This window comes from Pseudomonas paraveronii (genome assembly GCF_963681955.1).
In the GTDB taxonomy this organism is placed as follows: Bacteria; Pseudomonadota; Gammaproteobacteria; order Pseudomonadales; family Pseudomonadaceae; genus Aquipseudomonas; species Aquipseudomonas paraveronii.
Genome location: NZ_OY817130.1, coordinates 4,105,421 through 4,161,631, shown reverse-complemented (window position 1 = coordinate 4,161,631; position 56,211 = coordinate 4,105,421). Strand labels below are relative to the sequence as shown.

Here is a 56,211-nt window from a genome sequence, read left to right as displayed (position 1 = left end):
TGTTGGTCGCATCGATCACCACCTTTCCAACCCAGGAGCCCGCGGCGGCGATGGCGGCAGGGGTTTTTTCCCAAGGCGTGGCCAGAATCACCACATCGGCCTCAGCAAGCATCTGCTCCGGCGTCGCCGCGCTCACGCCACTCCCCAATTGCTGGATCAGCGGCTGCAGGGACTCGGGGCCCCTTGAGTTACTGATGAGGACGTGATGCCCGCCCGACACGAGTTTGGGGACAAGCATTTGTGCCATTTTTCCTGCACCCAGAATTCCGATTGCCATGATGTCTAATCCTTCATTGGTTTAGGTTGGGATGAGCGGTGCTTACGCTTCATTTGCAATCACATTGCGCAGCACGCCGATTTCCGCGATTTCCACTTCGACCACGTCACCGTCCTTCATGAACAGTTGCGGGTTGCGACGTGCGCCTACGCCGCCGGGGGTGCCGGTAACGATCACATCGCCTGGTTCGAGTTGGGTGAATGTGGAGCAATAGGTCACGAGTTCAGCAATCGAAAAGATCATTTGCCGACTGGTGGCGCGCTGCACTTCCAGGCCGTTCAAGCGGGTGCTCAGATGCAGCTCGGGATCGCTGCCGAATTCGTCAGCCGTGCTCATCCAAGGCCCGAACCCGCCGGTATGCAAAAAGTTTTTCCCGGGCGTCCACTGATGGGTATGGCCTTGCCAATCGCGAACCGAAGCGTCGTTGTAGGGCGCGTAACCGGCGATGTGCTCCCAGACTTGAGCGGAAGAAATACGGCGTCCGGCCTTGCCGATAATGACCGCGATTTCACCCTCATAGTCGAGCTTCACCGATTCTGGCGGCAGCGGAATCACGCCCAGGTGGCCCACTTGCGAGTTGCTGAAACGCCCGAAAACCGGCGGTTTGAGCGTAGGCTCACGGCCGATCTCAGAGCGGTGTTCTTCATAGTTGACGCCAATGCAGATGATTTTTGGCGGCGAGGGAATTACCGGCAGAAACGTGATTTGCTCAAGGGTGAAGTCGGGTTCAGCGCCCTCCAGAGCCTCGGCAACGTTGGGGAGCGCGCCCGCTTGCAGCACGCTCAACAGATCAGGAAATTTACCGGCCAGGCGTTGCGTCAAATCGACGACCCCGCCGTTGACCCAGGCACCGAATTTCGGTGAACCATCAACTTCAAAACTCAGGAGCTTCATCGTCTCTTCTCTCTATCAGGGTGTCGGCAATCGTCCCTTGGGCCAGAGGCACGTGATGCAGCGCATCAGGCAGGCCTTGCCCGGGTCGATGAAGACTAGTCCCGCGCTGAAGCGGCGAACAAGCACGCCACCTGTTCTGTCCGGTGTGTGTATCAGGGGGGGCTAACGGGGTGGCGATTGATTCGAGCGGTTGAAATCGACGGTTGCCGATCAACGTGCCGGACTGGGGCTTGATACACAGAACGGACAGAACAGGTGGCGTGCTTGTTTGGTGGGTCGCGTGGGCACTAGTCTGATTTTGCCCGAGAGGGCTTGGCCGATGCGTTGCATCGCCGCTATTGCTGAAACCCTAATAAGAGAGAGACGAGACGATGAAGCTCCTGAGTGTTGACGTTGGAGGTCCGCAGAGGTTCGGTGTCTGGATCGCGCGCGCAGTCGCCACACTGACATTGCGTCTGGGCGGTAAAGCGCCACAGGCGCTGTTCAACGATGAGCCGCTTTCTTTTTTTGCCGCAGGCCTTTCGGTGGAGGATGACAGTGGTGTGATCTTCTTTTCGCGTGAGGATGTTCCAGCCAGGGCGAAAGCGCCGTTCGATACGGATCGTTACGTTTTCAATAACGAACCTTTCCTGTGTTCCTATCCAGCATTGCGGGGCTCCAAATGATTGATCCACTCAGCTTTCGTGACGGCATGTCTCGCCTCATCGGCGCAGTCACCGTCATTACCACGGATGGTCCCGCAGGCCAGGGCGGTTTCACGGCATCCGCTGTCTGCAGCGTGACGGACGACCCACCGATGCTGCTGGTGTGCATGAACCGCAACAGTCGGCAGCACAACGTTTTCAGTGGCAATGGGGTCCTGTGCGTCAATGTGCTCACAGCCGACCAGGAGACCATCTCCAGGACTTTTTCAGGCGCGGCGACGGTGCACGAGCGCTTCCAAATCGACCGCTGGAGCGTGCTGGAAACGGGCGCCCCCGCGCTGGAGAACGCGTTGGTCAACTTCGATGCGCGCATCGTCCAGACCATCGAGGCTGGCACTCACAGCATTTTCCTGTGCGGCATAGTGTCGGTGCGGGTAGAGCCGGAAGTCCACTCGGGTCTGGCTTATTACGCTCGCAAGTACCACCCGGTCGCGGCACACCGGCCAGAGGAGTGAGTGGGCCCGGGCGCTTGCACACTCAGTGCAGGCGACCTGCAACCCCGCCCAAAAAACATCGCGAGACGTCCCCCCCTCATCACCCTGCCAGTGAGCGGCGAAATCACTTTCGCCGCAAGCAGATCAATGGGCAATCGCAAGTGCCACGAGGAATCGGGAGACCATGTTGTAGGCGGCAATCGTCGCGACCAATTCCACGACTTCCTGTGGGTTGAACCGCGCGTTCATGCACGCCATCAATGCATCCGGCACGGCCACTTCTTGCGTCATCCTGTCCGTGAGTTCGAGCACGAGGGCCTGCTGTTCGTTGAACAGCTTCGCGTCGAACATATCGGGGGTGCGCAGGCTTTCGATGGCTTGCTCACACACGCCAGCGCTGAGGGCATGCGGCACGTGTGCCTCGAATTCATAGGTGGCTCGGTTAAGCACAGCGACTCGCAGAATCGCGAGCTCGCGCAAGTCTGCCGGGATCGAGCTGTGATTACGTACCGCCGACAGCATTTGTTCCCAGCCGCTGGCAATCGGGGCGCTATTGAGCAGTACCTGGTAGAGCAAGGAGATATTGCCGCCACGTTGCTTTTTGATTCTGTCCTCAAGCTCGGCGAGCTCGGGCCTTGTACCTGGCGTGACAACGGGAACTCGAATCTGACTCATGAGAAGCCTCTGTTTGGTCGGCAAAGCGCCGAACATAGGGGTGCAGTTGTCTGGAGTATCGGTATTCGTCAGCGCCTGTTTATTGCACGGGGTGATGCGGGCTCACGAGGCCTGCTGCGCTGTCGCGTGACGATGCAAGTTCAATCTGTCGGGCGCTGTTCTTCATCAACTCGATCAATCTGGCTTGATCGGTGAGGGCGAAGCGCGAGCGGGTCGTCACCAGAATCAACGCCGCCGGTTCCAGCGATGTGCCTGTGTACAGCGGAACGGCGGCGCCGGCGGCGTCGGGATCCAGTTGGCCGACCGAGATCACATGCCCCTCGTGCTGAATCTTGAGCATTTGGGCGCGGAACGCTTTCCATGTGTCACCAAGGCCCGCCTCGGCGATTTCTGCCGCGTAGCTTTCATAGAGTCGCTTATGCCTGGCAGGCGAGAGCGCAGCGAGGATGACTTTCGACCCGCCGCCGCGAAAGAGAGGCATGGGGCGGCCCCGCCCGTATGCGACGGGGCACGCCAGTTCTCCCTGCTCCTGGTGAACGGCAAGAATGCGCACGCCATAGATGCTGGCGAGCAAAATGTTGCAACCGGTCTCCTGCGCCAATCGGCTCATCACCGGTTGGCAGGCGATCAACAGCCTGTCGCTTTGACGGATATAGTAGTCCATCTCGATGATTCGCGGCCCCAGCGAATAACCGTTCTCCGCGCGTCGAAGAAGGCCTGAGTCGCACAGTTCCTTGAGGTAGCGGTAGCCCGTCGGCCGGGACAGGCCGGTTTCGGCGATCAAATCCTCGGGCGACCAGGTGGCCTTGTCGATCGAGAAAAAGTCGAGCATCGACAGCATCTTAGTTAGGCTGGACATTGAGCGCTTCAGAGGAAAGTTAGGACGCCGGCATGGTAGTCAGCGCAGGTTGAGCGTGCAAGCAAACGCCGCAGCGCCCGCAGGCTCCCACCTTGGAGCCTGAGAGCCTGCAATGCACGCGTTCTATTGGCTGGCCGCATATTTGCCGGTCAGTTGTGGGGAGAGCGCGTTCAGTCCCTGGGTTTGCCTTTGCAGGCGCGTTTCGTTCGACCAGGTTCGACGCAGGTCGTCTTTGACGTTGACCGATAGCGTGCCTAGGCCCTCGACCGAGAGTTCGAGCACGTCGCCGTCCTGAATGGCGCCAAGGCCGCGATGGTTGGTGCCCGTCGCGATAATGTCCCCGGGTTCGAGCGGGTGGATATGGCTTAGCCACTCAATGCTGTTTGCGATGCTGTGGGCCATGTCATTGGTATTGAAGCGCTGCCGGGGTTGGCCATTGAGGTTCATGGCGATGTCCAGGTTCTGCGGGTCGGCGATCTCGTCTGCGGTGACGATCCATGGGCCCATCGGGGCGAAGGTGTTCCTCGACTTTGCCTGGAAGAAACTGTTCTTTTCCGGCTTCATTCCCCGGGCCGAACCGTCCATGAAATTGCTGTATCCAAACACATAGTCCCGCCAGTCCGCCGCCGCGACCTTGTCGGCCCGGCGTCCGATAATGATCGCGAGTTCCGCTTCCGCTTCGAAAACGATCGCCGGGATATCAGGAAGCACCAGAGTGTCTCCCGGCCCGATCACACAGGAGGACGCCTTGTGAAATGCATTGATCAGTGGCGGCTCCGCCAGGGTGCCGTCTTCCATGTAATTGACCGCCATGCAGACGATGTTGCCCGGCTTGGGCAGCGGTGCTCGCAGCCGAACGCCAGACAGGTTGATCCGTTGCCCCAGGCGTTGCGCTTTCTCCAGTGCGTCCTTGTATTCATCGAACCGCTCAATCAGATGAATCATTGCATCGTTGGGGTTTGCGTAGGGAAATCCACTGATCAATGACGAAATGTCCACGATCGAGTCGTCGATGATCAGGCCGAGTCTGTAGGAGTCGAAGAACGCAAGTTTCATTGGCGGCAGTCTCTTGTTGATGAGGCATTGGACACGGGACCCGCAAAGGCTCGAGGTTTGGAGGCTGGTTGAGCGTCGGTGTGATCACGTGGATCTCGTCGGCCGCCAAGCGGGCTGCTGTGGTTTTGTTTCGAGTAAATCTATCACTGTGAGATTTGATCGTAAAATATAAATTCTGTTCGATTGCCTGATTTATCGTTATATGTGCGAATAAATTCATATTTATCATGTTGTTACAGTGTTTTTAATGGATGGTGTAAAATTGTGCCAATTCTCATAATTCAAGATTGAATTGATGTTCGTGTTTTGTGTGTGCTAAGTTTTGGTCCAGCGCGCCGTGCGCACGTGCGGCGCCGCGACAGGCAGAAGAGGCAACTGCGCCGCAGGCCTCAGTGACCGCAGGCGTCTACGCCGGCCCAGGAACGTTCTCGATGACCCTCATTGATACGCTTGCTCAAAGGATGACCGCGGGGCCTTCCATCGACGCAATGGAATCTGCCGCGCAAACGCTCTCGGTGCATGTGCTCGATACCGTGGGCGCCTGGATCGCCGGGCGCGCAACCCGCGAGGGGCGGCTTCTCAACGGGCTGCGAGGCGAGCATGCACCGTTCAATTCGTCGACGCTCGATGCGGTAGGGCTGTTTACGGCCACGGCAAGATTGACCGAGGTCGACGATATCCACATGGCGTCGTGCACCACGCCCGGCGCGCTGGTGGTCATGACCGCGTTGACCCTGGCAGCGAACCTGCCGCGCGATTGGTTTGGCCAGGCGCGTTTCGCCGAAGCGGTTCACGTTGGTTATGAAGTGATGACCGGACTGGGGGAAGCGGTGTCGGGCCCGAAAATATTGCACCAGGGCGTTTGGCCGAGCCTCCTGCTCGCGCCGGTCACGGCGGCGGCCGTCACGGCGAAGCTTCTCAACCTGGACGCGGAGCGCACGGCCCACGCGCTGGCAATTGCGCTGACCTCGTCCAATGGCCGACCGGGGGGCAATGCGAGTGCCGGGGTTGCATCGGTGCGAGGAACCTCGGCCAGATGGCTGCTGTTCGGGATGGCCGCCCGAACCGGTTGCGCCGCTGCCATGAGCGCCGCCGCAGGCTTCACCGGCGACCGGGGCCTGCTTGAGAATGATCAGGCGTCGCCGATGCGCGGGCTGACCCTCTGCCACGAGCGTATTGCGCGTATCTTGCAGGGCCGTCCCGCGATCCTGGGGGCGAGCATCAAGCCTTACTGCGCGGCGAAGCACAACATCGCCGCGATGTTCGGGTTCCGGCAGTTGCTTGACCAGGGTATCGACCACGAGTCGCTGACGGCGGTGCGCGTTCGCTTGCCGCCGTCACACGCGAACATGGTGGCGCATTACGACGTGGAGATCAGTCGGCTGTCCCGTGTGACCAGTTGCGCCTACAACCTCGCGCTGGTGGGCGTCATGCCCGATGAGCTGCTGGATGTCGAGCGTGCGCAGGCCCATCGCGGGGTTGAGATGACGCGTCTTGCCGACAAGGTTGAAGTGCTGGCCGACGAGCATCTGCAAGCGGCGACACCGCACGCCTATCCGGCGGTGGTAGAGCTGCTCATCGGCGAGCGGATCATCGCCAGCGAGACAATCGTTCATGCCTGGGGCGATCCGCAACGGCCCTTTCAAATCGACGAGGCGAGACAAAAGTTTCGCCGGCTGTCCAGGGACCTGCTCGAGCCGAGCACAGCCTTGGAGATCGAGAACCTCTGCCTGGAGGTTGCGGACTCGGCGCACGCTCGCGCCAGCGTGTGGAATCACCTCGTGGACATCGACCGACGCGAGTCGGAACGGGATTCGCTGCAATTGACTCACCCTCGCAACTAACGGGGCTCGCTTTACAGGAGCGCTAAGCCCTCTGGATCAACCCCCATCATGAGCATTGTCATGAGTAATTATTCAGACGTCATTATTGTTGGACTCGGGCCTACGGGAGCCACGCTCGCCAATCTGCTCGGGACCTTTGGGCTGTCGGTGACGGTGATAGAAGCCATCGACGAGACTTTTCCACTGCCGCGCGCGACGCATTTCGATGGTGAAATCATGCGCGTGTTGCAGTCGATCGGGCTGGCCGAAGAGGCGCTGCCGTTCACCCATGTGAACCCCGGCATGACCTTTGTGAACCTCAAGCACGAGGTGATTTTGAGTTGGCCCAGGCCGGACACCGTCGGCCCGCACAACTGGCACCCCAGCTATCGGTTTCACCAGCCCGCGCTGGAAGCGGTGTTGCGCAAAGGGCTCGATCGTTTTGCGCACGTGAGCCTCAGGACCGGATGCGAACTGCTGTCCGTGGTGCAATCGGAAGACGGGGTGCAGGCGCAATTCATCGCCCGAGGCAAGACCACGCCAGAGGTCGTCAACGGGCAGTATCTGATCGGCTGCGATGGCGGCAGATCGCCGGTGCGCGGCATCCTCGACGTGCCTCTGGAGGACTTGGGCAGCCACGAAAAATGGCTGGTGGTCGACGTGATCATGAATCGCGAAGTCGCGGGCCTCACCGACGGTACCGTTCAATTCTGCGACCCCCAGCGCCCCACGACCTACATGCGATGCGTTGGCCAGCGGCGACGCTGGGAATTCATGGTCATGCCGGGCGATGACATCGAGGCACTTACCTCGCCTGAAGGCGTCTGGGGGTTGTTGTCTCCGTGGCTGGTTCCCGACGACGCGCAAATCGAACGCGCCGTGACCTATATGTTCCATGGGGTTATTGCCCACCCGTGGCGTCGGTCGCGGGTAATGCTGGCCGGGGATGCCGCTCACCTGATGCCTCCTTTCCTCGGTCAAGGGTTGTGTGCAGGTCTGCGGGACGCCGCCAACCTGGCCTGGAAACTGGACTGGGTGATCAAGGGGCGCGCATCGGCGGACCTGCTCGACACCTATGAACAGGAGCGCTCTGCACACGTTCGCGCGACCATCGAACACGCGATCGAAGTCGGCGAGATCATCCAGACAATCGACCCCGAACAAGCCCGCGAAAGGGACGCCAAACTCGGCCAGGGGCCTCGAAAAATGAGCTCCCTCGTGCCTCGGCTCGGGGCGGGGCTGCATCGGGCCGAGGACGCTTGCGCAGGGTTTATCTTCGCGCAACCCATACTCGAATCCGGCGTGCCCCTCGATGAATTCGTGGGTTCGAACTTCGCGGTCATCGGAGATCGCCAGTTACTGGATTCGGTTTCGCCGGCGACCAGGATGCTGTGGGACCTCAATGGCGTCATACGCCTGCCGGACGAGGCGCAGCAGTGCCTGGACGAACTGAATGCCAGGGCGGTAATCATTCGTCCCGATCGGTACATCCTGGCGGTTGCCAATAGTGTCGAGGCGTTGGATCACGTATCAACCTATCTCCCCGGAGGAAACGAAAATGAGCACTCACGCCGTACATGAAATATCAGCGCTAGCCGACCTGGCGCGGCCGCTGAAAATTGGCATGCTGTTGCCCTCGAGTAACGCCATGGCCGAACCCGAGATTCAACGAATGCTGCCGCCGGGCGTGAACATATTGACGACCCGCTTGAAACTGGCCGGCTCGTCTAAGGCCGCGCTGCTGGGCATGACCGAGAAGATCGAAGAAGCCAGCAGCCTGCTGGCCGACGCTGCCGTGGACTTGATCGTGTTCAACTGCACGGCGGTCTCGACGTTTGATCCGAGCATGGGTGAACAGCTGTCTTCGCGGATTGCTGACGCCAGCGGTTGTCCGGCGACGGCGACATCGGATGCGTTGCTGGCCGCCTTCAAGGTGCTGCGGGCCAAGCGCATCGTACTGATCACACCCTATATCGAGGAGGTGAATCTGCGTGAAGTCGAGTATCTCAAGCATTTTGGATTTGAGGTGCTCAGCCAGGTTGGATTAGGCCTGCTGGAAGGCACGAGCATGGCCGCAGTCCCGCCTGCCAAATGGCTTGAACTCGCGCGAAGCTATCGAGACGACTCCACCGACATTTACTTTCTCAGCTGCACGGCGATCAACGTGTCTTCGATCATCGACACATTGGAGGCTGAGTTGGGACGGCCGGTCGTTACGAGCAATCAGGCGATGTTGTGGCATTGCTTGCGCCTGCTGGGGCGAACTGAGCCTGTGCACGGGTTTGGCAAGCTATTCGAAATGGCCTGACGGTCTGAAACGCGCTCGGGCCAATGAGGCCCGGCGCGACAATCAATGGATTCAACTGTTTATCTGCCTATGATCGATCGGCCCGAACTCCGGCGCACGCACGTGCTGCCGGAGTCAGCGTCGACGGTTTTTATCGGGACAGACCACTGATGCGGCCAATGTCGATGACGAACGTCAGGGCGAACAACCAGCCGCTTTGAGTCGGTCCTACCAGCGCGTTTGGACCTTGCCTGTTTGGATTCAGAAAGTACTGGGCCGAGGCGTTGGCCAACACGCCGGGGGCGACGCCGTACTGACCGTGCACGTCAAACGTGAACGTGTCTCGGTGAACCTTATCGTCGCCCCAGCCGCTTGCCGCACTGGTCTGTTGCTCGTTTAAAGCGCGCCCCTTGCTCAGCTGTAGATAGCGCACAGTCGAGCCCACCAGTGCCGCCGGGTTGCCTTTGATAAAGCCACCATATTCGCTACCTGCGTACAGTTCGAGGGGAAATGACTGACCGGAGCCTGGGGTGACAAATGCGCCCCCGTACACCGCAACGTTAGGTGGAACGATGCTGTCCGCGTCGGCTTTGGTCCAGAGCACCTTTCTTGCCTGGCCGTAAAAGCCCGAGGTGCCGCTGTCATGTGTAACTGCGGTGCCAAAGGGATTCTGCGACTGAGTCGATCCGTCCTTGTTGTACAGGTCATCCGTGTACGGACTTGTGTTGTGGTACACACCGACTTCAGCGTTCAGTGGATATCGGCTGTCGGAGAAGTCGCTGGTGTACGTCATATTCCCCAGCCATATCCAGCCTTTCCTGGTGTCAGAGATCCAATCCCATCCGGACGACTGGCTGAAAAGGCCGTAATTGTCCTCGGTCACGCCCAATCCCAGGCGAGTATGGGGCGACAGTTTGTAGGAGGCGCGTGCCCCCCAAAGTGATTTATCGAAGGGCGGCACGCCCACCGTGATCAGCGGGGTCGATGTGATGCATCCGGCGCACATTGTCGAGACCATGAAGTCATCGCCCAGATTCATGCGGCCATATTCAAGGTGAAGCTGTTTATCGAAGACATCGTGCGACAGTGTCAGCTTGACCAGGTTCGAACTCGTGGTTGTCGCGGGAAAGGGCGCAAGGGAGGAACCGACTTTATAGGAGTAATCGCCGTTGTTTTGAGACAGCGGCTCCCACGCCTCCGTGATGTGCAGTTGTGTATTGGGAACCCCTAGGAGCTTGGTCAGATCGGCGTTGGCCGACATGAACAATGCCGGGGAGTCCATGGAACTGCCCGGTTTGATACCCGCCGTAGGGTTTGTGAAATAGCCATTGGTAAAGAACAGGCCGAACGTGAAGCCCTGCTTTTCCAGTTCATCGCCTAACTCGCTAAGTGGCCCCTTTCGGGTGGGTGGGGGAATATCGGCCGGTGGTCTTACGCTGACGCTCGCGACACCGGGTGGGTTCTGCCCGGTTTCAGTCTGGGCTTGCAGGAAGACGCCTCTGATGAGCTTTTTGGTGGGATCGATTGAGCTGTTGGCGGCGACTGCAGCGCTCGCATCCAGTGGGTTGTTTGTTGCATCGGTCGAAGCTATTGGCGTCTGCTGACCTGATTCGGCAGCTGTCGCGGTAAGGGCTGAGAATCCCAGTGCGAAGACAATTGTTTTGGCACGCGTGACATTGATGAAGCGTTTCATGTGTTTCCTCCATTGTATTTATTGTTGAGTCAACGCGCTGAAGCATAACGAGCGACCCTATGGAGTTAACCCAACACCTGGTTGCTGTCCGCTGGGTGTACGGGCGCGGACTGGCAAGCGGCTGAAGACACATTGGGGAGGGCGATTGCCATTAGAGGAGGGGGCGTGCGATGGGTTTTGAACCTGGCGCCGAATACGGCAATCGGGTGGTCGGTACACCCAGCGGACACTCGCCAGAACATACGATCACGCGCGCGTGGCACACGATAGACTTCGAGACGTCTTGCATGTTTAGAAGGTCTACGGCAGTCGCCTAAGCTCAACCACCCTAGCGACTGCCCAATAGCGTATGCGGCTGCCCGCCGCAGTCTGTCCACCGAGAGAGGAAGTAGCGATGACGATTGTCACAGTGAGCAAGAGTGTCAAATTGAAAGCTGGCGCGTCGGATGTCTGGGAATTTGTTAAGGACTTTGCCGGCTTCGCCGCCTGGCAGCCCCACATCAATTCGGTAGAGATGCTGCCCAATGGCGATCGCAAGGTGTTATTCAAGCGTGGCAACACCATGCTCGATCGCATCAAGCATCTGAGCGATGAGTCGAAGACGTTGACCTACGAACTCGTTCCCGGCCAGGAAACCCCGCCAGGTGCACCACCGATCAAGAGCCTGGATGCAACCTTTGTAGTGGTCGCTGACGGCTCGGGCTCCGACGTCACCTACACCATTGAAGCGGATGTTCCTCCGCCCATGGTGGAGTTGGCGCCCAAGGGTATCGGCGCAGATATCGATGGCGCACTGGAAGGTCTGAAGACGCAATTCGGCAACTGAAAAAACGCACGCACGGAGTGACGGTCCGTCCCCGCGAACGTCCATGTGTTCGCGGGTGGATCAAAGGTCGTATCGGGTCGATGTGACGGTACTTCCGCTGCGTTGCGGTGGAACTCGCGGTTAACCCCGCGAGCGCTCGAACCCCATCTTTATCAGGCCGGCTTCCATGTCGAGCTTGGTCTGCAAGAGGTCAGGCAGGTAACGGCTGACCACCTCGTCGTAATCAATCGTCGCGGCCACCCACACAATGTTGATACAGGCGATCACGCTCTGTTGGTACATGATGGGAACGGCGATGCTCGCGCACTTGGGATGCTCCAGATCGCGGCAGTTGCTGTAGCCATTGGCGTGCGAGCTGCTGATCATTTTTTGCAGGAACGCTTCGTCACGGCTCAAGGCGTTGTCCGGATCCTGCGAGCAGCGCAGTGAGGCGAGAATGTCCTCACGTTCGTCCTCGGGACAAAACGCGAGATACGCGCGCCCAAGCGGACTTTTCAGAAGGTGGCGTTTGCGTCCGATCATCCCCACGTCGACTGAAAAGGGGCTGAAGCTATGGGTGCTTTCCCGAATGATCATCGCATCGCGCTCGAAGGTCGCCAGATCGGTTGGCCACAAGACCTTCTCGCCCAGGCGCTGCAGCAGCGGCGCCCCGAGGGTGCGAATCCACTCTTCATCGGTGAACCCTGCGCTCAACTGGCGCACCGCGTCGGTCAAGCGAAATACGCTGTCGGACACACTGCGATAGAGCAGCCCGCGGTCTTCCAGGGTTTCGAGGATGCGATACACGGTGGGGCGTGGAAGTTGGAGTTCCAGAGCGATCTCGTGCACGGTGGAGGCGCGAACCGTATTGAGGTACTCAAGCACTCTGAGCCCTCGGTCCAACGAACAAATCGTCTTATAAGTCATGAGCGTTTCCCGGCGTTCGTTATGGTCGATTTTTTGTGTGCGGGATGAAGTAGCCATTGAAGAGGGGCGGCGTGCCTGAGTCCGGTGTTTGTCGAATAACACCCAGCCTGCCGTGATTCATTCTCTTCAACGATCAAGGTTATACACCAAACACGCGGTGGTAAATCGACGCGCCGCCCAGCGGCCTGGGTGAGTTGAGTGCGCAAGCCCTCTCGGCGCAGCGTGTGGGGTTGGCGCTGTGTCGGCTGCACGCCGCCGGACGCGCCTGTCGGCATCCTGGTCGACGTTTGGCTTGCCGATTTCGGCCTCAGATACACAGGCCGGACAGCCATCAACCGCGCCTTGTTCCGCCTGATCCGGGAGGACTACTGTGGCTTCTCATAGTAGCTATCCATAGAAGATTGCTAAGGAGATACCGATGGTCAGTACGCTTAAGAAAAACATGGCCGGTTACATGGCGCCGCCTGAGCCAGGCTTGACTGCCGAAACTTTGATTGCGCGGGCGGTGGCAATGCGTCCTGCGTTGCTGGAGGGGCAGGCTGCTGCAGAGGAGCGCGGAACCTACTCGCCGCAAATGCACAAGGCGTTTGAGGAGGCGGGCTTTTATCGGACCTTGCAGCCGCAACGTTATGGTGGATACGAGTTCGACGTGCCGACGTTCGCGCGCATGGTCATGGAGGTTGCACGCGGCTGTCCGGGGAGTGCCTGGTGCCTGGCGTTGTCGGCGGGGCACGCACTGAATGTGGCGCAACTGTTTGGCGAGAGCGCGCAGACCGAGGCTTTTGGGGTTGATGGGCACTTCGCCGCAGCGGCACGCGCCATTCCGTCAGGTACCGCCACCCGTGCCGATGGTGGCTGGCGCCTGGAAGGCACCTGGGATTATTGCTCCGGAGTACCGTACTCAACCCACGTGATGGTCGGGGTCAGAATCATCGAGGAAGGCGGCGCGCCGCAGGCGGCGGTGGCGTTGGTACCGCGCTCGGAGTGGAAGATGCTCGACAACTGGGGCGACTTCATCGGCATGCGCGCCAGTGGTTCCAACAGCGTGGAGATGCACAGCGCCTGGATCCCGGACCACTTCCTGGTGCGCGAGGATTTCTTCGCGCCGAATATCTCTCAAGGCACCGAAGGTGCGCGGTTGCATGGCAACCCGATGTACGCCGGCGGCACGTTGGGTTTTTTCCAGACCGAGATCAGCTCGATCATGGTGGGCGTTGGCTTTGCCGCGCTGGATGAGTACGAGAACATCATTCGTGCCCGCAAGGCTTTCGGCCCTAACGCAGTGCTGCAATCGGAACACCCCGATTACCAGCGCCCTTATGGGATTGCCCTCGGCAAGCTTGAAGCGGCGCGTCACGCAGTGGTTGGCGCAGCGCAGGAATATATGGACCTGGCACGCCTGAGCATGGAAGGCAAACGCACCTACCTGCGCTCCGATGACCAGCGTCTGCAAGCGGGGCTGCAGCATGCGGCGCAGTTGTCTTTCGAGGCCGTCGACATGCTGTACCGCGCCTCGGCGACCAGCGCTGCGGCGAAAAATGGAACGCGCATGCAGCGCTACTTCCGCGATATCTCCATGGCTCGCACCAACCCTGGGTTGCAGTTCGAGCTGAAGGCCGCCGACCTGGCTCGACAATTGTTCGCAGAACGCGACCAACGCCAAGGGAGCAAGCAGCCGTGATCGACGCTGAACAAGCCCGTGATCGGCAGAGATCACAACCGGCGTCGACGGCTGGCGGCGCCATCCCGGTTCCCGAGGTCAACTTGACGCCGCAGGAGATGATTCGCCGTGCCACGGCGATGCGTCACACCTTGCGCGATCGGCAGGCGGCCACCGAGGCAGAGGGTCGCCTGCTGGCGCAAACCAACGAGGAATTCATCAACGCGGGCTTTTACCGCGTGGTGCAGCCGCGCCGGTTCGGCGGCTACGAATTCGATCTGACCACCTATGTCCGGGTGATGAGCGAAGTCGCACGCGGCTGTCCTTCAAGCGGCTGGGTGCTGGCGTTGACCTCGGGTCACCCCATCATCCTGGCCGATCATTCCGAACAGGCTCAGATCGAAGCCTACGGCAACGACGGCGAATACCGTTGCCCGTCCCTGGGCTCGCCGATACCGGTGCAGCCTGTGCCGGGTGGGTACAGGGTTTCGGGGTTCTGGGATTTTGCCTCTGGCTGCGACATTGCAACCCACATCATGGCGAGCGGCTTGATTGCGCAGGAAGGCGCCGCGCCCAAGCCGGTCCTGATGCTGATTGATCGCCAGGATTATTCGATCGTCGATAACTGGAACATGCTCGGCATGCAGGGCACCGGCTCGCGCCGGGTGGTGGTGGAAAACCTGTTTGTGCCGGAGCACCGCGTGGCACCGCTGGCGATGTGGGTGGGGGCCGCTGGCGACAAAGTGCATCCCAATCCGATGTACAACGGGCGCAAGGCCGGGTTCTTCATGATCGAGGGCGGGGCCGTGTTGATGGGCACCGCGCGGGGCATGCTCGATCTCTACGACGAACTGCTGCGCAACAAACCCATGCGCTTCGCGCCAAAGACCAAGCTCATGGAACATCACGAGTTTCAGCATTACTTCGGTGTGGCGCAGGCGCTGATGGACAACGCCGACGCCGCGCTTCTCAAGGCGGCGCAGGATTACATGGATGCCTGCACGGCGCAGTCGGAGCAGGGTATCGAATTCTCGGAGGAGGAAGACCGGCGCATATTCCTGATGGTCCAGCAGGCGACCCGCCTGGCCTTCGAAGCCGCCGACCGGCTCTTCACCACGGCAGGCACCCAGACCGGCCAAAGCACGTCGATGTTTGGGCGCTACTACCGTGACCTGGCGATTCAACGCACGCACTTCACCCAGCAGATGGACCGAACCGCGGTGAACTTTGCGCGCATTCACTTCGGCTTCGCGCCCTTGTCACCGTTCTAAGGAAAGCGACCATGCCCTCTGAAGCGACGGCCTCCCGCATCCGGGAGAGTTTCAAACAGCGACGCGGTTATTGGAACGATGATTGGGAACGGCTGATGCACAGCAACCCGGCCTATGTGGCGGCGTATCTGGAGTTGTCCGCCTACACGTCGGAGCGCGGCAGCCTTTCGTCGAAGATGCGGGAGTTGATCTACGTGGCCACCAACTGTTCGCCCACGCACTTCTTCGAGCGCGGCGTGCGACAGCATGCGCGTTTCGCCCGGCAATTCGGGGCCTCGCTCGAGGAGCTGATCGCGGTGGCGATGATTGTCAGTACGGTCGGCATTCAGACCTATCTGCTGGGGGCGGCCGCGCTTGAGGAGCTTGTGCCGGGTGCACTGACCTCAAGCGACCATCAGGCGCATGTCAAGGCAGTACACAGCCGGCATCTCCAATTGCTGGGCGCAGCCCTGCCTGAGGTCGATGCCGCCATCAATGTCGATCCTGCGTTCTATGAGGTCTGGTTGAATTTTGCCGAGGCCGCGATGGGTGCCAACGGGCTGCTCTCGCCCAAGGACAGTCATCTGATCGCCTTGGCCGCTTATGCGCAATGCACGCAACTGTCGGGCCCAGGCGTGCGACAACACATGCGGGCGGCGCTGGCGAACGGCGCAACTCCAAACGAGATCATCGACGTGTGCAAGCTGATCACCAGCATGGGGGTGCACGCCGTGGTGCACCCCGTTCCAGTGCTGATCGACGAATGGGAGCAACAGCCTTGAGTACTACGCCGCTTCGCTATAGCGCCGATGACCTGAGCTTCTGCGGTCAACTGGCCTGCCCGGATGTGCAAGGCAAGGTGCCCGGCATCCTGATCTTTCCGGAGGCGCCAGGCGTCGGGCCGCATGTGATCCGCCGCGCTGCCGCCCTTGCACGGATGAACTACGTCGCCCTCGCCGCAGACGTCCACGGAGAGGGCGTGCTGTTCGACGATCCCACGACCATGCGCGCGAATATCGACCAACTCAAAAGCCAACCCGAGCGACTGATCCAGCGTCTGCAAGCGAGCCTCCAAGCGCTCGCGCAGGTCCCTCAGGTGGACCCTCAGCGCATGCTGGTGATTGGTTACTGCTTTGGCGGCTGGTGTGCGCTGGAACTGGCGCGCACCGGCGCACCGCTGCTGGGCGTCGGGGTGTTCCATGGCGCCTTGATTCCGACGCAGGCCAATACCGCCAACCGGATCCAGGGCAAGGTGCTGGTCTGCTCGGGTGCATCCGACCCTCTGGTGCCTACGGAACAAATCACCGCGTTCACGCAGGAGATGTCTGCGGCGGGGGTTGATTGGCAAGTCCACTTGTATGGCGGCACCGGCCATGGGTTCACCAGCCCCGAGGCCGGCAGCAACCCGCGCCCCGGCTTCGGTTACTCGGCAGCGTCCGATCATCGTTCCTGGGCGGCGCTGGGCGTATTTCTGAATGAGACCTTTGACATGGGAAAAGACTGATGGAATTTGCGAATAAAACCGTCCTGATTACCGGCGCGGCAACCGGTATCGGCCGCATGACCGCCAAGAAACTGGCCCTGCTGGGCAGCCGCGTCGTCATCGCCGATCTCAACGGCGAAAAAGCCGAGGAAGTCGCGAAGTCGATTCAACTCGAAGGTGGCGATGCGATAGGCGTGCGCTGCGACGTGACCCAGGACGCGGACGTCGCTGCGTTGATAGCCACGGTCGTCGCCACCTACGGCCCGGTCGACGTGCTGATCAACAATGCGTCGATGCCGCCCATTGCCGGGCGCATCGAGGACATTCCTTTTGTTGCCTGGGAAACCGCGCTGCAAGTCAACGTGCTGGGCTACGTGCGCATGATCAGTGCCGTGTTGCCCGCCATGATGGAGCGGGGCAGCGGTTACCTGGTCAATACCGCGTCGTCACTGGCCATCCTGCCCGATCCCCCCACGCGCTTTCAGATTCCGTACACGACCACCAAGGGCGCGCAGTTGGCCATGAGCTACGGCCTGGCGCACGCGTTGAAACCCCATGGCGTGCGCGTGTCGGTGTTCTGTCCAGGCATCACGGCTACGTCCGATCGCCCTGGCGGTCAAAGCCAGACCACCTCGGGCACCGCGATCCCGAGCATGGCCGAGTTTCTTGACGGCGTTGACCCTCGGCGCGGCAAGCCGGCGACGGCGGAGTTCGCGGCATCTACGTTGATCGAGGGGCTGCTGCAAGAGAAGTTCTTGATCAGTTCGCAAGTGGGTTACGAAGAGCAGATCGTGGAGTTTGCGCGGGCCGGCCTTGACCCTCTGGCGTTGATCGTCGGCGAGGGTGTCTGATCATGGCCCGTGTACGCTATCTCGACCGTGAAGACCTGGCACCTGAATTCCAGGACATGCCGCGCATGAAATCCAATATCACCCGTGCGCTCGCCAACAGCCCACGCGGCGCCCGGCATGTTGCCGGCACCGGCATGTACCTGCGGCACGAGAGCACGCTCGATGCGCGCCTGCGCGAGCTGGCCATTTTGCAGGTGGGCTACTCGACCGGCAGCGAATACGAGTATGCGCACCACGTCGATGTCGCGTTGTCGTTCGGTGTCAGTGAAGCCGACATCCTGGCCATCGCCGCCGACAGCGCCGGGCAGCCAACCACACTCGAACCGCTGGCCCGTGCGGTGTTGCAGGCCGCCCGCGAGATGACCGAGCGGCTGAGCTTAAGTGATGCGACGTTCGCGGTATTGAGTGAAGCACTGGACGCCGAATCGCTCATCGATCTACTCATCGCCATCGGCGAATACAACGGCATGGTTCGCATCATGGCGGCGCTTCATATCGATCTGGAACCGGAATTCGTGACCTACCTGGAGCGGTTTCCGCTGCCTGTGCGTCACTGACGAACCGCGTTACTCCAACTGAAAAGGTTAAAGACTATGGACTTGGGACATGTGGGGATTCATGTGCGCGATTTCGAAGCCATGCTGGGTTTCTATCAGCGCGTGTTCGGCTTCGTGATCAGCGATATCAAGCGCGGCCCGGAGCGGTCGATTGTGTTTCTGACTTCGGAGCCCGAGGTCCATCACCAGTTTGTTATCGCCAACGGCCGGGCGGCCGACGACCACTCGCGCGTCATCAATCAGATCTCGTTTCGCGTATCGAGCCTGGCTGAATTGAAACGCATCGGCAGCGCGCTCAGGGGCGAGCAGATCGAAGACCTCGACATCATCACCCATGGCACGGCGTGGTCGATTTACTTTCGCGACCCCGAAGGCAATCGCGCCGAGGCGTTTGTCGATACGCCGTGGTATGTCGACCAGCCGTTTCGCGCACCGATCGATCTGGACCAACCCGAAGACGTATTGCGTCGCGAAACGGAAGCGTTGTGCCGCACGCAGCCCGGGTTTCAAGGGATCGAGCAGTGGCGGCTCAAGCTGGCTCAACGCTTCGAAGGGGCCAAGGCACAGGCCTCTTCGGCGGTGTGAAGCGAAGGCCGATTACGTGCGGATTCACACTGCGGACACTAGCGCGCTGCGCCTGGCAGCCCGGTACCAGGGCCATTAACGTGTAGTGATCGCAATGTGTCTTGGAGTACTACGTGAGCTTAAATGCAAAGGCGGTAATTGTGGGTGCTTATGAGCACCCGGGCCGAGACCTACCGGATCGCTCGGCACAGCAGATTCACGCGGAGGTGGCGTTTGGCGCGCTCGCCGATGCGGGGCTGGGGCTGCAGGATATCGATGGTTTTTTCTGCACCGGCCAACTTGGCTTCGGCGCCATCTCGCTGGCGGAATACATAGGTCTTAAACGACTGCGTTACACCGACTCTACGTTTACGGGCGGGTCTTCCTATCTGTGTCATGTCGGCCACGCCGCGCTTGCCGTGGCGAGCGGCAAGTGCCGTATCGCCTTGGTGACACAAGGCGCGCGGGTTCGCGGCATAGTCCGCGGCCCGAAGCTGGCGCCGGACACGCCCGAGTACGCCTTCGAGGCGCCCTACGGCGAAACCAACCTGGGCATCTACGCACTGGCCGCACGGCGGCACATGCACGAATACGGAACGACTGCGCGGCAAATGGCTGAAGTGAAGGCGGCCGCGTCGTTTCATGCACAGTTCAACCCTAACGCGATGCTGCGAAAACCCGTCACCCTCGACGAGGTGCTCGCGTCGCCCTTCGTTGCCGATCCGCTGCGGCGCATGGATTGCTGTGTGGTCACCGATGGCGGCGGTGCCGTGATCGTCACGACGCCGGAAATAGCCGCCGGATTGCAGCGTCAATCGGTCGACATCCTGGGGCATGGCGAAGCGATCAAGCACACCATGGGTGGGCGTCTGGACATGACCTACACCGCCGCCGTGTGGTCGGGACCCGCAGCGTTCGAGGAGGCTGCGGTGACACCGGCCGACATCGATTACGCGTCCATTTACGACTCCTTCACCATCACGGTGCTGATGACCCTGGAGGATCTTGGGTTTTGCAAGAAGGGGCAGGGCGGCGCGTTCGCGGCGGACGGGGCGTTGCGTGTGGGTGGGCGGCTTCCGATTAACACCGATGGCGGCGGCCTGTGCAACAACCACCCCGGCTATCAAGGCGGCATGATCAAAATCATTGAAGCCGTTCGCCAGCTTCGCGGCGAGGCCCATCCCGAAGTGCAGGTCGACAATTGCCGACTGGCCTTGGCCCATGGCACGGGCGGCGGGATTTCACGCCTGTGCAGCGCGACATTAATTCTTGGTCGAGGTGATGCATGAGTGGTTCTGAACTGCCGGCGCCAACCCCACTGGTTGTCCCGGAAACCCAGCCCTTCTGGGAGGGGACAAAGGCCGGTCGGCTGATGTTGCCGCGCTGTCTGCGGTGCAGCTTTGTGATTTGGTATCCGCGCCAGTTCTGCCCGGAATGTGGACACGATTGCGTCGAATGGTTTGAAGCGAGCGGACGCGGTTCGATCTACAGCTTCACCATCGTGCGCCGTGGCGAAGGCGCGTACCGCGAAACGCCGTCTTATGTGCTTGCCTTCGTCGACCTTCACGAAGGCCCGCGCGTGATGACAAACATCATCGACTGCGACCCCACGCAACTTCAGATCGGTCAGCCCGTGAGCGCTGTGTTCTGCGATGCGGGAGACAGCGCTGCGTTGTTGCGATTCCGTCCACTCCTGACTGAGTAAGCCCCATGACAAAAATATTTTCTTCTCCCGAGGCCGCTGTCGCCGATATTCCTGACGGTGCATCCGTTGCCATTGCCGGCTTTGGCGTGGGCCATAGCTATCCGAACAGCCTGGTAATCGCCCTCAAGGAGCAGGGCGCTCGTGACCTCTGCGTGGTTGCCAACTCGCTGGGGGCTGGTGAATACCGGCCGGAACTGCTGCTTGAAAACGGGCAGGTCAGTAAGGTGATTTTGTCGTTCTCCGCGCGGCCCGGCCTTGCGTCTCTGGTGGAGCAACGCGCCGCTGCCGGCGACGTGCAGCTGGAGATGGTGCCGCAAGGGATTCTGGTGGAGCGCTTGCGTGCAGCCGGCGCCGGCTTGCCAGCGTTCTACAGCCCGGTGACCGTGGGCACGCGCCTGGCCGAGGGCAAGGAGCTGCGCGAGTTTGATGGCAAGGAGTATGTGCTTGAGCGCGCACTGCCGGTCGACTATGCGCTGGTGCGGGGTTTCCGTGCGGATGCGAGTGGCAACGTCGAGTTTCGCGGCAGCAGCATGCATTTTCACCCGAGCTTCGCCAAAGGCTCGCGGGTGGCCATCGTTGAAGTTGATGAAATTGTCGAGGTAGGCGCTATCCCGCCGGAAAGAGTCGGCTTGCCTGGCGTGTTTGTGGCGCGGGTGGTGCTTGCCACCAAGAAGATCGCAATCCCCAAAGGCGCGCTGGGCCGCCGGGCGCCAGACACCCGGCGCGAGTATTTCGGCAAACCGGCACTCTCGCGGTTGGAATTTGCGCAACGCGCTGCGGCGCTGTTGCCGGAGCATGGTTACGTCAACCTGGGTTCCGGCTTGCCAACGTTAATCGCCTCGCATGTCAGCGGGCGCAGCATCACGCTGCATGCCGAGAACGGGGCGCTGGGCTATGAATTGCTTGGCGATACCGGTGTACCCGATCCTGACTTTTTCGATGCCGCTGGCGGTTTCATCGACATGCGCCCGGGTGGCGCCTTGTTCGATAGCGTGGTGTCGTTCGAAGTGGCTCGCTCGGGAAAACTGTCGGCCGTGTTGCTGGGCGCATACCAAGTGGCGCAGAACGGCGACCTCGCCAATTGGAGCGTGCCGGGCCAGGTCGGCGGAGGCATCGGTGGGGCAATGGATCTGATCGCCGGCGCCAGCAAGCTCATCATCGTGATGGAACACAGTGACAGCAAGGGGCGCTCCAAACTCGTGCGTGAATGCCAATACCCGCTCACCGCTCCGCAGTGTGTCGATGTGATCGTGACTGACCTGGCATTGCTGGTGCGCCGAGGAAACCGGTTCGTCCTTGAAGAAATCGCTCCAGGCTTTTCCGTAGAGGAGATCCTGGAACTGACCGATATGGAACTGCTGATCGCCGATGACGTTCGCGTGATGCAGCCCGACGCTGCCCCCGTGTGATGTAGCCCTTGCGCGTTACCCTCTGTCCCCACTGCGCAGGTCACGCAACTTCAATGCTGCGTGGCCTGTTTCGCTTTGATCGACGATCACAATCCACGCAAAGGTGATGTGTGACCATACAGGCTGTGCTTGACCCTCGCACTGCACGCTTATTGCCTTGGTTGGTGGCAGTGGCGTTTTTCATGCAAACCTTGGATGGCACCATCCTCAACACGGCATTGCCGGCAATGGCCGTCGACCTGAGAGAAAGCCCACTGCGCATGCATGGTGTGTTGATCGCCTACCTCATTACCGTCGCCACCCTGATCCCGGCTTCCGGCTGGTTGGCCGACCGCTTTGGTACCCGCAGGACTTTTTACACGGCGATCATGTTGTTTTGCTCCGGTTCGTTGCTGTGCACCCAGGTCAACACCCTCGACTCGCTGATCATCGCACGTGTCATCCAGGCGCTGGGCGGTGCCCTGATGATGCCCGTCGGACGACTGGTGGTGCTGCGCGCCTATCCGCGCAGCGACCTGGTGCGGGTCATGAGCTTTGTCACATTCCCCGGACTGGTCGGCCAACTGATGGGGCCAACCCTTGGCGGATGGCTGGTGGAGTACGCCAGTTGGCGCTGGATTTTCGCGATCAACCTGCCGATTGGATTACTTGGCGCTTACGCTGCTCATCAGTTGATGCCCGATTTTCGCCGCGCCATACGCACACGCTTTGACGTGGTTGGTTTTAGCTTGTTCGGCGCATTTACCCTGTCAATCATCCTGGGTCTGCAAAGTCTGTCCCAGGACTCGCTGCACGCCTCGGGTGGGTTCTTTGGCATCGCGGTGAGCGCGCTGGTGCTGTATTGGCTACATGCCTCCCGCAGCCAATACCCGTTGTTCGCACTGTCGCTGTTTCGCCTGCGCAGCTTTTCCGTCGGCATCATTGGCAGCCTGATGTCGCGCTTGGGCAGTGGGGCAATGCCATTTCTGACGCCGTTGATGATGCAAGTGGGGCTTGGCCATTCACCCTCAGTCGCGGGGATGAGCATGATCCCGCTGACCGTGTCCGGAATGGCCACCAAGCCGTTTATCGGCGCAGTGATACGGCGTTTCGGATATCGTGCGGTGCTCGGTTGCAACACGCTGGCTCAAGGCGTGCTGATTTGCAGCATGGCACTTGTCGAAGCGAAAACACCGTTGTGGCTGATTATCCCGTTGCTGTCGCTGATCGGCGTCGCCAACTACGTCCAGTTTACCGCCATGGGCACAGTGACACTGATCGAGCTGAATGATCATCAGGCAAGCGCAGGCACCAGTTTGATGTCGGTGACTACCCAACTGTCGACTGGTTTGGCAGTTTCGGCGGCGGGGGCCTTGCTGGTGTTATTCAATCCGAATGAGGGCGTGTTGCGCCTGTCGGGCGTCATGGATGTTTTCTCCAAGGTTTATCTCAGTCTGGGGGCGCTGACCATTGTGTCAGCGCTGCTGTTCCTGCGTTTACCGCGTCAGGATTAGGCGCCGCCTCATTGCAATAGGGCGGCAGATCAACCTTTTCCGTTCTGCCGGTGCCAATGGGGGGCGGCTGTATTCGGCCATCTCGCATGTCTCACGGGTTTGGCGTTGTAGCGGGTCAGGGCGCCCCCTCGTTGCCTTGCGCCAGATCAAGTCACGTTCCTGGTTTCACACTCTAATGGTGCCTGTGCAGCGGCACCCACTGATGTTTGAAAACGGAGCAACTCAAGATGAGGCTTTTTCATCACGCCAAGGCTGGCGTTGTCGGCGATGGCAAGGTCGGCCTATTCGGCCTGACCGCACTCATTGTCGGCAGTGCAATCGGTTCGGGGATTTTCGCTCTGCCGGCCACTCTGACAGGCGGCGCAGGAACCCTCGGCATTCTGTGCGGCTGGGGCATTGTTGTGTTTGGCATGCTTTCGCTGGTGTCGGTGTACCGCAACCTGACGCTGCGCCAACCGGACATCGACGATGGCATCTACGGTTGGTCCAAGGCCGGCTTCGGTCACATCGGCGGTTTTATCGCGGCTTACGGGCATGGCGCCGGGGATGCCATCGGTAACGCCTCTTATCTGGTGGTGATTTTCAGCGCCCTGGGGGCGTTCGGGGTATTTTCCTTCTTTGGTGAAGGCACCACCTGGACCGCGATCCTTGCCGCCTCGGCGTTGTTATGGGGCGTCAATCTGTTGGTGCTGCGGGGGGTCAAGACCAGTACCACGTTGAACAGCATCGCCACCGTCGCCAAGGTGGTGCCCATCGTGCTGTTTATTGGCTTTGCCCTCTATCACTTCGACAGCCGGGTGTTCATGGAGGATTTCCGTGGCGAACGCCATGCCACCTCGATCTTCGATCAAAGCAAGACGGTATTGTTGGCCGCCATGTGGACGCTGATCGGACTGGAGTCGGGAACTATTTACGCCACGCGGGCGCGCAAACTGTCGGATGTGGCCAAAGCCTCGACATTGGGGGCAATCATTGTCTCGCTGCTGTTAGTGGGCACCTCGGTATTGGCGCTTGGCATCATGCCGGCCGCGCAAATAACCACCTTGCACCAGCCGTCCATGGCGGGGTTGATGGCGTCGATGGTCGGCCCCTGGGGCGGATTGCTGATTAACCTGTGCCTGATCGTCTCGGTCGTCGGGGCGTTAATTGCCTGGGTGGCCCTGAGCGCCGAAGAGGTGATGCTCGCAGGACGCGGCAAGAGTGCCACTCAATGGCTGGGCCGACTCAACAAAAGCGGTGCGCCGCGCAATGCCATGTGGCTGACCACGGGCATCGCCCAAGCGATGATCCTGGTGGCGGGCTTCAGTAACGCCGGTTACCTGGCGCTACTGTCGTTCTCTACCTCGTTGGCGCTGTTTCCTTATTTGCTCTCGTCAATGTACTCGTTCAAGTGCGGCTTTAATGGACGAGGCTACGAGCCTGAAAAGGCGCCCGGGCGTTACTGGGAAATGGCCTTGGCAGGCTTTGCGGTGTGCTTTGTGTTGTTCATGCTTTACGGCGCTGGCTTGAAGTACGTGTTATTGGCCGCCGTGGTGTGGATGGTCGGTCTACCGCTGTTTATCCTTGGCAAGCGGGAACAGCGGCAAAAGCTCAGCCCCGTGGAATGGGTCGTGTGTCTGGGGGTGGTAGCGATGGCGTGTGCGGGGCTGCTGGGCTTGTTCTCGGGCTACTTGAGTCTGTAGTTTTGATTACGCAGGGTCGATTTCCTCGATGTGACCAGCGGTAAACCTACGCCGCAGTTCCGATGGTGGCGGTGGGTGTTCGTGAGGCCGGTAATGGCGTCTGCGCCAGACGTCTAGGCGGGTCACCCTTCAATCCGTGCGCCGCAACAACGAGGAGCTAGCCCGCACCTGTAACTGTGGCGCCAGGATGATCGACTCGGCAGGTTCGCCCTGAATGCGCTTGTGCAGCAACTCCACCGCATGCAGGCCCATCTGCGCCAGCGGGAGGCGCACGCTGGTCAGCGGCACGAAAAGTTCTTTGGCCAGTGGGGTGTCGTTGAAACCGACCACTGCAATGTCCTTGCCCGGCGCCAATCCCTTATCACGCGCCGCACCCATCAGGCCGATGGCAAGGAAGTCGTTGACCGCGAAAAACGCCTGCGGGGCAGGGTTGAGTCCCAACAGGTACTCGCCTTGCTTGTGCCCGGTGAGGCTGTCAAAAGGGCCATTGAGGGTCCACTCCGGGCGCAGTGTTATGCCCTGCTCGCGGTAATAGCGGATGAACCCACGGGTCCGATCTGCCCCGGTGGATGCATGCCGTTCGCCCGCCAGTATCGCCACATCGCGGCAGCCCTGTTGGTACAGGTGTTCGGCCGCCAACCAGCCGCCCATTTCGTCGTCGCTGCCCGCCGTCAGGTGCCCGCAAATCTGGCGGCTGACGAGTACGTAGGGCATGTGTTTGCGTTGAAGCAAGTCAAGCAGTGGCTGGGTTTCACCCACGTGAGAGTCACCGACGATCAGCCCGGCCACCGAGCGGCGCAAAGCGTGCTCGGCACGTGCCATTTGGCGTACCTGCTGGTCGTCGGTGTTGGAGACGAATGTGAGATAGCCCGCTTGTTCGGCCGCGCTGTCGATGCTGTCGTAAATGGTCGCCATCACCAGGTCGGTGAGGCGTGGCATGAGCACGCAGATCTCCTGGCTTTTACGCAATTTCAGGTTGGATGCCTGCGTGTTCGGCCGATAATCCAATTCTTTGGCCAACGCACGAATACGCGCCACGACCTCCGTCGAAGCCGCTCGCTCGACCCCTGCCGGGTCGCCATTGAGCACCCGGGACACCGTAGAGACGTGTACCCCGAGAGCAGTCGCCATGGACTTCAGTGTGGCGGGGCGAGATTGATTCGGCATGTCTGAGAGGCTTCCAAGCATCTATTTCCAGCGCGCGATTCTATCTCAATCAACGCGCCAGCCCGCGAAATAAATCTTTACCCAAACGATTGACTAACACTTTTTCAATCTCTACATTTTGCCAACCCAAACGTTTGGGTAAAACAATAAAAAAACGCCGGACGCGGCCGATTTTTTGACTTCTGCCATCATTTGAAGAGTCAGTTCCTATGAACAGTCCCGCTATCCCACGTTTCCGCTACCAGATTTTCTTCCTGATCATGCTGATGGCATTGCTCAACTACATCGACCGTGGCGCGATTTCTTATGCCTCGGCGAGCATCCTTCCGGAGTACGGCTTCGACAAGGCTGACTGGGGCAATGTGCTGGGGTTCTTCGGTTACGGCTACATTCTCGGGGCGTTGATCGGCGGCATTCTGGCCGACCGCTTTGGCGCCAAGCGCATCTGGCTGATTGCCGGGGCCACCTGGTCGATCTTTGAGATCGCCACCGCGTTTGCAGGCGACTTTGGGCTCGCGTTCATGGGCGGCTCGGCCATGGCCGGTTTCGCCACCATTCGCGTTTTGTTTGGCTTTGCCGAAGGCCCGGCGTATTCGGTGATCAATAAGAGCGTCGCTAGCTGGGCGACGCCCAAGGAGCGAGGCTTCGTGGTTTCGGTCGGCCTGCTGAGCACACCGCTCGGTGCGCTGCTCACGGCACCGGTGGCGGTGGGCCTGCAAACCCTGACCGGCGACTGGCGCAGCATGTTCGTGGTGTTGGGCGTGGTCAGCCTGGCGCTGCTGATTTTCTTTATGACACGCTTCACCAACACCCCTGATGAGAACCCTCGGATGTCCAAGGCCGAGCTCGACTTCCTGCGTCAGGAGCGTGCCACGGCAGCCCATGCCTCGCCCCCTGACACAAGCGTCACGCCGGTGTGGCATTTCTTCAAGAACAAGGACCTGCTGCTCAACGCTGTCGGTTACTTCTCGTTCGTGTACGTGACCTTCCTGCTGCTGACCTGGACCCCCAAGTACCTGCAGGACGAGTTCCACTACAACCTCTCGTCGCTGTGGTACATGGGCATGATCCCCTGGACCGGCGCCTGCTTCACCGTGCTGCTGGGCGGCAAGATCTCCGACTGGCTACTACGCCGCACCGGCAACCTGAAGGTGGCGCGCAGTTGGCTGGCCGCGACCTGCCTGCTGTTGACCACGCTGTGCTTCATCTTGGTCTCGCAGGCCCAGACGGTGTGGGGTGTGATTGCCCTGATGACCGTGGCCAACGCCCTCAATGCGCTACCGAACTCGGTTTACTGGGCCGTGGTGATCGATACCGCGCCGTCGAACCGTGTGGGCGCCTACAGCGGCATGACGCATTTCATTGCCAACACTGCCTCGTTCATCGCACCGATGCTGACCGGTTACTTGACCGTCCGCTACGGCTACTCGTCGATGTTCGTCGCGGCGGCGGTGGCCACTGCGCTGGGCATGGGCGCGATGTTGATGGTGCGCCCCGGCAGTCGGCACGTTGCCCCGTCCCCTTTACCCGCCGTGGTTTGATGGAGCTGTTTGTATGAACCTGACGAAGCCTACCCATGCTGGCTATTTTTTTGCTCAATCGGTCACTGATTTGGCTCAGCGCCTTCGTGCGGGCAGCCTGACCAGTGTCGAGCTGACCCAGGCGGCGCTTGACAGCATCAAGCGGCTGAATCCGATCTTGAACGCCTTCGTGTGCGTCGATGCAAGCGTGGCGCTGGCGCAGGCGAGCAAGGCTGATGAACTGTTCGAACAGGGCCTGGACCTGGGGCCGTTGCAGGGTATTCCAGTGGCGGTCAAAGACAACATCGATACGTTCGACTATGTCACCACCTACGGTTCGGCGCATTTTGCAGGCTTCAAACCCGAGCACGATGCTGTGTGCGTGAAGCGTTTGCGCGAGGCGGGCGCGGTGATCGTGGGCAAGACCCTGACGCATGAATTCGCCTATGGGCCGACGGGCGACCGCTCGCTGCAGGGCGCCGCGCGCAACCCTTGGAACGCCAACTGCATCACCGGCGGCTCCAGCGCCGGCAGCGCCGCCGCAGTCGCCAGCGGCATGGTGCCGCTGGCGCTGGGTACCGATACCGGTGGCTCGATCCGTATTCCTGCGGCGTTGTGCGGCGTGGTCGGCTTCAAGCCATCGTTTGCCAGCGTGCCGCTGGACGGCGTGTTCCCGCTTGCGTCGAGTCTCGACCATGTGGGCCCGATCGCCAACCACGTCGAGGATGCGCGCCTGTTGTTCGAGGTGATCGCCGGGCGCACGTGCGCGCCGTTGGCTAACCCCAGGCCGTTGCGGGTCGGCTGGATCAAGTCCGGCAGTTTCGGCCCGGTAGACGCGGAACTGGATAGCCAGGTGTACCAGGCGGCGCAACAGCTCTTTGGCGAGGGGCTGCAAGAGGTCGACGAACTGGCGCAACTGTCGGCCGACATGAAAGCGACCTTGCAGGTGCTACAACGCGCCGAGGCTTTCAATGTTCACGCCGAGCGCATGCAGAGTGCGCCGCACATGTTCGAGGCCGAGGTGCGCGAACGCCTTGAGTTGTCGTGTGAAGTCCGGGGTTGGCAATACATCCGCGCACAGTCCAGCCAGGCACGCCTCAAGGCTGCGATGGCGCAGGTGTTCAAGCGCTATGACTTGCTGGTCTCGCCCAGCGTGCCGATCACGGCGACGGTGGTTGATGCGCGTGAGGTGCAGGTTGGAGCGCAGGACATTGATGTGCGCGCCGCCTTGCTCAGTCATACCAGTGCCTGGAACCTCACCGGGTTACCTGCAATCAGCCTGCCGGTGGGGCTGGTGAGAGGGATGCCGGTGGGGCTGCAGGTCATTGGCGCAGCGGGGGAGGATGATCGATTGTTGAGGGTCATGGCGCAGCGATTCGCAGGGCATGCAGTGGCTTCGGAACCCACTGAACGCTAATGCAGGATCTGCGCAAGAAAGCTCTGCGCCCTGGGGCTTTGCGGGTTATTGAAGAAAGCCTCTGGTGGGCTGTCTTCAATGATCCGGCCGCCGTCGAGAAACAGCACCCGCTCCGCGACCTGCCGGGCGAAGCCCATTTCATGGGTGACACAGAGCATGGTCATGCCGGTGTCGGCGAGCTTGACCAACACATCCAGCACCTCGGCAACCATCTCCGGGTCGAGGGCTGAAGTCGGTTCATCAAACAGCATGATCTTGGGTTTCATGCACAACGCCCGGGCAATGGCCACGCGCTGCTGTTGCCCGCCGGACAACTGGCTGGGGAACTTGTCGGCCTGGTTCTCGATACCGACTTTGTTCAAGTAGAAACGCCCCAGCTCTTGTGCTTCCTTGCGCGACAGGCCTCGCACCGACATCGGCGCCAGCATGCAGTTTTGCAGCACGCTCATGTGCGGGAACAGGTTGAAGTGCTGGAACACCATGCCGATCTCGCTACGCACCTGAGCCGCTTGGCGGGTGTCCAGCGCCAGGTCGGTGTGGTTGACCCGGATATGGCCTTTCTCGGCGATTTCCAGGCGGTTGACACAGCGGATCAGTGTTGATTTTCCCGAGCCGGAAGGCCCACACAGCACGATACGTTCGCCTTCGCGCACGTTCAGCTCGATGTCATGCAAGACATGGTAGGCGCCGTAGAACTTGTTCAGCCCTTCAATGCTGACCACGACATCGCGTGTGTCCGGCAACGCAGCGTTGCCGGGCAGGTGACGTTGGGTGTTTGTCGCTGGCATGGCGGTTACTCCGCTAATCAGTGGAAACGTTCTGCGCTGTAAGGCGCCGGGTCAGTAAAGGTCGCGGCGCCGGTGAGCATCTCGGCGAGCAGGCGCCCGCTGACCGGGCCGAGGGTCAGGCCGTGGTGGGCATGGCCGAAGTTGAACCACAGGCCCGGGTGATGCACCGCGGGGCCGATCACCGGGCGCATGTCCGGCAGGCACGGACGGCGACCCAGCCACGGTTCGGGGTCCAGACGCTCGCCGAGTGGGTAGAGCTTGCGCGCCAGGGCTTCACAGCGACTGAGCTGAATGTCATTGGCCTGATCGCTGCTCTCGGCAAACTCGATGCCCGTGGTCAACCGGATACCCTGAGCCATCGGCGCCAGGACATAGCCGCCCTGGGCATCGCAAATTGAATGCTGCAACTGTGCATCGTGCAAAGAGCTGTAGTGCATGTGGTAGCCGCGCTTGATTGCCAGCGGAATGCGATAGCCCAGTGGCTTGAACAGCTCGGGCGCCTGTGGGCCGAGCGCGATCACCGCCTGTTCGGCACTCACCGGGCCTTGTTCGGTCTGAACCTGCCAGCCGCCGTCGAGTTGTTTGAGCGTCAGCGCATCGCCCTGAATGAACTGCCCGCCGCGCTTGATAAACAGCGCGGCGTAGCCACGGGTCAGCGCCCCGGGATCGCTGACGGTTTTCGGATCAAGCCAGTGAATGCCGCCCACCGCCTGTTCGTTCAGCGACGGTTCACGCTCGCGCAATTGCTCGCCGTCCAGCACTTCATAACGCAAGCCATAAGGCTGCAAAGCATGGGCATCGGCCTGGGCCTTGATAAAGGCCGGTTGATTGCGAAACACCTCGATCCAGCCATTGGCTTTGATCAGGTCGCCCATGCCGGCGGCCTCGATCAGCACATCGTGCTCATCCACGCAGCGCTGCACCAACGGCAGCATGGCGCGGGCGGCCTGGTTCAACCTGGGCGGCGACGAGTTCTGCCAGTAGGTGAACAGCCACGGCGCGACCTTGGGCAGGTAGCGCCAGCTATACCGCACATCGGATTGCTGGTTGAGGCCGTAGCGCACCAGGCTCGACAGCTCTCGCGGGAACGCATAGGGAATCACACTGGAGCGCTCGATCAACCCGGCATTGCCATGGCTGGTGCCGTTCCCGGGTTGCTGGCGGTCGATCAGGATGACCTGAACACCACGCGCTTGCAGGTGCAGTGCAGTACAGACGCCGACAATCCCGGCGCCCAGAACGATGGTTTGGCAGTGCATGAAAAATTCCTTGTAACGCGCCGTGTGGGCGTGGGGGTAAACGACAGGCATCAGAGCAGGTGGCGACCCAGTCGGGCTTCGACGCGCTTGAGCACGCGGCGGATAATCTCGACGATCAGCAGATAAAGCACGGCTGCCCACAGGTAAATCTGGAAGTCGAGGCTGCGCGAGAAGGCCAGCTTGCTAACGCCCATCAGGTCGTAAATGGTCACCAGCGAAGCGATGGCGCTGGCCTTGATCATCAGAATCAGCTCGTTGCCCAGCGGGCCGATGGCGACCACCAGCGATTGCGGCAGGATGACTTTGAAGAATGTCGTTGAGCGTTTCAGGCTCAAGGCCTTGGCCGCCTCATGCTGCCCCTGGGACACCGAGAGCAGGCTGCCGCGGAAAATCTCGGCCTGATACGCCGCCGTATTCAAGGTGAAGGCCAGCAGCGTGCAAAACCACGCGTCGCGGAAAAACCACCACAGCCCGACGTCTTGCCAGAACCCCTTGAACGACCCGAGGCCGTAATACAGCAGGAACAACTGCGCCAGTAATGGCGAGCCACGAAAGCAGTAGACGTACAGGGCGCTCAAGCGCTGCAACAGCAGGCTGTTGGACACCCGAGCCAAGGCAATCAGCAGGCCGAGCAGGGCGCCGAGGGTGAATGAAATCGCTACCAGTTTGCCCGTTACCAGCAAGCCTTCGAGCATGCGCGGGCCATAGCGCTGCAACAGGTCGAGGTCGATAAAAAACTGCGCAAAACTCTCGAACGTCATGGTCGTGCGCTCCGCAGATGCCGATTGAAGTGCTGCTCGATAAACGCGAACACGCGCCCCGACAGGGCCGAGAAGAACAGGTAACCGAAGCAGGCCACGGCATAGAAGAACAACGGCTCCTTGGTCACGCTCACCGCCAGGTTGGTCTGGCGCATCAGGTCGACCAGAGAAATAGTCGAGACCAGCGACGTGTCCTTGAGCAGCGACAACCAGTTATTCGACAGCCCGGGCAGGGCGATGCGCACCAGTTGCGGGAACACCACTTTGCGAAAGGTCGTCGCCTTGCTCAGGCCGAGGGCCGCAGACGCCTCGTATTGACCCTTGGGGACAGTCTTGAACGCAGCGAGCCAGATCTCGCTGGAGAACGCCGCAAAGACGAAGCTGAAGGCGACCATGGCGGCCAGAAAGGTATTGATGGTGACCTGGGTTTCGTAGCCCATGGCCGCGAGTATTTTTTGTGCCGCAATCTGGCAGCCATAGTAAATGATCAGCAGCGTCAGCAACTCGGGCAAGCCACGGAACACCGTGGAAAACAGCGTGGAAAATGATCGCAGCCAAGGCTTTTTCGAACGCGCGGCCAAGGCCAGTCCAAGCCCCAGGGGCAAGCCGATCGGCAAGCAGGCCAGCGCCAGCCCCAGGGTCACCAGCGCCCCGGCCAGCAGCGCTTGCCCCCAGCCGCCGCTGGCAAACGACAACAGCGATAGATGTTCGATCATGCTCGAACCCTCGTGAAAGGACATCGTGGAATGAACACCGGCCAACCTGCGTCCGGCCAGGGCCGGGCTCAGGCAGCGGGTGGACAGTCAGTGCTCGGAGCGGCGACGAATCAGTGGTAGATGTCGAAAGCAAAGTACTTGCTGGAGATCTTCTGATACGTGCCGTCGGCAACAATTTCATCGATGGCTTTGTTGAAGCGTTCGCGCAGCGCGTTGTCTTCCTTGCGCACCGCAATCGAGGCATCCGCCTGGGTGCCATTGACGTCGCCGAGCATTTTGCAGCAGCTCTTGCCGGCCTTGTCGATCCAGTCGGCGAGCGGGAATTTGTCGGCAATCACACCGTCGAGCCGACCCGACGCCAGGTCGCTGTTGGCCTCGTCCAGGGTCGGGTAGAGCTTCACATTGGCGCCGGCTTTGCCATACACGTCTTCGGCATAAATTGACTGGGTAGAAGAGGATTGTGCGCCGACGGTTTTACCTTTGAAGTGGGTCTGCGCGTCGCTGATGTCCGAGTCGTGGGGAACCGCAACCGACAGTGGGGTTTTGTAGTAGTGACGGGTGAAGCTGATTTTCTTGCGACGCTCTTCGGTGTCGATCATCGACGCCACGACCGCGTCATATTTCTTGGCCATCAAGGCCGGAATGATGCCGTCCCAGTCCTGCGCCACAAGGGTGCATTGGGCCTGCATGCGCTCGCACAGGGCGAGGGCAATATCGACGTCGAAGCCATGGAGTTTGTTATCCGAATCGACATAGTTAAACGGCGGGTAAGCGCCTTCAGTGGCGATTTTCAAGACGTCGGCCTGAGCGACACCGACACTGGCGGCGAATACCGCACACACACTTGCAAAGCGAATGAATCGTTTCATCGTTGCCTCTCAATCTGCTGGCCTATTACTCTTGTTTGCTCGCGAGTGACGATGTGTAACCCACGAATTCGTTGTGTAGCGCGGCAGTTGCTTCCAAGCGTTTTTCTACATCGGGCCCGAGTTTCTTGCAGACCTCGTTGACCATCAGGTGCACGAGCGACAACATCGTCGCCGTCGATTCCCAGAAAAGATTGAATTCGGTAGGCAGGCGAAAGACCTCGTCGGCGTGCAGTTCGGCCCAATCGCAAAAGGTGTCGGTGATCAGCGTCACCGGGATGCCAGCCGCGCGGGCCTTGCGGCACAGGGTCAGGGCGTGGCGCGAATAACGGCGCGCCTCGAACACCACCAGCGCGGTGTGTTCCGGGTTGCTCAGCAACACATCGCCGAAATGCCCGGCAGAGCCGTCCACCACCTGCACGCCATCGCGCAGGTACTGCAACAGGTGCACCATCGAGAGGGCGATGCCGCGTTCGGTCTGAAAGCCGGCAACGAAGATTTTTGGGGTGTTTGCCAAGCGTTCGCTGACGGTATTCCAGGCGGGCGTCTGGCTGTGTTCGTAGACGCGTACCAGCGCGGCGACTTCCAGTTCCAGGCTGCGTGAAGGGCCTTGCGGGTTGTGGCTCTGTTGCTGGCGAAATTCTTGCAAGCGGTCGCCCACCAGCCACGGGCCATCGCCGAGGTCATCTTTCAGGTCGTTTTTCAGATCCTTGAAATGGCTGTAACCGAGTGCACGACAAAAGCGCCCCACGCTCGACTCGCTGACCCCGAGTTTCTGGGCGATATCGGCGGCGGTCTGAAAGGGCAGCTCATGCAGGTTGGCGAGCATGTACGTGGCAATCGTCCGACCGGAAGCGGCAGCTGTCGACAGACTGTTTTCAAGACGTTGCTTGATCGGTTGGCTCACGGTACGACTCACTGTATTTTTTTGCTTGCGACAGAAAATGAATGTTTTCTGTCGTCAAGTCAACATTTGACAGTTTGCTGTCATGACTAGATAGTCGAATGCTTGCAACGGCGCTGGCTTTGCCCTACCTCGATCCGGGAGTTTTCAAATGTCTTCACCTGCACATTCTGCTGTAGAGCCTATTGCTTTCAGCGATCTGGTCGTGTTGCTGCGCGCCATTTTCGAGCGTCATGGCACGTCGGCCGAAGTCGCTGCGGTACTGGCCCATAACTGCGCCAGCGCCCAGCGCGACGGCGCTCACAGCCACGGGGTGTTCCGGATTCCCGGCTACGTCTCGACCCTGGCCAGTGGCTGGGTCGATGGCCGGGCGGTGCCGGTGGTGGAAGATGTCGCCTCGGGTTATGTCCGGGTCGATGCGCGCAACGGTTTCGCCCAACCGGCTCTGGCCGCTGCCCGCGAGTTGTTGCTGGAAAAAGCCCGCAGTGCCGGGATTGCCGTGCTGGCGATTCACAACTCCCACCATTTCGCGGCGCTCTGGCCAGACGTTGAACCCTTCGCCGAGGAAGGGCTGGTGGCCTTGAGCGTGGTCAATAGCATGACCTGCGTGGTGCCCCATGGCGCTCGACGCCCCCTGTTTGGCACCAACCCGATTGCCTTCGCGGCGCCTTGTGCGGGAAGCGATCCGATCGTTTTCGACATGGCGACCAGTGCCATGGCCCATGGCGATGTGCAGATCGCTGCGCGTGCCGGTGAGACCTTGCCGCCGGGCATTGGTGTCGATAGCCAGGGGCTGGCGACACAGGACCCCAACGCGATTCTCAATGGCGGCGCATTGTTGCCGTTTGGCGGGCACAAGGGCTCGGCCCTGTCGATGATGGTGGAGTTGCTGGCGGCCGCGCTGACCGGTGGTAACTTCTCTTTTGAGTTCGACTGGAACCAGCACCCCGGGGCGAAAACCCCGTGGACCGGGCAACTAATTATCGTGATCGATCCGCGCAAGTCCGTGGGCGAACGTTTTGCCCAGCGTGCCCAGACCTTGGTGGCGCATATGCATGAAGTCGGCGTGCAACGTATGCCGGGCGAACGTCGTTACCGCGAACGCGAACATTGCGCGCAGCACGGCATGGCAATCGCGGAGCAGGACTTGGCGCAGCTGCGGGCGATGGCTGAAGGCTGAGGCGGTGTACGACCGGCAGGCGTTGCCGCGCCCTGAGCCTCAGTGCCGCGCGGCCTGGGCCTGAAGGCGAAACTCACTGGGGCTGCACTGGGCGTGCTTGCGAAAAAAACGGCTGAAGTAGCCGACATCGGAAAACCCCATGCCGTGGGCAATCTGCTTGACGCTTTGGGGCGAATGGGCCAGTTCGCGTTTGGCTTCGAGGATCAGTCGGGCGTTGATCAAGGTCATGGGGGTCATGCCGAGTTGTTCATGACACAGCCGGCCCAGGGTGACCACGGTGATCCCGAGGAAATTGGCGTAGTCATGCAGCGAAAGGTGTTCGCGAAAGTGCCGGTTCACCCGTTCGCGGAACGCGATCATCTGCTGGCTGCGCCGATCGTGACGGTGCGCATGCAGGTCGTGGGTGTGCTCGCTCAGGCGCAGCATCTGGATCACCAGCGCGAGCAGCAATGACATGCTGCACGCGACATGCTCCCGGCCACGACCGTGATACTCCTCGTACAAGGCCCGATACAGCGGCTCCAGCGGATTGTCGGCCGGTTCCCAATGCGGCAGGGCGACGACGCAGGGTTTCTGGATCTGCGCCAACAGGCCCGGGGAGAGCACTTGGACGATGCTTTCCAGCGGGTGTTGCACGGCAGTGATCACATGCCCTTCGACCCGTCCGTGCCAGGCGAAGCCATGGACGATCTGCTCAGGGATGAACAGCAGGCACGGCGCCTTGACCTCGACCCGCTGGTTGTCCAGCAGCACCTCGCCTTCGCCGCTTTGCAGGTACAGCATCTGCAACAACCCGTCGTGTCGATGGGCGGCGATCTCCCAGTTATAGGCGCCGGAGCGCAGGGAGATCGACTCGACATGCAGGGAGTCGTGCCATATCGGCGCTGCCGCTTCGCCGTACAGGGCATAGCTGGGAATCTTGTTCATTATTTTTATGGTCTACGGGCACGAGTTTTCTACCTTAGCGAAGAATCCGCGCGTTGGGCAATTTGCCGCAGATTTGTCGTAAAAGTCTCGACGGTTGAACGTTTTGTCCATTCTTGCGCGCCGTCCCACGCTTCTATCCTGAGCAGCGCCTGCGGCTTCCCGTGCAGTGGGCGAACTGTCTTGAAATGCGTGTTGGAGATAACAATGAATAATAACGACCTGCAGAAAAGCTGGCTGAACCTCGATTCCAGGGTGTGTGTGCTCACCGGCGCGGCCGGCGGTATTGGCGCCGCGATTGCCGCCGCGCTGGTGCGCCAGAACGCCCATGTGGTGCTGCTTGATCGCGACGAACACAAATGCCGTGAACTGGCCGCCGAGCTGGCGCAAAACAGTGCAGCGGATGTCTCTGTGCTGCACTGCGATATTGCCGATCCCGTCAGCGTGCAACAGGCCGCCGAGCACGTGCAGGCGCTCCATGGGCGCTGCGATGTGCTGATCAACAACGCCAGCGTGCTGCAGGCCGGGGCGCTTGAAGCGCTGACCGTGGACGAATGGAACCGGGTGCTCTCGGTCAACCTGACGGGCTATTTGCTGTGTGCCCAGGCGTTCGGGCGGCTGATGCTGGCCCGGCACAGCGGCAGCATCGTGCACATCGCGTCGATCGCCGCGCATTACCCGCAAACCTTCAGCGGCGCCTACAGCGTCGCCAAGGCCGGGGTCGCCATGCTCTCCCGGCAGATCGCCGCGGAGTGGGGGCCACGCGGCATTCGCAGCAATGCCATTTGCCCGGGCCTGATCCGCACGCCGCTGTCGGCGGCGTTCTACGCCGACCCCAAGGTCGAGCAGCAGCGCAAGGCGATGACCGCCAACCAGCGCATCGGCGAGCCCCAGGACATCGCCGATGCCGTGCTCTTCCTCGCGAGCTCGCGGGCCGGTTATGTCAACGCTGCCGAACTGACCGTCGACGGTGGCCTGGAAAGCATGCTGATGGCGTTGATTCCTCGCCCCGGCTACGAATCCCCCATGGCCAGCCGCCAGGCCTGACCCGCGTCCGGCCGCTGATGGCCGACTCCGAATACCCAAGCCAACCTGTGCCTGTCGTGCTGTCGATGACGGCGAGCGTTCGGTTGGCTTTTACCGAGTGAGACTGACTATGACGACGACAACTACCGAGGCGATCCGTCGGTGCGACGTACTGGTGATCGGCGCCGGTGCCGGTGGCCTGGCGACCGCCATCACCGCGCGCAAGCAGGGGCTGGAAGTCATTGTGATTGAAAAGGATGCGTACTTCGGCGGCACCACCGCGTTCTCGGGAGGGGTGCTGTGGATTCCCGGCAACACGCTGTCCAAGGCCAACGGCATTTCGGACAGTCGGGAGGCCGCGCTGACCTACATGAAGAACGAAACGGGCGATTTGTACGATGCCGAGGCCGTCGATGCGTTTCTCGATAACGCGCCGCAGATGATCGAGTTTTTCCAGCGAGAGACCGAGGTCCGGTTCATTCCGACCCTCTATCCGGATTACCACCCGGACGTGGGCGGTGGCGTCGATATCGGCCGTTCGATCCTCGCCGCGCCTTTCGACATTCGCCGGCTGGGCGCCGACATGGCACGCCTGCGCCCGCCGCTCAAAACCATCACGTTCATTGGGATGATGTTCAATTCGTCGAATGCCGACCTCAAGCATTTCTTCAATGCGACCAAATCCCTGACCTCGTTCCTTTATGTCGCAAAGCGCCTGATGACGCATGCCAAGGAATTGCTGCTTTACCGGCGCGGCATCCAGGTCACCAGCGGCAATGCCTTGGCCGCGCGGCTGGCGAAATCGGCGCTGGACCTGGGGATTCCGATCCTGACGCAAACCAGCGCCCGGCAATTGTTGAAAAGCGCAGACCGGGTGACGGGGGTGATCGCTCAGACCGAAGGCGGCGAGTTGCGGTTTGAAGCCCGCCACGCGGTGGTACTGGCCAGCGGCGGGTTTTCCCATGACCTGCAACGCTTGAAGCAGGCCTATCCCCATGTGCGTCGCGGTGGCGAGCATTTCTCACCGGTGCCGCAGACCAACACCGGGGATGGCGCACGCATGGCCGAGGCGTTGGGCGGCAGCGTCGATATCCGGCTCAAGGCGCCCGCTGCCTGGATGCCCGTCTCGAAAGTGCCGATGGGGCACGGCACGTTCACGGCCTTTCCGCATTTGCTCGATCGCTACAAGCCCGGCGTGATCGGTGTGACCCGCAATGGCCAACGGTTCACCAACGAGTCCAACTCCTACCACGACGTCGGCGCGGCGATGATCGAAGCCTGTGCCGATCAGAGCGAAACCGCCATGTGGTTGATCTGCGACCGCCGGACCATGGCCAAGTACGGCCTGGGGTACGCCAAGCCGGCGCCGATGCCCCTCGGGCCATTGCTGCGCAATGGCTACCTGCACAGCGGCCGCACCCTGGCTGAATTGGCGCAGAGCGCCGGGCTCGACGCGGCCGGGCTGGAACAGACCGTGCGCGACTACAACCGCACGGCGGGGCAGGGCGTGGATCGGCAGTTCGGCCGCGGCACCACTGCCTTCAACCGCTACCTTGCCGACCCGCAGAACCTGCCGAACCCGTGCGTGGCGCCGATTGGCGACGGCCCTTACTACGCCCTCAAAGTCATCATGGGCGATCTCGGCACCTTTGACGGCATCAAAACCAGCGTCTGCGGTGAAGTGCTCGACCTTCAGGGCCAGGCGATCGATGGGCTGTACGCGGTGGGCAACGACCGCGCGAGCATCATGGGCGGCAACTATCCCGCCGCCGGTATCACGCTCGGGCCGATCATGACTTTCGGCTACCTCACGGGCCTGCACCTGGCTCGGGTGGCCGCCGCAAAGACACCGGGCAAGCCTCGGCAGGAGGTGGCCTGATGAATCACAAACCGGTCATCGACCACCGTATCTACACCATTCGCCCACGGGGCATGCCCGAGTTCATCGAGGTCTTCGATCGCCTGGCGATGCCGGTTTTGCTCGAGCATCTGGGCGCGCCGCTGGGGTTCTATACCAGCAGCATCGGCCCTTTGAACCAGGTCGTGCACCTGTGGGGCTACGACAGTCTCGATGACTTCGAACGACGCAGTCAGGCGCGGGATAGCGATCCCCGCTTCCCGGTCTACCTGCAGGCTTCGGCGCATCTGATCGTTGCCCAGGAAACCCGGATTATCCGTCCGGTGCGGTTCCACAGCCTCGGCCGCGTTTGAGCTGCCGGTTGCCGTTTCACCCCAATAAAAAAGCGGGCGCAGTGGTTGAGCGCCCCCACAACACAGAGGTGACTTTTATGCTGACCACTCAACCCATCGACATTCACGCGCTGATCAACAGTCGCCCCATTGGCGGCTTTCAGAAGTGGGTGGTGTTTCTCGGTTTCCTGATCATCGGCCTGGATGGCTTCGATGTGGCAATCATGGGCTTTATCGCACCACAATTGAAAATGGACTGGGGCTTGAGCCATCAGCAGTTGGGCCCGGTGCTGAGTGCGGCGCTGATTGGCCTGGCGGTTGGCGCATTGGTCGCCGGGCCGCTGGCCGACCGTTACGGGCGCAAGATCGTGCTGGTGAGCAGTGTGTCCATGTTTGGCTTGTGGACGCTGGCGACGGCGTTTTCCCCGGACATCAGCACCATGGTGATCCTGCGTTTCCTCACCGGATTGGGGCTCGGCGCCGCCATGCCGAATGCCAGTACCCTGGTGTCGGAGTACGCGCCGCAGCGCAGCCGTTCGTTCCTGATTACGGTGGCGTTTTGCGGGTTCTCCCTGGGCGCCGCCGGAGGCGGGTTTCTGTCAGCCTGGATGATCCCGGCCTTCGGCTGGAAAAGCATGCTGGTGCTGGGCGGCGTCTTGCCCCTGCTGGTGGCGCCGTTGCTGTATTTCAAACTGCCCGAGTCGGTGACCTTCCTGGTCGCCAAGCGGGCGCCGAACGCACGTATCCGCGCCATTGTGGAAAAACTCGCGCCGGGCGTCAGTCACGCGAAATCGACCTTCTGCCTGCCGGCTCATCCGCTGCTGCGCGCTTCGGCGATGCGCATCGTATTGTCCCCGTCCTATCGCGTCGGCACGTTGATGCTGTGGAGCGGTTATGTGCTGGCGTTGTTTCTGGTCTACCTGTTCAGCGGCTGGTTACCGACCCTGGTGAAAGAGGGGGGCGGTTACAGCGTGGCGGACGCGGCCATTGTGACCGCGATGTTCCAGATCGGCGGACCCGCCGGCGCGCTGTGTGTCGGTTGGGTCATGGATCGCTGGAACAAATACCGGGTGTTGATGGCGGTGTTCGTGTTGAGCGGTGGGGTGATTTATGCGATCGGCCAGGCCACGGGGCACTTCCTCCTGCTGTGCCTGATCGCGTGGCTGGTCGGGTTTGGCCTCAATGGCGCCAGCGTCGGCATGAATGCGCTGGCCGCCACGTTCTATCCCACCCAGGCGCGAGCCACTGGCGCCAGTTGGATGAGCGGCATCGGTCGTTTGGGCGCGATCCTCAGCGCCTTTGCCGGCGCGCAGATGCTGAGTTGGGGCTGGACCTTCGCGCAAGTGTTTGCAGCACTGGTGGTGCCTTGCGGTCTGGCAGCCCTTGCGATCTATGGGTTGGGGCGTAGCGCCGGCGCGCTGTCGAGCGATCGACAGGGCGTGTCTGCGCCACCGAGCCGGACCCATTCCTAGACCTTGAAACGCTCCACGAGCTTTTCCAGCTCATGCCCCAGCCGCGCCAGTTCGTTACTCGACGCGGCGGTTTCCTCGCAGGTGTTTGCCGTCTGGTCGGAGATGTCGCGAACGTTGATCACGCTGCGATTGATCTCCTCGGTGACGGCGCTTTGCTGTTCCGCCGCCGTGGCAATTTGCTGATTCATCGCCTGAATGATCGAGACCTTGCTGGTGATGTTCTCCAGCGCGCTGACGGCGCGGTGGGTGTGTTCCACGCTGCTTTCGCTCAGCAACAGGCTGCTTTCCATGCCGGTGGCCACGGCTTGGGTGCCGCTTTGTACGCCGGCGACCAGGATTTCAATTTCTTCGGTGGAGCGCTGGGTACGCAGGGCGAGGTTGCGCACCTCGTCAGCCACGACCGCAAAACCGCGACCGGCCTCTCCGGCGCGGGCGGCTTCAATCGCAGCGTTCAGCGCCAACAGGTTGGTTTGCTGGGCGACGGCCTTGATCACATCCAGTACGCCGCCGATTTTATCGCTTTGTTCCTGGAGGTGGCGCACGGCGTCTGCCGACTGGTTGAGTTCTGCCGCCAGGCGCTGGATCTGCGCGATGGCTTCCCCGACGATCTGCTCGCCCTCGCAGGCTTGCTGATCTGCGGCGGACGCAGCGGCGGAGGCCTCCTCGGCGTTGCGGGCGACGTTGTGGACGGTGGCGGTCATCTCGTTCATTGAGGTGGCGACATGATCCGTTTCGGCTTTCTGGTTGCTGATGCCGGAGTTCGTTTGCTCGGTGACCGCAGACAGCTGTTCGGCAGCGCTGGCAACCTGGATGACGCCGGATCGAATGCCGTCGATCAGCTCATGAAGGTTGAGCATCATCTGTTGGAGGCCTGACTGCAGTTGGCCCAGTTCATCACGCCGGGTCACCGCCACAGGCTCGGTCAAATCGCCCCGGGCAATGCGGTTCACCGCCTGGAGCGTGTGCTGCAGTGGATTGACGATTTGCCGTGTGATGACCCATGCGGCGAGTGCGCCCAGCAGCAGGGCCAGGGTCGCGACGAGTCCGAGTGAGGTCTTGGCGGACGCGGCATCGGAATCGCGTTTGGTATTTTGCGATTCAATCAGTTTTTGCGTGGTGTCGAGCAGCACGTCACCCAACTGTCCCATCCGTTTAAACAGGGATGCTTGGTCAACGTTGGGCGTGGACAGGTCGTGCAGCAGTTGGCCGTACTCTTTGGCCGCATTTCCCTGCTGTTGAATCAGGTCTTGATCCCGTGGGTCGATGAATGTTTCGCTGATGCTGTCCAGGTGGGCTGCTAGGCGGTCCAGGGTTTGCCGCAGCGGTTGATAGGCATCCGGTTGACTGTTCGTACCGATGCGTAAACGAATGATGCGCAAGTCTTTGGTGTAATCGCTGATCTGAGCAATTTCCTCAACCTTAAGCCCGCGATCGGTCAATGTCACAACGGCGTACCAGCCGGTGGCGGCCAGCAGCAATGCAAGCCCCAGTACCAGGCCGAATCCCAAACTTAATTTAGCACTGACTCGGATATTGCTGATCCAGCCGAACATATGGACTCCAGGTTGTAACGCAGGTTGAGTGATCCTTGATTCCCTGAATGTCGACCATCCATCCCAATGCTTTAGTTTTAGTCTGACGGTCGCGCTGTTCCAAAGGACAATTCGCGCCGTGTCTAAAAAATGTTGGAATGTGCGAGACATTGTGGGGCGGTGGGGCTGAAAGGTTACAGCCCACGTCTGCCGGGCGTTGGAGAAGAGGCTGGCTCTTCAACTAAGGGGGTGTTTGCGAGCGTAACAGTGTGGCCTTGTACTTTAGTCGAATATTCAGAGAGTCCGGGTTATGGCCGGCCCGTATTCAGGGCTCCAACGCTCGAAAAAAGTGCAGGGTCGTAATTAGGGATTTAGATCTTGATCGCTTTTTTTAGATAGGAAAACAGCTGGTCCTGGCAAGCCCTGTATTGGTTTTCAAGGCTCTCCACCTCAAACATGCGAGCCAGCCATACCTCATCACAGGCCGCCTCTAAATGATTGACAGTTGTCATCCAGAGCGTTTGGGCGTTCGCCGTCGCTCGGAGTAATTGCAACAGTTCCTCATTTATCTGAAGGGTGTTGGGTGAGGCGTGTATGGGCGACATTAAAAGTACCGAGAGTCGATTTTAATCGTGGTTGGTTTTTCTATCATGCACTATAAAGCCCTGCTTGTGAGGGGCAGTATTCGACTAATGGCTAACGCGGTGGCACAGTAAATTTGGATTTTTTTGGTGCGGATATTCACCCGACTTATAATGTTGCGCGCGCAGCTACAGTGGTTTGTCGCATTAAGCAGATGATTCGATTCAGCTGATAAGTTGAGTCTGCCTTTAACCGTTATTCAATAAAATACTGCGGCGGTAGTTGCGTCTTAGATGCAAAAACACGACGGCTTGCCAGTGTTCTTTCAGCAGGATGGCCACCGCCGGGCCGGGGCAAATCCTGGCGATGCCCCAACCGATGCCAAATAACAGGCTGCCGCCAACCAGGCGTCGGTCCAGTTCACGCTTGCCGGGGAACTGCATGGGGCTTGTCCAGTCATGGGTGACAGGCGTGGCTCAGGCACGCCTGGTAGTCGCTAGTCTAGGCTCATGCTCCAATCGCTTTGACCAGGAGGGCCACCGCGACCAGCATCGACACGGCGGCAAACCCGCGTTGCAAGTGCGGGCCTGCCAGCCGCGCTGCGATCAGGCGCCCGCAGGCCATTCCAAACAATGCACCTATGGAGAACGGCAGGGCAATCGCCCACTGCAGATGCCCGGCCGCAGAGCTGGCGGCAACGCCGGACATCGACACCAGTGCAATCACCGCCAGGGACGTTGCCAGCACCGACTGCGCGGTCAAATTGGTGTATCGCTGCAGCGCCGGCACCATCACAAAGCCGCCGCCCACGCCGAGCAAGCCCGAAAGCCCGCCCGCAACCACGCCCGACACCGTGAGCGCCCAGGCGCACGGCGCCGTCCAGTTCAGCTTGCCGCGTTGGGCGTCCAATACGCAGGGCGGCGGCTTGGTCGCGACGGCGGCCTTTGACGCCGGGGACGGTGGCAACGACCGTTTGAATACCCGGAACGCCACATACATCAGCACGCAGGCAAATATGATCGTCAACGGACGATTCGGCGTGCGCTGCGCCAGCCAAAGGCCCAGGGGCGAACAGATGATCCCCGCGAAGGCAATCAACAGCGCTGCCTTGTAGCGGACGGTGCCGTTTTTCAGGCCCATCACCGCGCCCAGGGTCGCGGCCAGGCCGACGGCCAGCAGGCCAATGGGCCCGGCCTCGGCCATGCTCAAGCCCGCCCCAAACACCAGCAACGGCACCGCGAGTATTCCACCGCCGGCGCCGGTCAGCGCCAGAATCACGCCCACTGTCAGCCCGAGCAGTAAGACCATGATCATTTCAGTCTCCTTGCGTTCAGCCCTGATTTCATCGGTCGGTCAACTCGGGTTTCGCCAGCCATTCGCGGCCCTTGAGCATGCCCTTCCAATACAGCGGTGGAAGAATCCGCTCTTTGAGCAGCCAGGCCAGCCGGGAGGGGCGGGTGCCGTCGATCAGCCATGACGGGAAGCTGGGGGCGACCTTGCCGCCATAAGTGAACTCCGCCAGGACGATCTTGCCGCGTTCCACCGTCAGCGGGCAGGAGCCATAACCGTCGTATTGGGCGCAACCGTTCGCCTTACCCATGGCCGCCAACACGTTATGGGCCACCACCGGCGCCTGCTTGCGGGCGGCGGCAGCGGTCTTGGCGTTGCTCGAATTGGCCGCGTCGCCCAGCGCATGAATGTTTGCCCAGGTTTTATGCCGTAGCGTGGCGGGGTCGACATCAATCCAGCCGGCCGCGTCAGCCAGCGGGCTGACCCGAATGAAATCCGGCGCGACCTGCGGTGGCACCACATGCAGCAAATCAAACTCGCGGGTCACCACACGGGGGCTGCCATCCGGATTCACGCCGCTGAACGTGGCCGTCCGTGCCGGGCCATCGACGTGGGTGAGGGTGTTGCCGAAATTCAGGTCGATACCGTAAGCAGTGACGTATTCCATCAGCGCCGGCACATAGTCGGGAACCCCGAACAGCACCGCACCGGCGCTGTAGAACTCGATCTCGACGGCATCCAGTACGCCGCTGCGTTTCCAATGATCGGCCGATAGGTACATGGCTTTTTGCGGCGCCCCGGCACATTTGATCGGCATCGGCGGCTGCGTGAAAATCGCCCGGCCACCCCGCAGTTGCTGCACCCTTTCCCAGGTATAAGGCGCCAGGTGATACAGGTAATTGGAGGTCACGCCATTGCGGCCCAGGGTCTCCGACAACCCCTCGATGGCATGCCAATCGAGCTTCAGGCCGGGGCACACGATCAGTTGCTCGTATTTGACGACCCGGCAGCCATCCAGAATGACCGCATTTCGCTCGGGCTCGAAAGCCGCCACCGCCGCCTTGATCCAATGCACGCCGCGGGGCAGGGTGGTGCCCATCGTGTGAGCCGTTTGGCGCGCGTCGAACACCCCGCCACCCACCAAGGTCCAGCCGGGTTGGTAGTAATGCACATCGGCCGGGTCGATGATCGCAATGTCGAGCCCCGGCACGCGGGCCAGCAGGCTGGAGGCGGTGGCGATACCCGCCGCGCCAGCGCCGATGATGACCACGGTGTGCTGCGCCTCAGCCACTTCGACCGGCGTGCGACCCTGGTTCGCAATCCGCCGAATCACGCCTTTCATGTCGAAGCCGGCTTTTTTGGCGCTCTCGACGATGTGCGGCAGGTCGTGTTGACCCGCTTGTGACAGCGCCCACATCGTTGTCGAGCGCATACCGGACCGGCAATAGGCCAACACCGGCTTGGGCAGCGTTTCCAACAGCTTGCCGAAGGCCGCCCCTTGCTCGTCGGTGACTTTGCCCGATTCGGCGGGAAGGTAGTGCGCCTCGATGCCGACTGCGTCGGCGGCGCGTTTGATTTCGGCAAACAACGGTTGGTCGCTGCCTTCGCCATCGGGGCGGTTACAAATGATGGCACGAAAGCCGGCGGCTTTCAGTTCAGCCAATTGGCTGGGGAGAATCTGTTCTGATACCGATAAAGCAGGTGCAAGGCGGCGGATATCCATAAGTGTCTCCGTTATGGGTATTTTTTCTTATATGTTTTTTTGGGGGGGATGAGTGTCAGGCGACGTTGAGCGGGATTTTCAGATAGCGGGTCCCGTTCGATTCAGGCTCGGGCAAATGCCCGGCTCGCATGTTGACCTGGACCGAGGGCAGGATCAGTGTCGGCATGTCCATCGAGGCATCCCGCTTGGTACGCATCGCCACGAACTCCTCCTCACTGATGCCATTGCGCACATGCACGTTGTGCTCGCGTTGTTCGGCAACGGTGCTGACGAATTGCACCTCGCGGCCGCCTGGCTGGTAGTCGTGGCACATATACAGCAACGTATCTGCGGGCAGGCTCAACACCTTGTTGATTGACTGGAACAGCGTGCGCGCATTACCGCCGGGGAAGTCGCAGCGGGCGGTGCCGTAGTCGGGCATGAACAGCGTATCGCCGACGAAGGCCGCCGTTTCGTTGCCCTTGCTGATCAGGTAAGTCATGCAGGCTGGCGTATGGCCGGGTGTATGCAGCGCGGTGCAGTGCAGCGTGCCGATGCTGAACGATTCGTCGTTGACGAACAGGTGATCGAACTGGCTGCCGTCGCGGGGCATCTCGCTACCGGTATTGAACAGCGTGCCGAAGACCTTTTGCACGGTCGAGATCTGGCTGCCGATGCCTATTTTTCCGCCGAGCTTTTCTTTCAGGTAGGGCGCGGCGGTCAGGTGGTCGGCGTGGACGTGGGTCTCGAGAATCCACTCGACCTTTGCGTTCAGCTCGTTCACCCGTGCTATCAGACGGTCGGCGGAGGTGGTGGCGGTGTAGCCTGATTTAGGATCGTAATCCAATACGCTGTCGATGAGCGCGCAGTGGCGGGTGGCCTCATCGAGTACCAGATAGCTGACGGTGTGGGTAGCAGGGTCGAAGAAGCCTTCGACGTGAAGTTTGACGCGCATGAACTGTCTCCTTAGGGGGGGCTTTTTTTTCGAGCCGCTTAGACTAAGGATTGACGCTGCAATAAGTTTGCCAGGCCAGGGTTTTAGCCAAATAGCCTAATATCCAATTGATTTTATTGGGCTTTGTGTTTGTCTATGGGCTTGTTCAGGCCGGCGTCTGGCGGATTAATCTGCCATTGGCAGTGCCTTGACAGAGGTGGCAGTGCCACAACAGGATGGAAGAATGGATACCAGGAGCCGTGATGAAGACTTTTCTGCCTACCCCACCCGACGCCGTCCCACGCCCGGATCAAGTGCAGTCGCTTGTTTCGTTTCTGGAACACGAGCCCAATCCAATGATCGTGCTCGATCCGGACTACAACATCCTGGCGGCCAACACGGCCTATCAGCGCCAGTTCGGTAGCGCTGACAAACCGTTTATCGGCCATAAGTGTTATCAGATCTCACACCATTACGACGTCCCCTGTGACCAGGCGGGTGAGAATTGCCCGATGAAAAAGGCCCAGGAAATGCGTGGGCCGGATCGTGTCTTGCACATCCACCACACACCGCGGGGGCCTGAGCACGTCGATGTCGAATTACGCCCGATCCTCGACGAGCACGGTGCGATCACCGCTTATGTGGAGCGCCTGACGCTGGTGCGCAGCGCATCGGCGCGCCCGAGCAACGATGGCTTGGTAGGCTGTTCACCGGCCTTCAACCTCGCCCTGTCGGAACTGCAGCGGGTGGCGCCCTCCATGTTGCCGGTGCTGCTCCTGGGCGAGTCGGGCACGGGCAAAGAGCTGTTCGCGCGCGCCGTCCATGAAACCAGCGAGCGGGCCAGCGGGCCGTTTGTCGTGGTGGATTGCTCTGGCTTGACCGAAACACTCTTTGAGAGCGAGCTGTTCGGCCATGAAAAAGGTGCCTTCACCGGCGCCGTCACGCGCAAGCCCGGCTTGGTTGAAACGGCCCAGGGCGGCACGTTGTTTCTAGATGAGATTGGCGATGTGCCGTTGTCCATGCAGGTCAAACTGTTGCGCCTGATCGAATCGGGCACCTATCGCCGGGTCGGCAGTGTCGAGACCTTCCACGCCAATTTCAGATTGATTGCCGCCACCCACAAACCGCTGGAAAAAATGATGGAAAAGGGCGAGTTCAGGCAGGACCTGTACTACCGCATCAGCGCTTTTCCCATTCACTTGCCCCCTTTGCGCAACCGGGTAGAAGACATCGGCTTGCTGGTGAATTCATTTCTACAACGTCGCGGTGCCGGCAAGCGTCGGCTGACCATCGACGCCGAAGCCCTGGCAAGGCTTCAGCAGTATCCGTGGCCTGGCAATATCCGTGAGTTACGCAATGCCCTGGAAAGAGCGAGTCTGTTCGCTGACGATGGCGTCATCCGCGCCATCCATTTACCCCAGGCGTCCGTGGCGCTGCCGCTTCAGGCTGATGCTGATGCTTCGACGACGTTCGATGACAGCACGCTGGCGCAGGCACTGGCGACATTCAAAGGCACCCGCAGCGAGCTGGCCAAGCACCTGGGGATCAGCGACCGCACCTTGTACCGACGCCTGAAAGAACAGGGCCTGGCCTAGTCATCTACGACTGCCAATGACTGCCATGCTGGCAGATTGGCAGCGGATTGATCTGCGGCGGTGCGTCAAACTCGCCGCTAAAAATCTATAACTTACTGTTTTTAAACGATAAAAATAGAAATTCTGCCTTTGGCATGTCCTGTGCTTACTGCATAGGCATGACCATTTCCGACAAACGCCTACTACGCCATCTGATTACAGCGGTGCTGATCAAGCTCCTGCTGTTGAGCGTGCTGTGGTGGCTGTTCATCCGGGATTCGCACGTCAGTGTCGACCCGAACATTGTCGGCAACCGTTTCGGTGTACCCACCTCGACTCAAGGGGCAAGCAAGTGATATCAGAACAACTGGTGGATTTGTCACGGCTGCAGTTCGCAGCTACTGCGCTTTACCACTTTCTATTCGTACCGCTGACGGTTGGCATGGTGTGGCTGCTCGTCATCATGGAAAGCGTCTATGTGATGACCGGGAATGTCATCTGGAAGGACATGACGCGCTTCTGGGGCAAGTTATTCGGCATTAACTTCGCCCTGGGGGTGACAACCGGTATCACCCTGGAATTCCAGTTCGGCACCAACTGGGCGTACTACTCGCACTACGTGGGCGACATCTTCGGTGCGCCGCTGGCCATCGAGGGCTTGATGGCGTTCTTCCTCGAATCGACCATGATCGGTCTGTTCTTCTTTGGCTGGGATCGCCTGAAGAAAGAACACCACTTGCTGGTCACGCTGCTGATGGCCGTCGGTACCAACCTGTCGGCGCTGTGGATTCTGATCGCCAATGGCTGGATGCAGAACCCGGTGGGCTCGGAATTCAGCTACATCACCATGCGCATGGAGATGGTCGATTTCTGGGCGGTGGTGTTCAACCCGGTCGCCCAGGCCAAGTTTGTGCACACGGTGTCGGCCGGTTATGTCACCGGTTCGATGTTCGTGTTGTCGATTTCCAGCTGGTACTTGCTCAAGAACCGTGATGTCGAGTTCGCCAAACGCAGCTTCCGGGTGGCGGCGGCGTTCGGTCTGGCCTCGGTGCTGAGCGTGATCGTGCTGGGGGATGAATCGGGTTACACCGTGGGTGAGGCGCAGCAAACCAAGCTGGCGGCCATGGAAGCCATGTGGGAAACCAAACCCGCACCCGCAGGCCTGACCTTGCTGGCCAGCATCAACGAAGCCGAGTCCAGGAATAACTGGGAAGTCGATGTGCCCTGGGTGATGGGCTTGATCGGCACACGCTCGATCAGCAAGCAGATTCCTGGCATTCACGACATCAAAGCGAAGAACCGCGCGCGCATCCTGCGTGGCATTACCGCCGTCAACGCGCTTGAAGCCCTGCGGGCCGATCGCACCGATAAGGCGGCGTTCGATACCTTCGAAGAGTACAAAGCGGACCTCGGCTTTGGCCTGCTGCTGAAAAAGTACGTTGAAGATGTGAACCAGGCCACGCCGGAGATCATCGACAAGGCGATGAACGACACCGTACCGCACGTGACCCCGATGTTCTGGGCGTTCCGCGTCATGGTCGCGCTGGGTTTCGCCATGCTCCTGCTGTTCGGGCTGGCCTTCTGGAGCACCTTGCAGTCGGTCTGCACACGCCGCCGCTGGTTGCTGCGTTGGGCCCTGTGCATGCTGCCTGCGCCTTGGCTGGCCTGTGAGCTGGGCTGGTTCGTCGCTGAATATGGTCGTCAACCCTGGACCATCTACGGCGTGCTGCCCACTCACATGAGTGTCTCCACCCTTAGCGTCAATAACCTCTATGGCTCGCTGGCAGGCTTCGTCGCTTTCTACACCGTGCTGCTGGTGGTTGAAATGTTCCTGATGGTCAAGTTCGCCCGCCAAGGGCCGGGCAGCCTCGGAACCGGTCGTTATGCTTACGATGCCAACATGAAGGAACTCCATCATGCTTGATTACTTCACCCTGAAAATTATCTGGTGGGCACTGGTCGGCGTACTGCTGATCGGCTTCGCCATCATGGACGGCCACGACATGGGGGTCGGCACCTTGCTGCCCTTCGTCGGCCGCTCGGACGTGGAACGCCGCGTCGCAATCAACACCATAGGGCCGCACTGGGACGGCAACCAGGTGTGGTTTATCACCGCGGGCGGCGCACTGTTCGCCGCGTGGCCGGTGGTGTATGCCACCGCGTTCAGCGGGTTTTACTGGGCGATGATTCTGGTCCTGTGGGCGCTGTTCTTCCGCCCGGTGGGGTTTGACTATCGCAGCAAGATTCACAACGCCAAATGGCGCAGCACCTGGGACTGGGGGCTGTTTGTCGGCGGGGCCGTGCCGCCGCTGGTGTTCGGCATCGCGTTCGGCAACCTGTTGCAAGGCGTACCGTTCCACTTCAATAACATGTTGGTTTCGACGTACACCGGGAGTTTCTGGCAACTGCTGAACCCCTTCGCGCTGCTGACCGGTGTGGTGAGCAGTGCAATGATCACCCTGCAAGGCGGTACCTATCTGGCGCACCGCACTGAAGGCGTGATCCAGGCCCGTGCGATCAAGGGCGGGGTTGGCGCGGCGCTGGTGCTGCTGTGCACATTCGTCATTGCCGGCGTGTGGTTGCAATGGATCGACGGCTATCGCATTACCTCGGTGGTGGATACCGCCGGGCTGCCGGATATTCTCAACAAAACCGTGGTACGCGAAGCCGGCGCCTGGATGGCCAACTATGGTCATTATCCTGTGTTGTGGCTGCTGCCTGCGCTGGGCCTGGCGGGCGCCGCCGGTGCCGCATTGTTGATGCTGATGCGCCGCACGCTGGCCGCGTTTGTCGCCTCGTCGCTCGCGGTGGTCGGTGTGATCAGCACCGCCGGTGTGTCCATGTTCCCGTTCGTCATGCCGTCGTCAACCGTGGCTGCGGCGAGCCTGACCGTGTGGGACAGCGTGGCCAGTCATCTGAGCCTGGCGATCATGTTCTGGGCCACGTTGATCTTCATGCCGTTGATCGTGATCTACACCTCGTGGGCCTATCGCGTCATGCGCGGCAAGGTCACCGTGGCGCATATCAACGCCAACGAACATTCGGCCTACTAACGCCATCAGAGGAGTAAAGACTATGTGGTATTTCGCCTGGATGCTGGGAGTCGGTTTTGCGCTGCTGCTGGCGATATTGAATGCGATGTGGGGCGAGACCGAAGCCGGTCGCGCCCTGAGCGACCGTGAGGAGCCGCGGCCATGATGCCGCGTGTCGCCGACGCCCCGGCACCCTCACGCCTTCACCCGCTGAGCCTGTTTATTGCGATTGCGATCATGCTCGTGTGTACGCTCTATCCGCCGCTGATGGCGTCCCCGGACGGGAAAGCCGATCACGGGCTGGCAACGGCCTTGTTCGTGGCGATGAGTGTGGCGTTTGTGCGCGGTGTCGGGTTCGTGCCGCGCGCGCGGGTGTGGCGCTGGCTGTTCTCGGGCTGGACCTGCTTTGGCGCGCTGGCACTGGCTGGCTGGTTGAAGTTCCTGCACTGAGAGCGGACGATCCCGGCGCCACGCTGGCGGCTCTGCGGGGCGGCGGGATCGTCAATCCATACTCGGCTTACGCACGAATGACCCTCGCCGGAATTCTTGAACCGTCAGATTCGGTGTGAGTTTTCCGAGGGGAAGTGGCTGCAGATGAATGTCCTGTCTTGGGTTTTTCTCGGTTTAGGCGCGGAGCTAAGCGCCTTAGCGCGCTGAAACAATCAGAACGTCTGCCCCATGGAAAACTGGAATATTTGCTTTTCCGCGTTATCGGGTGTGCGAATCGGATAAGCCAGGTTGAAACTCAGCGGCCCCAGCGGGCTGTACCACGTCACACCCACCCCTACCGAACTGGCCATCTGGCTCAGGTCCACACCGTCGCAACCTAGGGTGGTGCTCAGGTAGCACTTGTCCGAATACACCGTGCCCATATCCCAGAACACCGAGGTGCGCACGGATTTGTTGTCCTTGATGAACGGCACGGGGAACAAGTACTCCGCGCCACCGGTAATCAGGATATTGCCGCCCAGCGCGTCCGTGTCCCGGTCCGAATAGTACGCCTGACCCTCACTGGCATAAGCCCCGGTCGCCGGCGTGCTGCGTGGACCGAGGGTACCGCTTTTAAACCCGCGCACCGAGCCTTCGCCGCCCGCCGTATAGCTTTCATAGAAGGGCAACCCGTCCGTGGAACCATAGCCGTTGCCGTAACCGAGCTTGGTGTGCAAGCGCAGGGCCGTGGCATTGCTGATCGGCAGGAAGGTTTGCCCCGTGTAGTCGATTTTGTAGAAGCTCAGGTCACTGCCGGGTACCGTCACCATCAGGTTGAGGTTTTGCGAATGCCCGCGCGTCGCCAGTACGCCTTTGTTCAGGGTCGATTCCGACCAGCCTGCGCTGGCCTTGAAGTTGGTGAACTGCTTGCCTTCGCGCTCGATGAAGTCGTAGATCTCGTCGGCGCTGTAGGTGCCCGGCTCGATGTTGTCGTGTTGTGCCGTCAGGCCGAAAGTCAGACGGGAGGTCTCATTGATCGGGTAACCGAGGCTGGCGCCGAGGCCAAAACTGTTGATGGCGTAATAAGACACCCCGTCATCGTAGTACTTGTTGTAGTCGGTCTTACTGTAGAACGCGTTGTAACCCAGGCTGACCCCATCGGTGGTGAAGTAGGGGTCGGTGAAACCGATGTTGTACTTGCTCTGGTAGGACGAACGGGTCAGCCCCAGGCTGGCGTAATTACCTGTGCCGAGAAAGTTGTTCTGGGTAATCGACCCGCCGAGGATCAGGCCCGAGCTCTGGGCGAAGCCGACGCTGGCCGTGATCGAGCCGGAGGCTTGTTCCTCCACGGCGTAGTTCACATCCAACTGGTCATCCAGCCCGGCCACGGCTGGCGTCTCGACGTTCACCTCCTTGAAGAACCCCAGGCGCTCCAGGCGCACCTTGGATTGGTCGATCAGGTAGGTCGACGCCCAGCCGCCTTCCATCTGGCGCATTTCGCGACGCAGCACCTTGTCGTCGGTCTTGGTATTGCCCCGGAAGTTGATGCGATTGACGTAAGCCCGCTTGCCGGGGTCGACGCTGAAGATGATGTCCACCGTGTGGTCTTCTTCATGTACCTGAGGCGTACCGTTGACGTTGGCGAACGTATAGCCTTCGTTGCCCAGTCGGCGGGTGATCAGTTCCGAGGTGGTCGTCATCAACTTGTGTGAAAACACCTGGCCCTTTTGCACCAGTAATAATGACTGGACCTGGTCTTGCGGGACTTTCAGCTCACCACTCAACTTGACCTCGCGCACCGTGTATTTCTGGCCTTCCTGGATGTTCACGGTGATGTAGACGTGCTTCTTGTCCGGGGTCATGGAGACCTGGGTCGAGGTGATATCCATGTTGATGTAGCCACGGTCCAGGTAATAGGAGCGCAGCCGTTCGAGGTCGCCGGAGAGTTTCTCCCGCGCGTATTTATCGTCGTTCTTGAAAAATGACAGCCAGTTACTGGTCTTGAGCGTAAATTGGTCGCCCAACGTGTCGTCGGGGAACACCGTATTGCCCACCACGTTGATGTGCTGGATCGACGCCACTTGGCCTTCATCGATCTTGATTTTCAGGCCGACCCGATTGCGCGGCTGAGCCACGACCTCGGTGTCGACCGACGCCGAGTAACGGCCCTGGGCGACGTACTGGCGCTGCAACTCGTTGCGCACGCCTTCCAGGGTGGCCCGCTGGAATATCTCGCCTTCGGCAAGGCCCGATTGCTTCATGCCTTTCATCAAGTCTTCGGTGGAGATCGCCTTGTTGCCCTCGAACTCGATACTGGCAACCGAAGGGCGCTCGACTACATTGATAATCAGCACGTCGCCTTCGCGACTCAACTGGATGTCCTGGAAGAACCCGGTCTTGAACAACGCGCGAGTGGAATCCACCAAACGCCGGTCATCCGCTTCGTCGCCGACGTTCAGCGGCAATGCGCCGAATACGCTGCCCGCCGAGACCCGTTGCAGGCCATTGATTCGAATATCGGAGATTTTGAAGCCTTGGGCGAGTGCCAGTGAGGTGTTGAGCAGCAGCGCAACCGAGCAGAGCAGGCGCGAAAAATTCATCAAGATCTTTTCCAGAATACATCGACAAGCAGCGCCGGCTCGCTTGGATAAATCGCCACGCGGCCAGACTGGTGAACCCCCAGCATAAGAGCGCATCGCGTTTGGTGCGGTTAACTGAATGTCAAGTTAGGTAAAGGTTGGCCCGAATCCCTGCTGCAAGGCTGATAATGCGCCCCCACTCCACTGACGAGCCCGCAATGATCTCCGTACTGCTAGTCGACGACGATCAGGAATTGACTGAAATGCTGAGCCAGTACCTGGCGTGTGAAGGCTTCGAGGTCACGGCCGTGCATACCGGTGAGGAGGGTGAGGTCGAGGCGCTGTCGGGGCGCCATAGCATTGTGGTGCTGGACGTCATGCTGCCCCAGCGCTCGGGTATCGAGGTACTCCGGCGTATCCGTGCCGTCAGCCAAGTACCGGTGGTATTGCTCACCGCCCGTGGCGACAACATCGATCGCATCACCGGCCTGGAACTCGGCGCCGACGATTATGTGCCCAAGCCCAGTTCCCCGGGTGAATTGGTGGCACGCCTGCGCGCCATCATGCGCAGGGTGCAGGCGGTGGGCCAGCCGACCACCGAGGTGATCAAGACCGGCTCGCTGGTGTTGTGGCCAGGCAAGCGCCAGGCTCTGTGGAACGGTGCCGAGCTGGGTGTGACCAGCACCGAGTTCAGCCTGCTCGAAGAACTGGCCCGCAGCGCCGGCCAAGTGGTGAGCAAAAGGGACCTGTCGCTCAACGCCCTGGGCTGTCCGCTGACCCGCTATGACCGGCGCATCGACGTTCACATCAGCAGCATCCGGCAAAAGCTCGGGCCGCGCCCGGATGCCAAGGCCTGGATCCAGAGCGTGCGCGGTCTCGGCTACCTGTTGATTGCCGAATGATCAAGCCCAGCCTGCTGTTCTGGAAACTGTTCCTGGCTTTCTGGCTGGCGACCACCTTGACGTTTCTGGTCGGGGTCGGCGTGCTTGAGTTGGGCCGCTTCCGCCCAGGCGACCCGCATGTTGAAGCCATCCTCGCGAGTGAACAGAAGCTGCTACAACAATTTGGTGTCGAAGCGGCCGGCCAGCTTCTGGCGGTATGGGAGCATCCGTCGGACCAAGCCATCGGTGTCTATGACAGCGCCGGCCAGTTGCTGGTTGGTGCCCCCGTTACGCGGCCGGCCTATGAACACGCGGTCATCAGCAAGGAAGGCCTGGCGCTTTCGCTGCGCTCGACCCACTTCCCCGGTATTGACGGCGGCAGGCCGTGGCACCAAATC

53 protein-coding genes and 1 pseudogene (2 of these 54 only partly in view) are annotated in these 56,211 nt (G+C 60.6%); 33 read left to right on the top strand and 21 right to left on the bottom strand.

The window, feature by feature from the left end; all coding sequences use genetic code 11:
- Both U5A08_RS19045 and U5A08_RS19040 read right to left on the bottom strand, forming a co-directional pair.
- Window positions 1–277, bottom strand: the 5' end (the start) of a protein-coding gene (locus U5A08_RS19045; RefSeq protein WP_253397226.1) for an NADPH-dependent F420 reductase. Its footprint begins 359 nt before the window's first position; 277 of the gene's 636 nt are visible here — the first part of the coding sequence; its start codon is at window positions 275–277; its stop codon lies beyond the left edge, outside the window.
- A gap of 42 nt (window positions 278–319) precedes the next feature.
- Entirely contained in the window at window positions 320–1,171 is an 852-nt protein-coding gene (locus U5A08_RS19040) for a fumarylacetoacetate hydrolase family protein (protein ID WP_169881646.1), read from the bottom strand.
- Window positions 1,172–1,542: 371 nt separating this feature from the next.
- Between U5A08_RS19040 and U5A08_RS19035 the strand changes: the two genes are divergently transcribed.
- Together U5A08_RS19035 and U5A08_RS19030 are read left to right on the top strand one after the other, a co-directional pair.
- Entirely contained in the window at window positions 1,543–1,836 is a 294-nt protein-coding gene (locus tag U5A08_RS19035; protein WP_321848016.1) for a hypothetical protein, read from the top strand.
- Window positions 1,833–2,330 (top strand): flavin reductase, encoded by a 498-nt coding sequence (locus tag U5A08_RS19030; RefSeq protein WP_169881644.1) that lies wholly within the window; start codon window positions 1,833–1,835, stop codon window positions 2,328–2,330. Before U5A08_RS19035 ends, U5A08_RS19030 begins: the two co-directional genes overlap by 4 nt.
- A 123-nt stretch (window positions 2,331–2,453) precedes the next feature.
- On the opposite strand, the gene U5A08_RS19025 is transcribed toward U5A08_RS19030, so the two are convergent.
- The 3 genes from U5A08_RS19025 to U5A08_RS19015 all read right to left on the bottom strand — a co-directional run bounded on the left by U5A08_RS19025 (window position 2,454) and on the right by U5A08_RS19015 (window position 4,899).
- On the bottom strand, window positions 2,454–2,984 hold the full coding sequence (locus tag U5A08_RS19025) for a carboxymuconolactone decarboxylase family protein (RefSeq protein ID WP_321848012.1): 531 nt from the start codon (window positions 2,982–2,984) through the stop codon (window positions 2,454–2,456).
- Between the two features lie 79 nt (window positions 2,985–3,063).
- Window positions 3,064–3,843 (bottom strand): IclR family transcriptional regulator, encoded by a 780-nt coding sequence (locus tag U5A08_RS19020; protein ID WP_253397223.1) that lies wholly within the window; start codon window positions 3,841–3,843, stop codon window positions 3,064–3,066.
- 123 nt (window positions 3,844–3,966) lie between these two features.
- Entirely contained in the window at window positions 3,967–4,899 is a 933-nt protein-coding gene (locus U5A08_RS19015) for a fumarylacetoacetate hydrolase family protein (RefSeq protein WP_253397222.1), read from the bottom strand.
- 431 nt (window positions 4,900–5,330) lie between these two features.
- Here U5A08_RS19015 and U5A08_RS19010 point away from each other — a divergent pair, with 431 nt between their 5' ends.
- The 3 genes from U5A08_RS19010 to U5A08_RS19000 are packed head-to-tail and all read left to right on the top strand — an operon-like array spanning window position 5,331 to window position 9,030.
- On the top strand, window positions 5,331–6,743 hold the full coding sequence (locus U5A08_RS19010; protein ID WP_321848009.1) for an MmgE/PrpD family protein: 1,413 nt from the start codon (window positions 5,331–5,333) through the stop codon (window positions 6,741–6,743).
- A 48-nt stretch (window positions 6,744–6,791) separates the two neighbouring features.
- Window positions 6,792–8,303, top strand: a complete 1,512-nt coding sequence (gene mhpA / locus U5A08_RS19005; protein WP_253397219.1) for a bifunctional 3-(3-hydroxy-phenyl)propionate/3-hydroxycinnamic acid hydroxylase MhpA — start codon at window positions 6,792–6,794, stop codon at window positions 8,301–8,303.
- Window positions 8,281–9,030 (top strand): maleate cis-trans isomerase family protein, encoded by a 750-nt coding sequence (locus U5A08_RS19000; RefSeq protein WP_425262808.1) that lies wholly within the window; start codon window positions 8,281–8,283, stop codon window positions 9,028–9,030. The genes mhpA and U5A08_RS19000 overlap by 23 nt, the downstream gene beginning before the upstream one ends.
- A 130-nt stretch (window positions 9,031–9,160) precedes the next feature.
- Here U5A08_RS19000 and U5A08_RS18995 read toward each other — a convergent pair whose 3' ends face one another.
- Window positions 9,161–10,702, bottom strand: a complete 1,542-nt coding sequence (locus tag U5A08_RS18995) for a carbohydrate porin (RefSeq protein ID WP_253397216.1) — start codon at window positions 10,700–10,702, stop codon at window positions 9,161–9,163.
- Window positions 10,703–11,096: 394 nt separating this feature from the next.
- Here U5A08_RS18995 and U5A08_RS18990 point away from each other — a divergent pair, with 394 nt between their 5' ends.
- Window positions 11,097–11,528 carry an SRPBCC family protein gene (locus U5A08_RS18990; RefSeq protein WP_253397214.1) on the top strand — a complete coding sequence of 144 codons (432 nt, stop codon included), beginning with the start codon at window positions 11,097–11,099 and terminating at the stop codon, window positions 11,526–11,528.
- Window positions 11,529–11,648: 120 nt separating this feature from the next.
- On the opposite strand, the gene U5A08_RS18985 is transcribed toward U5A08_RS18990, so the two are convergent.
- Window positions 11,649–12,434 carry a helix-turn-helix domain-containing protein gene (locus tag U5A08_RS18985; RefSeq protein WP_253397212.1) on the bottom strand — a complete coding sequence of 262 codons (786 nt, stop codon included), beginning with the start codon at window positions 12,432–12,434 and terminating at the stop codon, window positions 11,649–11,651.
- 418 nt (window positions 12,435–12,852) lie between these two features.
- Between U5A08_RS18985 and U5A08_RS18980 the strand changes: the two genes are divergently transcribed.
- The 12 genes from U5A08_RS18980 to U5A08_RS18925 all read left to right on the top strand — a co-directional run bounded on the left by U5A08_RS18980 (window position 12,853) and on the right by U5A08_RS18925 (window position 25,088).
- Window positions 12,853–14,115 carry an acyl-CoA dehydrogenase family protein gene (locus U5A08_RS18980; RefSeq protein WP_321848007.1) on the top strand — a complete coding sequence of 421 codons (1,263 nt, stop codon included), beginning with the start codon at window positions 12,853–12,855 and terminating at the stop codon, window positions 14,113–14,115.
- Window positions 14,112–15,365 (top strand): acyl-CoA dehydrogenase family protein, encoded by a 1,254-nt coding sequence (locus U5A08_RS18975; RefSeq protein ID WP_276193801.1) that lies wholly within the window; start codon window positions 14,112–14,114, stop codon window positions 15,363–15,365. The genes U5A08_RS18980 and U5A08_RS18975 overlap by 4 nt, the downstream gene beginning before the upstream one ends.
- An 11-nt stretch (window positions 15,366–15,376) precedes the next feature.
- Window positions 15,377–16,126, top strand: a complete 750-nt coding sequence (locus U5A08_RS18970; RefSeq protein ID WP_321848006.1) for a carboxymuconolactone decarboxylase family protein — start codon at window positions 15,377–15,379, stop codon at window positions 16,124–16,126.
- Window positions 16,123–16,848 (top strand): dienelactone hydrolase family protein, encoded by a 726-nt coding sequence (locus U5A08_RS18965; protein ID WP_321848004.1) that lies wholly within the window; start codon window positions 16,123–16,125, stop codon window positions 16,846–16,848. The genes U5A08_RS18970 and U5A08_RS18965 overlap by 4 nt, the downstream gene beginning before the upstream one ends.
- Window positions 16,848–17,678 carry an SDR family NAD(P)-dependent oxidoreductase gene (locus U5A08_RS18960; protein ID WP_253397207.1) on the top strand — a complete coding sequence of 277 codons (831 nt, stop codon included), beginning with the start codon at window positions 16,848–16,850 and terminating at the stop codon, window positions 17,676–17,678. Before U5A08_RS18965 ends, U5A08_RS18960 begins: the two co-directional genes overlap by 1 nt.
- Window positions 17,679–17,680: 2 nt before the next feature.
- Window positions 17,681–18,235 (top strand): carboxymuconolactone decarboxylase family protein, encoded by a 555-nt coding sequence (locus U5A08_RS18955; protein ID WP_253397206.1) that lies wholly within the window; start codon window positions 17,681–17,683, stop codon window positions 18,233–18,235.
- Between the two features lie 36 nt (window positions 18,236–18,271).
- Window positions 18,272–18,820: a VOC family protein gene (locus U5A08_RS18950; protein WP_253397205.1), complete on the top strand. Its 549-nt coding sequence runs from the start codon at window positions 18,272–18,274 to the stop codon at window positions 18,818–18,820.
- Between the two features lie 113 nt (window positions 18,821–18,933).
- Window positions 18,934–20,088 (top strand): thiolase family protein, encoded by a 1,155-nt coding sequence (locus tag U5A08_RS18945; protein WP_253397203.1) that lies wholly within the window; start codon window positions 18,934–18,936, stop codon window positions 20,086–20,088.
- Window positions 20,085–20,504, top strand: a complete 420-nt coding sequence (locus U5A08_RS18940; RefSeq protein WP_253397201.1) for a Zn-ribbon domain-containing OB-fold protein — start codon at window positions 20,085–20,087, stop codon at window positions 20,502–20,504. The genes U5A08_RS18945 and U5A08_RS18940 overlap by 4 nt, the downstream gene beginning before the upstream one ends.
- A 5-nt stretch (window positions 20,505–20,509) precedes the next feature.
- Window positions 20,510–21,913, top strand: coding sequence for a 3-oxoacid CoA-transferase (locus U5A08_RS18935; protein ID WP_321848000.1), 1,404 nt, complete (start codon window positions 20,510–20,512; stop codon window positions 21,911–21,913).
- A gap of 110 nt (window positions 21,914–22,023) precedes the next feature.
- Window positions 22,024–23,406, top strand: coding sequence for a multidrug transporter subunit MdtD (gene mdtD / locus U5A08_RS18930; RefSeq protein ID WP_321847998.1), 1,383 nt, complete (start codon window positions 22,024–22,026; stop codon window positions 23,404–23,406).
- A 227-nt stretch (window positions 23,407–23,633) separates the two neighbouring features.
- Window positions 23,634–25,088, top strand: coding sequence for an amino acid permease (locus U5A08_RS18925; protein WP_321847996.1), 1,455 nt, complete (start codon window positions 23,634–23,636; stop codon window positions 25,086–25,088).
- Window positions 25,089–25,217: 129 nt separating this feature from the next.
- Here the strand turns inward: U5A08_RS18925 and U5A08_RS18920 are convergent, their stop codons facing one another.
- Window positions 25,218–26,255: a LacI family DNA-binding transcriptional regulator gene (locus U5A08_RS18920; RefSeq protein ID WP_321847994.1), complete on the bottom strand. Its 1,038-nt coding sequence runs from the start codon at window positions 26,253–26,255 to the stop codon at window positions 25,218–25,220.
- A gap of 209 nt (window positions 26,256–26,464) precedes the next feature.
- Between U5A08_RS18920 and U5A08_RS18915 the strand changes: the two genes are divergently transcribed.
- Window positions 26,465–27,796 carry an MFS transporter gene (locus tag U5A08_RS18915; protein WP_321847993.1) on the top strand — a complete coding sequence of 444 codons (1,332 nt, stop codon included), beginning with the start codon at window positions 26,465–26,467 and terminating at the stop codon, window positions 27,794–27,796.
- Window positions 27,797–27,809: 13 nt separating this feature from the next.
- Complete coding sequence (locus tag U5A08_RS18910) at window positions 27,810–29,192, top strand: amidase (RefSeq protein ID WP_321847991.1); 1,383 nt, start codon at window positions 27,810–27,812, stop codon at window positions 29,190–29,192.
- Here the strand turns inward: U5A08_RS18910 and U5A08_RS18905 are convergent.
- From U5A08_RS18905 to U5A08_RS18880, 6 genes are all read right to left on the bottom strand, one after another.
- Window positions 29,189–29,980: an amino acid ABC transporter ATP-binding protein gene (locus U5A08_RS18905; RefSeq protein WP_321847989.1), complete on the bottom strand. Its 792-nt coding sequence runs from the start codon at window positions 29,978–29,980 to the stop codon at window positions 29,189–29,191. The genes U5A08_RS18910 and U5A08_RS18905 overlap by 4 nt on opposite strands.
- A gap of 17 nt (window positions 29,981–29,997) precedes the next feature.
- Window positions 29,998–31,239, bottom strand: coding sequence for an NAD(P)/FAD-dependent oxidoreductase (locus U5A08_RS18900; RefSeq protein WP_253397186.1), 1,242 nt, complete (start codon window positions 31,237–31,239; stop codon window positions 29,998–30,000).
- Between the two features lie 50 nt (window positions 31,240–31,289).
- Window positions 31,290–32,000, bottom strand: a complete 711-nt coding sequence (locus tag U5A08_RS18895) for an ABC transporter permease (RefSeq protein ID WP_321847986.1) — start codon at window positions 31,998–32,000, stop codon at window positions 31,290–31,292.
- On the bottom strand, window positions 31,997–32,716 hold the full coding sequence (locus U5A08_RS18890; protein WP_253397185.1) for an ABC transporter permease: 720 nt from the start codon (window positions 32,714–32,716) through the stop codon (window positions 31,997–31,999). Before U5A08_RS18890 ends, U5A08_RS18895 begins: the two co-directional genes overlap by 4 nt.
- A gap of 110 nt (window positions 32,717–32,826) precedes the next feature.
- Complete coding sequence (locus U5A08_RS18885; RefSeq protein WP_321847985.1) at window positions 32,827–33,585, bottom strand: transporter substrate-binding domain-containing protein; 759 nt, start codon at window positions 33,583–33,585, stop codon at window positions 32,827–32,829.
- A 25-nt stretch (window positions 33,586–33,610) separates the two neighbouring features.
- Entirely contained in the window at window positions 33,611–34,489 is an 879-nt protein-coding gene (locus tag U5A08_RS18880) for a MurR/RpiR family transcriptional regulator (RefSeq protein ID WP_321847983.1), read from the bottom strand.
- A gap of 148 nt (window positions 34,490–34,637) precedes the next feature.
- Between U5A08_RS18880 and U5A08_RS18875 the strand changes: the two genes are divergently transcribed.
- A complete protein-coding gene (locus U5A08_RS18875) occupies window positions 34,638–35,666 on the top strand; it encodes an Ldh family oxidoreductase (RefSeq protein ID WP_321847982.1) in 1,029 nt (342 codons plus the stop codon).
- 39 nt (window positions 35,667–35,705) lie between these two features.
- On the opposite strand, the gene U5A08_RS18870 is transcribed toward U5A08_RS18875, so the two are convergent.
- Window positions 35,706–36,593, bottom strand: a complete 888-nt coding sequence (locus U5A08_RS18870) for a helix-turn-helix domain-containing protein (RefSeq protein WP_247404174.1) — start codon at window positions 36,591–36,593, stop codon at window positions 35,706–35,708.
- 204 nt (window positions 36,594–36,797) lie between these two features.
- On the opposite strand from U5A08_RS18870, the gene U5A08_RS18865 reads away from it, so the two are divergent.
- From U5A08_RS18865 to U5A08_RS18850, 4 genes are all read left to right on the top strand, one after another.
- Complete coding sequence (locus U5A08_RS18865) at window positions 36,798–37,637, top strand: SDR family NAD(P)-dependent oxidoreductase (RefSeq protein WP_253397180.1); 840 nt, start codon at window positions 36,798–36,800, stop codon at window positions 37,635–37,637.
- Window positions 37,638–37,746: 109 nt separating this feature from the next.
- Window positions 37,747–39,495 carry an FAD-dependent oxidoreductase gene (locus U5A08_RS18860; RefSeq protein ID WP_321847978.1) on the top strand — a complete coding sequence of 583 codons (1,749 nt, stop codon included), beginning with the start codon at window positions 37,747–37,749 and terminating at the stop codon, window positions 39,493–39,495.
- Complete coding sequence (locus U5A08_RS18855; protein ID WP_253397177.1) at window positions 39,495–39,827, top strand: NIPSNAP family protein; 333 nt, start codon at window positions 39,495–39,497, stop codon at window positions 39,825–39,827. Before U5A08_RS18860 ends, U5A08_RS18855 begins: the two co-directional genes overlap by 1 nt.
- 77 nt (window positions 39,828–39,904) lie before the next feature.
- Window positions 39,905–41,278, top strand: a complete 1,374-nt coding sequence (locus U5A08_RS18850) for an MFS transporter (RefSeq protein ID WP_253397175.1) — start codon at window positions 39,905–39,907, stop codon at window positions 41,276–41,278.
- Here the strand turns inward: U5A08_RS18850 and U5A08_RS18845 are convergent.
- The 5 genes and pseudogenes from U5A08_RS18845 to U5A08_RS18825 form a co-directional block, all read right to left on the bottom strand.
- Entirely contained in the window at window positions 41,275–42,831 is a 1,557-nt protein-coding gene (locus tag U5A08_RS18845; protein WP_321852255.1) for a methyl-accepting chemotaxis protein, read from the bottom strand. The two genes, U5A08_RS18850 and U5A08_RS18845, sit on opposite strands and share 4 nt — an antisense overlap.
- Before the next feature lie 809 nt (window positions 42,832–43,640).
- A pseudogene (locus U5A08_RS18840) lies at window positions 43,641–43,841 on the bottom strand (DUF6691 family protein); the annotation flags it as partial.
- A gap of 58 nt (window positions 43,842–43,899) precedes the next feature.
- Window positions 43,900–44,706 (bottom strand): sulfite exporter TauE/SafE family protein, encoded by an 807-nt coding sequence (locus U5A08_RS18835; RefSeq protein ID WP_253397172.1) that lies wholly within the window; start codon window positions 44,704–44,706, stop codon window positions 43,900–43,902.
- Window positions 44,707–44,734: 28 nt separating this feature from the next.
- Window positions 44,735–46,405: a bifunctional protein tyrosine phosphatase family protein/NAD(P)/FAD-dependent oxidoreductase gene (locus tag U5A08_RS18830; protein ID WP_321847976.1), complete on the bottom strand. Its 1,671-nt coding sequence runs from the start codon at window positions 46,403–46,405 to the stop codon at window positions 44,735–44,737.
- Between the two features lie 55 nt (window positions 46,406–46,460).
- Window positions 46,461–47,339 (bottom strand): MBL fold metallo-hydrolase, encoded by an 879-nt coding sequence (locus tag U5A08_RS18825; protein WP_321847975.1) that lies wholly within the window; start codon window positions 47,337–47,339, stop codon window positions 46,461–46,463.
- Window positions 47,340–47,581: 242 nt separating this feature from the next.
- Here U5A08_RS18825 and U5A08_RS18820 point away from each other — a divergent pair, with 242 nt between their 5' ends.
- The 6 genes from U5A08_RS18820 (at window position 47,582) to U5A08_RS18795 (ending at window position 52,374) form a co-directional block, all read left to right on the top strand.
- On the top strand, window positions 47,582–48,913 hold the full coding sequence (locus U5A08_RS18820) for a sigma-54 interaction domain-containing protein (RefSeq protein ID WP_321847973.1): 1,332 nt from the start codon (window positions 47,582–47,584) through the stop codon (window positions 48,911–48,913).
- Window positions 48,914–49,071: 158 nt separating this feature from the next.
- Window positions 49,072–49,248 carry a cytochrome oxidase putative small subunit CydP gene (cydP, locus tag U5A08_RS18815; RefSeq protein WP_253397168.1) on the top strand — a complete coding sequence of 59 codons (177 nt, stop codon included), beginning with the start codon at window positions 49,072–49,074 and terminating at the stop codon, window positions 49,246–49,248.
- Window positions 49,245–50,816 carry a cytochrome ubiquinol oxidase subunit I gene (locus U5A08_RS18810; RefSeq protein ID WP_321847969.1) on the top strand — a complete coding sequence of 524 codons (1,572 nt, stop codon included), beginning with the start codon at window positions 49,245–49,247 and terminating at the stop codon, window positions 50,814–50,816. The genes cydP and U5A08_RS18810 overlap by 4 nt, the downstream gene beginning before the upstream one ends.
- Entirely contained in the window at window positions 50,809–51,945 is a 1,137-nt protein-coding gene (gene cydB / locus U5A08_RS18805; RefSeq protein ID WP_321847967.1) for a cytochrome d ubiquinol oxidase subunit II, read from the top strand. Before U5A08_RS18810 ends, cydB begins: the two co-directional genes overlap by 8 nt.
- Window positions 51,946–51,967: 22 nt before the next feature.
- Window positions 51,968–52,090, top strand: coding sequence for a cytochrome bd-I oxidase subunit CydX (gene cydX, locus U5A08_RS18800; RefSeq protein ID WP_198865031.1), 123 nt, complete (start codon window positions 51,968–51,970; stop codon window positions 52,088–52,090).
- Window positions 52,087–52,374: a cyd operon YbgE family protein gene (locus U5A08_RS18795; RefSeq protein ID WP_321847966.1), complete on the top strand. Its 288-nt coding sequence runs from the start codon at window positions 52,087–52,089 to the stop codon at window positions 52,372–52,374. Before cydX ends, U5A08_RS18795 begins: the two co-directional genes overlap by 4 nt.
- A gap of 212 nt (window positions 52,375–52,586) precedes the next feature.
- On the opposite strand, the gene bamA is transcribed toward U5A08_RS18795, so the two are convergent.
- On the bottom strand, window positions 52,587–54,953 hold the full coding sequence (bamA, locus tag U5A08_RS18790) for an outer membrane protein assembly factor BamA (protein WP_321847965.1): 2,367 nt from the start codon (window positions 54,951–54,953) through the stop codon (window positions 52,587–52,589).
- A 197-nt stretch (window positions 54,954–55,150) separates the two neighbouring features.
- Here bamA and U5A08_RS18785 point away from each other — a divergent pair, with 197 nt between their 5' ends.
- Window positions 55,151–55,834, top strand: coding sequence for a response regulator transcription factor (locus U5A08_RS18785; RefSeq protein WP_247407170.1), 684 nt, complete (start codon window positions 55,151–55,153; stop codon window positions 55,832–55,834).
- Window positions 55,831–56,211 carry the 5' portion of a HAMP domain-containing sensor histidine kinase gene (locus U5A08_RS18780; RefSeq protein WP_321847963.1) on the top strand. It continues 903 nt past the right edge of the window, so only the first 381 of its 1,284 coding nucleotides appear in the window; the start codon lies at window positions 55,831–55,833; its stop codon lies beyond the right edge, outside the window. Before U5A08_RS18785 ends, U5A08_RS18780 begins: the two co-directional genes overlap by 4 nt.

Excerpts from the sequence above, each read along its gene's own strand:
- U5A08_RS19040 (WP_169881646.1), bottom strand. The coding sequence starts at position 1,171 with ATGAAGCTCCTGAGTTTTGAAGTTGATGGTTCACCGAAATTCGGTGCC.
- U5A08_RS19035 (WP_321848016.1), top strand. The coding sequence starts at position 1,543 with ATGAAGCTCCTGAGTGTTGACGTTGGAGGTCCGCAGAGGTTCGGTGTC.
- U5A08_RS19030 (WP_169881644.1), top strand. The coding sequence starts at position 1,833 with ATGATTGATCCACTCAGCTTTCGTGACGGCATGTCTCGCCTCATCGGC.
- U5A08_RS19025 (WP_321848012.1), bottom strand. The coding sequence starts at position 2,984 with ATGAGTCAGATTCGAGTTCCCGTTGTCACGCCAGGTACAAGGCCCGAG.
- U5A08_RS19020 (WP_253397223.1), bottom strand. The coding sequence starts at position 3,843 with ATGTCCAGCCTAACTAAGATGCTGTCGATGCTCGACTTTTTCTCGATC.
- U5A08_RS19015 (WP_253397222.1), bottom strand. The coding sequence starts at position 4,899 with ATGAAACTTGCGTTCTTCGACTCCTACAGACTCGGCCTGATCATCGAC.
- U5A08_RS19010 (WP_321848009.1), top strand. The coding sequence starts at position 5,331 with ATGACCCTCATTGATACGCTTGCTCAAAGGATGACCGCGGGGCCTTCC.
- mhpA (WP_253397219.1), top strand. The coding sequence starts at position 6,792 with ATGAGCATTGTCATGAGTAATTATTCAGACGTCATTATTGTTGGACTC.
- U5A08_RS19000 (WP_425262808.1), top strand. The coding sequence starts at position 8,281 with ATGAGCACTCACGCCGTACATGAAATATCAGCGCTAGCCGACCTGGCG.
- U5A08_RS18995 (WP_253397216.1), bottom strand. The coding sequence starts at position 10,702 with ATGAAACGCTTCATCAATGTCACGCGTGCCAAAACAATTGTCTTCGCA.
- U5A08_RS18990 (WP_253397214.1), top strand. The coding sequence starts at position 11,097 with ATGACGATTGTCACAGTGAGCAAGAGTGTCAAATTGAAAGCTGGCGCG.
- U5A08_RS18985 (WP_253397212.1), bottom strand. The coding sequence starts at position 12,434 with ATGACTTATAAGACGATTTGTTCGTTGGACCGAGGGCTCAGAGTGCTT.
- U5A08_RS18980 (WP_321848007.1), top strand. The coding sequence starts at position 12,853 with ATGGTCAGTACGCTTAAGAAAAACATGGCCGGTTACATGGCGCCGCCT.
- U5A08_RS18970 (WP_321848006.1), top strand. The coding sequence starts at position 15,377 with ATGCCCTCTGAAGCGACGGCCTCCCGCATCCGGGAGAGTTTCAAACAG.
- U5A08_RS18960 (WP_253397207.1), top strand. The coding sequence starts at position 16,848 with ATGGAATTTGCGAATAAAACCGTCCTGATTACCGGCGCGGCAACCGGT.
- U5A08_RS18955 (WP_253397206.1), top strand. The coding sequence starts at position 17,681 with ATGGCCCGTGTACGCTATCTCGACCGTGAAGACCTGGCACCTGAATTC.
- U5A08_RS18950 (WP_253397205.1), top strand. The coding sequence starts at position 18,272 with ATGGACTTGGGACATGTGGGGATTCATGTGCGCGATTTCGAAGCCATG.
- U5A08_RS18940 (WP_253397201.1), top strand. The coding sequence starts at position 20,085 with ATGAGTGGTTCTGAACTGCCGGCGCCAACCCCACTGGTTGTCCCGGAA.
- U5A08_RS18935 (WP_321848000.1), top strand. The coding sequence starts at position 20,510 with ATGACAAAAATATTTTCTTCTCCCGAGGCCGCTGTCGCCGATATTCCT.
- U5A08_RS18925 (WP_321847996.1), top strand. The coding sequence starts at position 23,634 with ATGAGGCTTTTTCATCACGCCAAGGCTGGCGTTGTCGGCGATGGCAAG.
- U5A08_RS18920 (WP_321847994.1), bottom strand. The coding sequence starts at position 26,255 with ATGCCGAATCAATCTCGCCCCGCCACACTGAAGTCCATGGCGACTGCT.
- U5A08_RS18915 (WP_321847993.1), top strand. The coding sequence starts at position 26,465 with ATGAACAGTCCCGCTATCCCACGTTTCCGCTACCAGATTTTCTTCCTG.
- U5A08_RS18910 (WP_321847991.1), top strand. The coding sequence starts at position 27,810 with ATGAACCTGACGAAGCCTACCCATGCTGGCTATTTTTTTGCTCAATCG.
- U5A08_RS18905 (WP_321847989.1), bottom strand. The coding sequence starts at position 29,980 with ATGCCAGCGACAAACACCCAACGTCACCTGCCCGGCAACGCTGCGTTG.
- U5A08_RS18900 (WP_253397186.1), bottom strand. The coding sequence starts at position 31,239 with ATGCACTGCCAAACCATCGTTCTGGGCGCCGGGATTGTCGGCGTCTGT.
- U5A08_RS18895 (WP_321847986.1), bottom strand. The coding sequence starts at position 32,000 with ATGACGTTCGAGAGTTTTGCGCAGTTTTTTATCGACCTCGACCTGTTG.
- U5A08_RS18890 (WP_253397185.1), bottom strand. The coding sequence starts at position 32,716 with ATGATCGAACATCTATCGCTGTTGTCGTTTGCCAGCGGCGGCTGGGGG.
- U5A08_RS18885 (WP_321847985.1), bottom strand. The coding sequence starts at position 33,585 with ATGAAACGATTCATTCGCTTTGCAAGTGTGTGTGCGGTATTCGCCGCC.
- U5A08_RS18875 (WP_321847982.1), top strand. The coding sequence starts at position 34,638 with ATGTCTTCACCTGCACATTCTGCTGTAGAGCCTATTGCTTTCAGCGAT.
- U5A08_RS18870 (WP_247404174.1), bottom strand. The coding sequence starts at position 36,593 with ATGAACAAGATTCCCAGCTATGCCCTGTACGGCGAAGCGGCAGCGCCG.
- U5A08_RS18865 (WP_253397180.1), top strand. The coding sequence starts at position 36,798 with ATGAATAATAACGACCTGCAGAAAAGCTGGCTGAACCTCGATTCCAGG.
- U5A08_RS18860 (WP_321847978.1), top strand. The coding sequence starts at position 37,747 with ATGACGACGACAACTACCGAGGCGATCCGTCGGTGCGACGTACTGGTG.
- U5A08_RS18855 (WP_253397177.1), top strand. The coding sequence starts at position 39,495 with ATGAATCACAAACCGGTCATCGACCACCGTATCTACACCATTCGCCCA.
- U5A08_RS18850 (WP_253397175.1), top strand. The coding sequence starts at position 39,905 with ATGCTGACCACTCAACCCATCGACATTCACGCGCTGATCAACAGTCGC.
- U5A08_RS18845 (WP_321852255.1), bottom strand. The coding sequence starts at position 42,831 with ATGTTCGGCTGGATCAGCAATATCCGAGTCAGTGCTAAATTAAGTTTG.
- U5A08_RS18835 (WP_253397172.1), bottom strand. The coding sequence starts at position 44,706 with ATGATCATGGTCTTACTGCTCGGGCTGACAGTGGGCGTGATTCTGGCG.
- U5A08_RS18830 (WP_321847976.1), bottom strand. The coding sequence starts at position 46,405 with ATGGATATCCGCCGCCTTGCACCTGCTTTATCGGTATCAGAACAGATT.
- U5A08_RS18825 (WP_321847975.1), bottom strand. The coding sequence starts at position 47,339 with ATGCGCGTCAAACTTCACGTCGAAGGCTTCTTCGACCCTGCTACCCAC.
- U5A08_RS18820 (WP_321847973.1), top strand. The coding sequence starts at position 47,582 with ATGAAGACTTTTCTGCCTACCCCACCCGACGCCGTCCCACGCCCGGAT.
- cydP (WP_253397168.1), top strand. The coding sequence starts at position 49,072 with ATGACCATTTCCGACAAACGCCTACTACGCCATCTGATTACAGCGGTG.
- cydB (WP_321847967.1), top strand. The coding sequence starts at position 50,809 with ATGCTTGATTACTTCACCCTGAAAATTATCTGGTGGGCACTGGTCGGC.
- cydX (WP_198865031.1), top strand. The coding sequence starts at position 51,968 with ATGTGGTATTTCGCCTGGATGCTGGGAGTCGGTTTTGCGCTGCTGCTG.
- U5A08_RS18795 (WP_321847966.1), top strand. The coding sequence starts at position 52,087 with ATGATGCCGCGTGTCGCCGACGCCCCGGCACCCTCACGCCTTCACCCG.
- bamA (WP_321847965.1), bottom strand. The coding sequence starts at position 54,953 with ATGAATTTTTCGCGCCTGCTCTGCTCGGTTGCGCTGCTGCTCAACACC.
- U5A08_RS18785 (WP_247407170.1), top strand. The coding sequence starts at position 55,151 with ATGATCTCCGTACTGCTAGTCGACGACGATCAGGAATTGACTGAAATG.